The sequence below is a fragment of the Acinetobacter sp. WA-87 genome, assembly GCF_039938935.1.
Lineage (GTDB): Bacteria > Pseudomonadota > Gammaproteobacteria > Pseudomonadales > Moraxellaceae > Acinetobacter > Acinetobacter seifertii.
In genome coordinates, this window is sequence record NZ_JBDUVF010000004.1 from 173,015 (window position 1) to 230,685 (window position 57,671).

The window sequence follows — 57,671 nt, forward strand, 5'->3', positions numbered from 1 at the left end:
AAAAGGTGTCTTAATTTTTCTGGTTGTATTGGGTCATTACCTTGAAAGGTTAATTGGCTGGAACGAACCTCTAAATCAAGCGATTTTAGGGAGCATTTACTTTGTTCATATGCCAGCTTTTATTTTTATATCGGGCATGTTTTTTAAAGAAGAGAAAATCCTAGAAAAGTTAATTTACTTTTTATCGTTATATTTACCATTTCAACTTTTATTTCAATTGCTTGATGCCTTCTATAACGGAAGTTTATGGAATTGGTCGTTTCATTTGGTATGGTTTGCTAAGCCTTATTGGGTGCTATGGTATTTATTTGGCATGGTGGCTTGGACGTTTTTAGCTTTTTTCCTAAAAAAGACGGCATATCCAGTTCTGTTTTCAATCGTTTTAGCTTTACTTATTGGATGCTCACCCATCAATAATTACAGCTATTCGATTGGTCGAATTTTCGTATTTCTACCTTTTTTTATGGCTGGGGCGATCTATGGTAAAACCATTTTCCAGTATATTCCGCAGTTGCCTTATGCAAAGTTATTTGCAGTTATCACATTATTCATCATTACTGCCGTAGCCGCTGTAAGTCATTATAGTTATTACTGGCTATTTGGTAGTTTATCTTATCTACAGTTACATGTGGATATTTGGCAAGGAATGCTGCTTCGCAGTGTAATAATGTTGCTATCGGCTATGGGAGTTTTGAGTTTATTTATACTCACTCAAAGCTTTAAACAACCTTGGATTGGTTTAGGCCAAAAAACGCTGCCAGTTTATATATTGCATGGTTTTGTAATTATTGTTTTGACTCATCAATTAAGTTTTAGATATTCGGTAGAGATCAATATTTTTATTAGTCTTGTTTTGGCTATCCACACTTGTATGGTTTTGCAGTTACAGATATTTGAACGTTTAATTCGTTTCATCTCTTTATTTGTTTATAAACCTTTTATGGCATTACTAGAAATTCTAAATCCAAAAAAAGGGCTTTAATTAAAGCCCTTTTTTATTGATTAACTGCCTTTACTCATTTGCTCAAGTTCATCCCAACGCTCTAATTTTTCAAGCAGTAATTCTTCAATTTCTACGAGGCGTTGGCTTGCTTGAGTCGCAGCATCTGCATCAGACACAAACCACGAACCATCTGCAAGTTTGTCAGAAAGCTCGGCTTGTTCAACTTCCAGTTTCTCGATTTCAGCAGGAAGTTGCTCAAGTTCACGTTGGTCTTTATAACTCAATTTCACTTTTTTAACGTTACTTTGAGCAGCAGCTTTTTCAGCTTCAGCTTTTGCTTGAGCTTTTTTAACGTCAGATTTCTGATCTACTACTTTGTCATCTGGACGTTGTAGTAAGTAGTCTTGGTAGCCACCGATGTATTCTGCAATATTACCTTTGCCATCAAATACCCACGTAGATGTTACTACGTTGTCCATAAATGCGCGGTCATGCGAAATAAGTAATAGCGTACCTTTGTAATCAGACAACATCTCTTCAAGTAGCTCAAGAGTCACCATATCCAAGTCATTGGTTGGTTCGTCCATCACAATCAGGTTCGATGGCTTAAGCAATAATTTAGCAAGCAAAATACGGTTACGCTCACCACCCGAAAGGGCTTTGACTGGTGTACGTGCACGTTCAGGTGAGAACAAGAAATCTTGTAAATAGCTGTAGATATGACGACGGTTGCCATTTACATCTACAAAGTCAGAGCCTTCTGAAACGTTTGCCATGACTGTTTTTTCAAGATCTAAGGCATTACGTAATTGATCAAAATAAGCAACTTCTAATTGAGTACCTGTCTTAACAGAACCGCCATGTTCGATTTCACCTAGAATGGCTTTAATTAACGTTGTTTTACCGACACCGTTATCACCTACTAGGCCAATACGGTCACCACGCATGACAAGCGTAGAGAAGTCTTTGATGAGTGGTTTACCATCATAAGATACGCTCAAGTGCTCAATATCAAATACTAATTTACCAGAGCGATTTGCTTCTTGAGTCGCCATGCTCACTTTGCCTTGTTGCGAACGGCGAGCTTTTGATTCTTCGCGTAATGCTTTTAATGCACGAACACGACCTTCGTTACGTGTACGACGTGCTTTAATGCCTTGACGAATCCAAGCCTCTTCTTCAGCTAATTTTTTATCAAATAAAGCGTTTTGTTTCTCTTCTGCTTCCATTTGCTGAGCTTTAAGCTCTAGATAACGTGAATAGTTACCTTCATAGCCGCGTAAAATGCCGCGGTCAAGTTCAACAATTCGAGTCGCAATGCTATCTACAAAAGAGCGGTCATGCGAAATAAATAGAAGCGTTAAATTATTTTGATCGAGTAGGAATTTTTCTAGCCACTCAATACTTTCAACATCTAAATGGTTGGTCGGTTCGTCTAGAAGCAGTACATCTGGCTGCGTTAAAAGAGCACGAGCAAGTAAAACACGACGTTTACGTCCACCAGATAAGTCTGCCAAATCTGCGTTTGGGTCGAGACCCATTTTACTTAGTAGAGCATTCACCTTGTTTTCAAGCGCCCAGCCGTCTAGTTGGTCTAGCTTGTGCTGAAGGTTACCCATACGGTCGCAAGCTTCCATATCTCCCAGCATACAAGCATCGGTTGCTTCATGGTAAGCTCTAAGTACTTCGGCAGCTTCTCCTGCGCCATCTGCCACAATGTCAGCAACTTTGCCAGAATCCATTGGAACGTCTTGGGCTAACATAGAAACCGTTAGACCATTTTGAATAGAAACTTCACCAGAATCTGGTAATAAGCTTCCCTCGATGAGTTTAAGTAAAGTAGACTTACCTTCACCATTACGCCCAATTAAACAGACTCGTTCGCCACGTTCTAGATTAAAGTTCGCGCCATCGAGCAGGGCAGGTCCGCCAAAAGCAAGTTGGACATCCCTTAGGGTAATATAGGCCATAATGTTTTCCAGAATCTCAAATGAGGATTTAAATGACTAAACCACCATATCATGATGATCAAGCGTCATTTTCCGCACCCATTGAAGATTTGCAAGTGCGAATTACATTTTTGGATGATTTAGTTGAACAATTAAATCAACAACTCGCTATTCAAACTCAGGAAATAGCTGATTTGAAAAAACAAATGCAATTACTTTACCTACGAGTGGAATCTTCAGATTTATCAGAAGGTATTGCGCCTTTTGACCCATTAACAAATAAACCTCCTCACTATTAATAAAAAGGCAAGTTCAATACTTGCCTTTTTAACTAGAGAATATTTTAATTTTAGTTAAAAACCGTGTAAAACAATTTTCCCTTTTGTCTTGCCACTCTCAATTTGTTGATGAATCTGTTTTAAATTTTCAGCATTAATAGGGCTTAAAACTTCAGTCACAGTTGTTTTGATTTTCCCTTCCTCAACTAGCTTGCTGACTTCATTTAATAGTTCACTTTGTTTTTGCATATCTGCAGTTTGAAACATTGAACGTGTGAACATAAATTCCCAATGCACAGACACAGACTTCGATTTAAACGGTTTAATATCTAACTGCTCAGGGTCATCAATGAGTCCAAAGTACCCTTGTGGTGCAATCAACTCTACAATATCTGATAAATGTTGATCTGTTTGAGTGGTTGAGAATACATATAAAGGTGCATTTAAGCCTAATTGTTTGATTTGTGGTGCTAAAGGCTCTCGATGATCTAATACATAGTCAGCACCGAGTTGTTTTACCCATTCTTTCGTTTCAGGGCGCGAAGCTGTCGCAATAATTGTAAGGTTAGTTAACTGTTTAAGAAGTTGAATGGTAATTGAACCTACACCACCAGCCCCGCCAATCACTAATATTGTTGTGTTTTCTGGTGCATTCTTTTGAACTTGTAAACGATCAAATAGCATTTCCCAAGCCGTGATTGCAGTTAAAGGAAGAGCAGCCGCTTCAGTTACTTCTAAATTTTTTGGTTTATGACCAACAATACGTTCATCAACCAATTGTAACTCACTATTACTGCCTTGGCGATTTAACGCGCCTGCATACCAAACAATATCGCTCACTTTAAATTGAGTGACTTTATCTCCAATCGCTTCAACCACACCTACAGCGTCCCAGCCAAGCACTTTCCAACCAGATTCGGCACTTACATTTTTACGTATTTTGGTATCAACTGGATTGACCGAAATTGCCTGTACGCGAACAAGCAGATCATGGCCTTCTGCAACGGGAGTGTCGAGTTCAATATCTACGAGTACCTCTGGCGATGTAATAGGCCCTGCTTTTTGATATGCGACAGCTTTCATAATAATAATTCCTCTTGTTGAGAGTTTGATCATAACGTAAGCTTAAAAATAGTGACTACAGACAAATAACGCTCATAGTGTCAAAAAGGATACTGTAAAATGGCAAAAGCTCGACATTCAAGTTTTGACTGTTCACCGGGTTGTTCAGTTGAAGCTGCAATCAGTTTGATTGATGGTAAATGGAAATGTGTGATTCTTTGGCATTTACTAAATGAAGGAACTTTGCGATTTAATGAAATCCGTAAACGAGTTCCAAGCATTACGCAAAGAATGCTCACCAATCAGCTTCGTGAGTTAGAACAAGATGGCATTATTCATCGCGAGGTTTATCCTCAAGTTCCTCCTAAAGTCGAATATAGCCTGACAGATTTAGGACAAGGTCTTGAGCAGATTCTATTTGCTTTAAAAACATGGGGAGATGCCCATCTGGATCGGTTCGGTAAGTTATCCACTCTTGAAACTGAAAAGTCTGCCTAAATATTGTGTCTAGATTGCTAAGAATATCTACGAGAAAATGTTGTAGTTTTTAACCTCGCAGGTTAATGGGACATTATTTTTATGATGTAACTTGCGTTTTCTGGTCAGCTTATGCAACTCTAATAAAAGAGATTAATAGGTTTTGCTATGGACAATATGGGAATTTGGGTTACCGTTATCATTGTTCTTTTCGTACTAGGCTCCATTTTTGGTTTAAGAGTGAGTCCGCGTGAAAAGGCACTCGGTATTATGCGAGACAAAGCCCGTAAAATGGGACTACATCCACGCATAATTGCCGCACCTGAATGGACACATGTCCCGATGGCAACTGAAAAGCGTGCCAGCATGGTTGCTTATTATAGTGTATTAATCCCTGATGCTCGTTTAACGCTCATGCGTGCTCGTGTTATAGACGGAAAATTAAAAGTAGTGCAGGGCGATGAGAAATTTAATGATTCTCCCATTGCATTAAAAGGGATTTATGCTATTGATATGCAGGCAAACTGTGTAGGCCTTTATTGGGATGAGGAATCGGACCTAAAAGCCACGCAATTAGATGAGATGAAGGCTTATCTGTTGGCCTTGGCTGAAGCCTGATTTTTAAATTTATTGGTATAGGAATAACATTTTATATGGCGAATACCTCGCGCTCTGCATCTCAAAGCACAGCATCTACTGCCTCTGCTGCACATAAACGTGCCTTAGTGATTGTGGAGTCGCCTGCCAAAGCGAAAACCATCAACAAATATTTAGGTTCGCAGTACATTGTTAAGTCTTCTGTGGGTCACGTACGTGACTTGCCAACAGGCGGCAGCAAATCAACAGAGAAAAAGCCGGCTGCCCGGACAAAACTCACTGAAGCTGAAAAAGAACAAAAAGCCCAATCTGCGCTGATTAATCGTATGGGTGTCGATCCGGAACATGACTGGAAAGCACACTACGAGGTTCTACCTGGCAAAGAAAATGTTGTTGCTGAACTCAAGAAACTTGCTAAAGATGCAGATGCAATCTACCTCGCAACGGACTTGGATAGAGAAGGGGAAGCAATCGCTTGGCACCTACGCGAAGTGATTGGTGGTGACGATAGTCGTTATCACCGTGTGGTATTTAACGAAATTACTAAAAATGCCATTCAAGAAGCATTTAAACAACCAACGCGCCTAGACTTAAACCGTGTGAATGCACAGCAAGCACGTCGTTTCTTAGACCGCGTAGTGGGTTTCATGGTTTCGCCATTACTTTGGGAAAAGATTGCCCGTGGTTTATCGGCAGGTCGCGTACAGTCAGTTGCTGTAAAGCTTGTTGTGGAACGTGAACGTGAAATTCGTGCTTTTATTCCAGAAGAATATTGGCAAGTTTTTGCAGATACCCAAGCCAAAAAAGATGACATCCGTCTTGAAGCAGTTAGACAAGCAGGTAAAACGCTTAAACTGAAAAATAAAGCTGAAACTGATGCTTTATTAGAAGTTTTAAAAGGCGCTGAATATAAAGTTGCACAGCGTGAAGATAAGCCGACTAAGGTCAATCCAAGTGCACCATACATCACTTCGACTTTACAACAAGCTGCAAGTACACGCTTAGGTTTCTCTGTGAAGAAAACTATGATGCTTGCGCAGCGTTTGTATGAAGCTGGTTTTATTACCTATATGCGTACGGACTCAACGTTTTTGAGTGATGACGCTGTAAATATGGTACGTGCTCATATTGAAAGCCAGTTTGGTGAAAAATACTTACCAGCAAAGCCAAACCGCTATGGTAACAAAGCGGGTGCTCAAGAAGCCCACGAAGCAATTCGTCCGTCAAATGTTTCACTTACAGGTGATCAACTTGCGGGTGTAGAGCGTGATGCTCAGCGCTTATATGACTTGATCTGGCGTCAGTTTGTTGCTTGTCAAATGACACCAGCAGAATATTTGTCTTCAACTTTAACGGTTGAGGCAGGCAATGTTGAGTTAAAAGCAAAAGGTCGTACGCTTGTATTTGATGGTTTTACGCGAGTTCGTGGTGCCAACAAGTCTGATGACGATATTATTTTGCCAGCTATTAAAGTCGGCGAAATCTTAAAATTAGAGAAGTTAGACCCAAGTCAGCACTTTACTAAGCCGCCTGCACGTTTTACTGAGGCATCTTTAGTAAAAGAACTTGAAAAACGTAGTATTGGTCGTCCATCGACTTATGCAGCGATTATTTCTACCATTCAAGAACGTGGTTATGTCAAATTAGAAAATCGTCGTCTTTTTGCAGAGAAGATGGGCGAGATCGTGACAGATCGTCTTGATGAAAGTTTTAATAACCTGATGAACTATGCGTTTACAGCAGACCTTGAAGGACAGCTCGACAAAGTTGCTACAGGTGAGCGTAACTGGAAAGAGTTACTCGATACTTTCTATGGTGATTTTAAAAAGCGTTTGACCAATGCTCAAGGTGAGCAAGGCATGCGCCGTAACCAGCCAGTTGAAGTACCAGCAGTACATTGTCCTGAATGTTCACGACCAATGCAGATTCGTACAGGTACAACTGGCGTATTTTTAGGCTGTTCTGGTTACAACTTGCCGCCTAAAGAACGCTGTAAAGGCACTTTGAACTTAACACCAGTTGAGTCTTTAGCTGCGTTATCTGATGATGATGGAGCTGAAACGGCTGACTTGATGTCAAAGCATCGCTGTCCAAAATGCGGTACAGCAATGGATAGCTATGTGATTGATGGTGGTCGCAAGCTTCATGTCTGTGGTAACAATCCAGATTGTGATGGTTATGAGCTTGAAGAAGGCGAGTTCAAGATTAAGGGTTATGATGGCCCAACTATTCCATGTGATAAATGTAACGGCGAAATGCAGCTTAAAACTGGTCGCTTTGGTCCATATTTCGCTTGTACCAGTTGTGACAATACTCGTAAAGTCTTGAAGAGTGGTCAACCTGCACCTCCGCGTGTAGAACCAATCAAGATGGAACATTTGCGCTCAACGAAGCATGATGACTATTTCGTGTTACGTGATGGTGCTGCTGGTCTATTCTTGGCTGCAAGTAAGTTCCCGAAAATTCGTGAAACACGTGCACCAAAAGTTGCTGAGCTTCGCAGTGTTGCTGACCAACTTGATCCAAAATACCAGTTTATTTTACAAGCTCCAGATGTAGACCCTGAAGGTAATCCGACTATTGTGAAGTTTAGTCGCAAGAACCAATCACAATATGTAGGATCTGAAACACCAGAAGGTAAACAAACCAAATGGAGCCTGATTTATCAAGACGGTAAATGGATTGAAGGCTAAATAAGACAGTTAAAAAATGCTAGCTCAGCTAGCATTTTTTATATCAACAACAATAAAAGAAAATTTAATTTTTATGGGGAAAAAGAATGTGGAAAAACATTCGGATTTTATGCCTATTGATTATTTTATTAATCGTTGCGGTTCAGGCATGGCGAGATCAAAATCAAGACTGGAATCAGCCTATTGTCGTGGTATTGCACCCAGTAAATGCTGATGGCCTACAAACAACACAAGCTTATATTCATCAGTTACAAAACGCTGATTTCCAAACGCTCAAAAGCTATTTAAGTGAATGGTCACAGCATTATCGTGGACAGTCCAGCAACTTTGAGATTCGTTTAGGGCAACAACTACAGCATCGGCCACCTGTAGTCCCTCAAAATGCCAATATTTTGAATGTAATTTGGTGGAGTTTAAAGTTTCGTTTTTATGCATGGCGACAACAACAGCCTGAAGATAGCGGAGCTTCACTTAAACTTTATTTAAATTATTATGATCCAACTTATCAAAAGGTTTTAGTGCATTCGACTGCTTTAGAAAAAGGTCGTATTGGTAGCGTCAATTTGTTTGCTGCACGTGAGCAGGCATCAGAAAATCAGGTCGTTCTTGTTCATGAGTTATTGCATGGCTTTGGTGCAAAAGATAAATATGATTTAAAAACAGGTCAGCCGATCTATCCATTGGGTTATGCACAACCCGAAAAAGTACCTCTTTACCCACAAAAGCAAGCAGAAATCATGGGGGGTAAAACTCCATTGTCTGAGCAGACCAATAAAATGCCAAGAGATTTACAAGAAACCGTAATAGGTTTACCAACAGCTCAAGAAATTGGTTGGTTGAAATAAGATTGTGGATAAATACTGTTTTATCCACATCAATTGTTAATAAACGATGCAGATCTTATACAGACAATAAATGTGAAGTAAATCACTATAATGACAATATATAAACTTCCTAATACCTGATAATAAGAGTAGCCATGATGAAAACTGTAGGTAATGATTTAGTTCGTAATCAGCTACATGCTGATCGTAAATGGTATCTAATATTAGGCTTTGTGCTCATTATTTTCGGTTTAGTCTTATTTAGTTCACTACCATTTGCAACATTTTCGGTTGTTTTCCTATTTGGTATTTTGATGATGATAGGCGGTGTTCTACATTTGATTGCTGCCTTAAGTGTATTTAAGGGTGGTAGCCGATGGCTATGGGCACTTTTTGGGGTGCTGTATTTAATGGCTGGCTATTACGCATTTTCTACACCTGTGACTACAGCTGTAGTTTTAACTAGTCTGTTATCGATTGCACTGATTATTGCTGGGGTCATCCGCACCATAAACGCATTTTTATTAAGACCAATTGCTGGGTGGGGATGGACATTATTTTCAGGATTATTAACCCTAGCTACAGGTATTTTAATTTTAGTTTCTAAGGACTCACCGTTTTGGGTGTTGGGAATGTTTTTGGCAGTAGATATTTTATTTCAGGGCATTAACTTTTTAGGACTCGCTTCTGCAATTAAGCATTTGCCTGCTAGCTCAAAAACAGTTTCTTAAATTAAATAACGAACAAAAGGGCACTTAAGGTGTCCTTTTTTGTTTTTAGTGAGCTAAGGTCCATCTCGTGGCATGGGTCTGTTAAAATAGGTCTTGGTGTTTTAGCGATGTGTGTTATGAGTCTTGCAAAGTTAATTAATGAATTAAATGCTCAGCAAAAAAAGGCAGCAACGACTACGGCTCAAAACTGTCTGGTTTTGGCTGGAGCAGGCTGTGGCAAGACTAAAACGATTGTTGCTCGCGCAGCTTATTTAATTGATCAGGGATTACCTGCAAATCAAATCCAGATTTTAACGTTCACGCGCCGTGCCGCGAGTGAAATTGTTGCAAGGGTTGAACAGCATGTTGGGGCACAAGCCAAGGGTCTTCGTGCATCAACCTTTCATACCTTTTGCATGTACTTGCTGCGTCGTAATCCACAAGCATTTGGTTTAACCCAATTTAGTATTATTGATCGTGATGATCAGTTACTCATGTTTCGCTTATTGAGAGGTAAAGACAAAGATAACGTTTTACCTAAAGCAGCAGAGCTGTGTGATTTGTATTCTTATGCCCGTAATACGCAATCTAAGCTTTCAGAGGCATTACTCAAGCAATTACCTGAAGTATATGAGTACAAGGCACAAATTGCGGAGCTAATGAAAACCTATGAGCAACGTAAAAGAGAGCGGAACTTTTTAGACTATGACGATATTTTGTCGATTGTCGCTGTTCATTTGCAAAACTCGGAAGCACTCACAGATTGGGTTGCAGGTTTTTGTCAGGCTTTGCTGGTCGATGAAATGCAAGATACCAACCCTTTACAGTGGGCACTTTTGCAGCCACTCATTGGTAAGGTGAAATTGTTTTGTGTGGGTGACGATGCTCAGTCCATTTATGGTTTCCGCGGTGCCGACTTTGAAAACATTCATTCTTTTAAAGAACGGATTCCTGACGCGGTTATTCATACTTTAGATTTAAATTACCGCTCAACTCAAGAAATATTGGATTTATCAAACTGGTTATTAGCACATAGCCCAATCGATTATGAAAAACAGCTACAGGCATATCGTGGCAAAGGACAAAAGCCACAGCTCCACTTATTTGGTAATGAATTTGAAGAAGCTAATTGGATTGCACAAGACTTAATAGAGCGACATCAGCAGGGCGCAAATTGGTACGACCATATGGTGTTAGTTCGTTCTGGCTACAGTGCTCGCTATTTGGAAGGTGCATTTATTGCCGCTGAGATACCTTATCGTTTTATTGGTGGCGTAAAGTTACTGGAATCCGCACATGTAAAGGATGTACTCAGTCTATTGCGTATTGTGAGTAACCCGCAGGATGACTTGGCTTGGATGCGCTTTTTAACCTTATGGGATGGTATTGGTGATGTTGGTGCCAGTAAGTTAGCACAAGAGTTAATGGGCATTAGTGAGGTTGAAGAGCGTTGTGACCGTTTAGAGCGTCATGGAAAAGTCCCTTTACAGGCTATTTTAATTTTGAAACAGCTTGATGTGTTACAGCAGCATGTTGAAGCAAGTATTGGCCTCGCACTTGATGCCCTAAGTGAACAGTTAGAGCAAAACTATAAAACGAAAGACTGGTCACGTCGCGCTAAAGATTTCGACTTGGTAAAACAACTTGCGCGTAAGCATGGATCGCTTGGTGAGTTTCTTGAGGAATATGTGCTTGAACCGATTTCAGTTTCTGAAATTGAAAAAGCGGGCGATGATGATTTGGTGACCTTAATTACAATTCATTCGGCTAAAGGTGCAGAGCAAAAGGTATGTTATGTACCGCATGTTTCGCCAAATCAATTTCCATATGCACGCGCACAGGGTGATTTTGATGATGTCGAAGAAGAACGTCGTGTGTTATACGTTGCATTAACACGTGCGGAAAATGAATTGATTTTGACGAAGCAAAACCTAAATACATGGTCACAAGACACGTATGATGAACAAGGTCGTAAAATCGAAAGTTATTTCCTAAATGATCTACCCGCACATTTAGTTCAGGCAAAAATTCATCGTCAAGTTCCACAGCCATTTGCCAAAAAACAATGGAACACTTCACGAACAGTAAACTTAGGTTTTGGTATCGATCTCGACTAAACTACTGTATAAGACACTGTGAATACTCAAATGTATATTGGCCCTTATTTTGAAGGTCAGTGAAGGTTGGAAAATGAAAATATTAGTTCGTAATTTAGATCGCTTAGTGACTGAAGCCGAAGTTTTAGAGCTGTTTAAGGCTTATGGTAAAGTTGATTCTTGTGTTGTTGTAACCGATAAAGAAACAGGTAAATCAAAAGGTTTTGGATTTGTCGAAATGCCGAATCCACGTGAAGCAATCAAAGCCATTAAAGGCTTAAATACACTTAAAGTAAAAGGTTACGGAATTCGCGTTAAAGCCGCTGAAGAGTAATGCGTTTATGCAACAATTTTTAGCTCTTTCTGTGGTTGCTCCAAATGGAACCCGTATAGCCCAAGGTGTAAAGACTCTAGAAGTTCGTTCATGGGTGCCTACAGAGTTGCCTCTTAAAGATCTATTAATTGTTGAGAACCCGAATTTTTTAATCAATGATGGTGATGAGTAACACCGAAAAATTTATCAAGTCGCTTTGGATTTTCCATAAATAACGTTGATTTTATCAATGGAGTCGTTAAGCTAAGAATAGTCATATTGATGGCAATCTTTAGAACAGGAAAGTTTAGTTATGTCACGTGTTGCTCGTTATCATGCCGATCGTACCAATCAAAAACTCTATTTTGCGCGCTTAGCGTGTCAACAAGCAGAGCAAACTGATCATGTACAGCAGGTACAAGCTTATCGTGAAACAGCTGTCTTTCACTTGCATGGTGCAATGCTGGCTTTTCTGCAAGAACTGGTACGTTACTACCGTTTAAATGACTCGCAGCCGACATTAAAATCGATTGAAGAACTCATGGCGGCAAAAGGTCAGGTTTCTCCTGAGGTTTCTGTTTTGCAGCAATTAGCCAAAGATGGCTTTGTTGCAGAGTTAAAGCGCGCTTACCGTATGTGTCAGTATGCACCAGAACCAACTGAACCAACGCCAGAAGAAGAAACATCTTCTAATTTGATCATTAAAGTGACTCAGGGACCTCAGTCATGGCTACCCGATGTGAAAATCTTGCGTGAATGGCATAGAGAATTAAGTCATTTAATTGATGGTTTTCGTAACGAAATGGTCGAGTTCTAAAATTAAACTGTTTAAGCGCTTGAAATTTAATCCTAGTGCGCCTATATAAATAAGACGAGAGATGCAAAGTGCAAGGGTGCTTTGCCACCATGTTGAAACATGGAGGAAGTATATGTCTATACAGCAATTGAAAGAGTTATTTGGCAATCAAGAAGCAGTGTTGGAGTTAGTCCAACTCGAAGGTGGTGAGCTTGCCTTGCGTAATGCTGGTTCTGAAAAAGAGCCCTTGGTTAAAATTCAGTTTAGTGATGAACTAAAAGAGATTTTAGGCGAGCAAACGCCTGTAGTTGCACAGCATATGATTCAGGCTGCTTTATTTGGACTGCTCGAAAAGCAGGTCAATGAATGGCAGGCTGAGGTTGTAGATGAGCAGCCTAAATTCCTAAGTTAAAAAAAGCGTACTCTTGAGTACGCTTTTTTGTATACGTTAATGATGTGTTGACTGATGCGCCAGTTCGATTTGATTTAAAATATGGTGGCTCATATTCTTTGCCATTTCTTCTTTTGCATAGAATACTTCACCAATATTTTCATCTCGAATAACGGCAGCTTCTTCTTTACTTTCTGCACAAATTAAAACCTGAATTTGAGGGTTTAATTGTTTGGCAATATCCACAATTCGGTGAATATCTAAAATATCCATAGGGGAAATCACTAATAGTCGTGCATGCATGATATGCGCCTGAATTAAAACTCCAGGTTCAGTTGCGACACCACTTACGGCAGCAATATTTGCTTGACGTAGCTTTTCTACAATTTCACGATTTTCTTCTGCAATCACGACTTTAATATTCTGATTAATCAAATTTTCAGTAATACGTCGTCCAACACCACCATACCCTACAATCACCACTTGATCACGCAGATAAGCTTGATCAACTTCATCTGGCAACATTGCGAGTGGGTCACCACTGCGCTCAAGAAGTCGTGCTAAATGAGAGCGTTCACGAATCCAGCGTTGTACAGGTTCAACTGCCGAGAAAACAAAAGAGTTAAGCGTAATAGAGAACAAAGCGCCTGCTAAAATCAGGTTTTGAGCTTCTAGCGTTAATAGACCTAAAGACACACCAAGTGTTGCCAAAATAAATGAAAACTCACCAATTTGTGCAAGGCTGGCCCCGACGGTCAAAGCAGTATTGATTGGATAACGGAAGAATAAAACCAAGGCCATTGCAGCAAGCGTTTTACCCACCATAATAATCGCGATAACTGCCAAAATATGCAGTGGACGCTCGATAAGGATATGTGGGTCAAACAACATTCCTACCGAAACGAAGAATAAAATCGAGAAAATTTCACGTAGAGGAAGGGTTTCTTCTTCTGCACGGTGGCTAAAGTCTGATTCTTTTACGACCATACCCGCAAAGAACGCCCCTAGCGCCATTGAAACCCCAAAGATGGCATAAGAGCCATAGGCAATCGAAACAGCTGCTGCTACGACAGTCAGGGTAAATAGCTCTCTTGAACCTAAGCGCGCAACAAACTGCATAATGATAGGAACAACACGCTTACCCACAATAAGCATAAATGCAATAAAGCCAATCACTTTTAATAAAGTGATTCCCAGTGTTAGCCAGATATTTCCTTCTGCGCCTACTGGTGCTTTTCCACCAAGTAAAACCGCTGTAGCTGGAAGAAGTACTAAAACAAGTACCATTACCAAATCTTCAACTAACAGCCAACCTACCGCAATTTTGCCGTTTACAGAATCTAAAAGACCACGGTCTCCCAAAGCTTTTAATAATACAACGGTACTCGCACACGATAAGCTTAAGCCAAAAACCAGTGCAGAGCCAAAGCTCCAGCCCCATAGCATCGAAACGCCAACACCAAGTAAGGTAGCAACGGCTATCTGTAAAATTGCACCTGGTAAGGCAATACGTCGAACTTGTAAAAGATCATTTAATGAAAAATGCATCCCAACGCCAAACATCAGAAACATTACACCAAGCTCAGCAAGTTGGTTTGCTAGATGAATGTCTGCTTCTATACCGGGAGTGTTAGGACTAATAATAATTCCAGCAATTAAATAGCCGATAAGAGGGGGAAGTCGTAGTCGGGCGGCAATATAGCCAAAAAAGAGGGCAACGCCGAAACCAACAGCAAGTAAAATAATTAAATCTACGTCATGCGGCACTAAAAACTCCTTTTACGTGAGTTAGGCTAAAGACAAGCATAAAAAATGCCAAGGCGGAATATGTAGAAAGTTTAACAAAAAGGTGGGTATAAAAAAAATGCAAAAAAAAACGACTTCTTTAAGAAGTCGTTTTTTTCGACGCTAAAATTATTTGATTTTAGCTTCTTTGAAAATCACGTGTTGACGGATTTTTGGATCAAATTTTTTGATTTCCATTTTTTCCGGCATAGTACGTTTGTTTTTAGTCGTGGTATAGAAATAACCTGTACCAGCTGAAGAAACGAGACGAATCTTATCACGCATTGCTCAGACTCCTTAGATCTTTTGACCTTGAGCACGAAGGTCTGCAACAACCTTTTCGATACCCAATTTGTCAATAATACGCATACCTTTAGTGGTTAAACGAAGACGTACAAAACGTTTTTCGCTTTCTAACCAGAAACGGTGGTGGTGCAGGTTCGGCTCGAACCGGCGCTTGGTTTTGTTGTTGGCGTGTGAGACGTTGTTACCAACGACTGGACGCTTGCCGGTAACTTGGCAAACCTTAGACATGGTGTAACTCCATTGATTTAGCCAACAGCAAATCTGTGGCCAGTCATACTAAATGTAAACGGATGAATTCATTCAAGGGGCGTTTTATACCAAAAATACGATTAAAAGACAAGCGAAATTGGTAAAAACGAGGCATGATCTAGTGTAACAGATCATGCCTTGATCAGTTAACGCAACAAGGTTTTCGAAATGAAGCGATGAATTGGTTTATTGAACGGTGGAAGAATGTATTTCAGGCTATAAAGTTTTGGATTCGACATTACCGAACGTTCATGTGAAAGCCCGAAAAAGCCTTCTGGTCCGTGATATTTGCCCATACCTGATGCCCCAATTCCGCCAAATGGCAAGTCATCTTGAGCAACATGGGTAATGACCATGTTAATTCCGAAATGTCCTGAATGAGTATGCTGAGAGATATAATCGGCGCGTGCCTGATCATAGTCAAAATAATACATTGCTAAAGGACGCGGACGACTATTAATAAACTCAATGACTTCTTCTATTTGGTCATATTCTAAAATTGGTAGAACAGGACCAAAAATTTCATTTTGCATAATATCCATTGCAGTCGTTACACCAGTTACTAGAGTCGGTGGAATTTTGCGGACATCATCTAAAATTTCATTTTGCGGATTAATTTCAATAATACGGGCACCCTGATCACGAGCATTTTCGAGATATCCTTGAATACGGTTATACTGTTTATCATTAATAATAGAAGTATAGTCTTGGTTGTTGCGGAAATGAGGGTACATTCCTGCGACAATCAATTTAAAGTTTTCAATGAACTCGGCAGTTTTCCCGCGTGGTAAGAAAATATGATCTGGTGCAACACAAGTCTGACCAGCGTTCCACAATTTACCTACAGCAATACGTTGTGCGACATCTTTCATCTCTACGGAAGCATGGACAAGAGCAGGGGATTTACCGCCTAACTCAAGAATAACTGGCACAAGGTTTTGAGCTGCGGCTGCCATGACGGTTTTACCAACCGAAGTCGAGCCTGTGAAAATCATTTTATCGAAAGGCAAATGGCTAAATGCATCGGAAATTATACCGCCACCATTTACAACAGCGACCAACTCTTGTGGGAATGCTTCCGCTAATGCACTTTCAAGAACTTGTCCAAAGTTTGGAGAAGCACTCGAAATTTTGATCATGGCATGGTTACCAGCCGCGAGAGCACAGATGAGTGGCCCAACTGATAAGAGTAATGGGTAGTTCCAAGGTGTAATAATGCCAATAATACCCATTGGTTGATATTGTACCCAACCTTTTGCTGGCTGATGTAATACACTGATATGGCGTTTTGATGGTTTCATCCAACCGGTTAAGTGCTTACTGTAATACTTGATTTGTTCAAGACAAGTAAGCAATTCACCAATTTTGGTTTCCATAATGGCACGATTACCATAATCAAGGTTAATTGCTTCGGCAATCTGATCTTGATATTTTACCAAAACTCTTTTAAGACGAGCTAAACGATCAATACGTTCTTTAGCAGTGGGTACCGGATGACGTAAGTAGGCAATCTTTTGCTGCTCAAGCAAATCATGTAAATGCTTAACATCATAAGGAACCTGAGTCTCTGGATTTGTTTTTGTTTGACTGTTCATCGGTACTTACCAAATATACTGATATACTTAGTTTTTAGAGTAAATACTCTAAAGAGTCAAGTTGGTTTCTGTATTCACGTCTTAACCATATGAATTAACGAAGGTTATTGAAATGTCTCTACCTAAAGCTCTGAAGACAAAAGACCGGATTTTACAAATCAGTTTGCAGCTTTTTAATGAGCGTGGCGAACGGTCTGTCACAACCAATCATATTGCTGCAGAGTTGGGGATTAGTCCTGGAAACTTGTATTACCACTTTCGAAATAAGCATGAAATCATTAAGGAATTAATGTATCAGTATCAGGTAGAGACTTTAGAAATGCTCTCTTTACCTGAAGACAGACCTTTAACCACTACTGATAAAATTAACTACTTTCAAGTGTTAAGTGGTCAACTCTGGAATTATCGTTTTATTCATCGTGATGTTTATCACTTAGTTGAAAGCAATGAAGACTTTAAAAAGATCTATCCGAGATTTGCAGGCCAAGTCATGCAACAAGGGCAAAAAATTTATCAAGCCTTTGTCGACGCAGGTCTTATGAAAATGACGGCTTCTGAAATTGAAGCACTCATTATTAACCTTTGGATTGTTTTAACGAACTGGACTAATTTTTTATATATGTCTGGACATATTAGTGACAACAATCATCTTGAAGAAAAATGGGTTTGGCAGGCATTACGTCAGATGGTTTTCTTAGAGGGTCCTTATTTAATGGGTGAAAGCCGTGCCACTTATGAACAACTGCTCGAATCACTTGGGCCTTCTGATCTTTTCGCAAGCTTGTCATCCTTAAAAGATGAATAGTTGTGCTTGTTTATTTAGAGCGCTAGAATACTCGGCTTATCAAAAATTTGTCTCAATTAAGTGATATTAACAAAATGAATATGACCACTGCCAATACAGCCCGTTTACTGATTACTTGTGAAGACAAGCCTGGGATCGTACAGGCTGTATCGAGCTTTTTGTACCATCAAGGTGCAAACATTACCGCGCTTGATCAGTATGCGACGGAAGCTCAAGGCGGGCGTTATTTCATGCGTGTTGAATTTGAACTTGATCATTTACAGTCGCGTAAAGATGCATTAATTCAAACATTTGCTGTCAACGTTGCTGAGCGTTATGGCATGCAATGGCGTCTTGCATTCGTAAACGAAATTAAAAAAGTTGGTATTTTAGTTTCTAAAGTCGACCATGCTTTACTTGAGTTATTGTGGCGTCATGCACGTGGGTCGTTACCTTGTGAAATTACGCATGTGATTTCTAACCATGAAGACTTGCGTGAATCTGTTGAAAACTTCGGTATTCCATTTACTGTAATTAAAGTAACTAAAGACAATAAAGCTGAAGCTTATGCTCAAATTGATGAAATGATGCAAGGTAACGACTTATTAGTTCTTGCACGTTACATGCAGATTTTAAGCGAAGATTTTGTTGCAAAATGGGAAATGAAAATCATCAATATTCACCATTCATTCTTACCTGCTTTTGTTGGTGCAAACCCATATAAGCAAGCCTATGAAAAAGGTGTGAAGTTGATTGGTGCGACAGCTCACTATGTGACTGCTGACCTAGACCAAGGCCCGATTATTGAGCAAGACGTTGAACGTGTAAGCCACGATTATAATGTTGAGCAGTTGCGTGAGCTTGGTGAAGATGTAGAGCGTAATGTATTAGCTCGTGCTGTTAAATGGCACTTAGAAGACCGTATCATTGTAGATGGTAATAAGACGGTTGTTTTCTAATTATTTCATATTTTTAAAAGCATGTTCTTAGGCATGCTTTTTTTATGGCTAAAATAAATTTAAAATGTTATAACGTAACATAAATTTGATGTTCGATTGCTTAGCCTTAATATTTAATTGTTTAATCAACGCTTACGTTGAGCACAGTTTGATAAATAAGAAATGAACTCATAGTTTTAGTGTGCTGTTTATACAAGAGAAAAGTAAGGTGATATCACTTTATGAAGTTAGATTGCACAATGCTAGAGAATGTTTTCGCAAAAAATTAGTTGCAAATGAAAACACTTCTCATTTATTATTGTGGCACTTTATTGTTCTATCCGATGTTTGAAATCGTTTCTCTTAATTAAAGGTCGAGATCATCATCCATTAGGTAATTAGATTCTTATGAGTCAATCTTCCGCAGCCTTAAACTCTCCTAATCCGATGAAAAAGAAAGTCATCACGGCCCTAATTGCGGTTGCAATTGGTCATATCGGGGTCTTATGGGCAGTTAGCCACATTAAGCCTGCTGAACTAAAGCCAATTGACAAGAAGCCTTTACAGGTACGTTTTTTAACAATTAAAGAAGATGTGCCATCACCACCTCCTGCAAAAGTAGAGCCGATCAAGCCCAAGGTAGAGCCTAAACCTGTAGAGAAGAAGGTAGAGCCTAAACCTGTTGAAAAGCCAAAAGTTATTGCTCAGAAAGTACAGAAGGTAGAGCCAAAGGTTATTCAACAAGATGATACCCAAGAGAAATTAAAGAAGCAGCAAGAGTTGGAAAAGCAGAGATTAGAGCAGCTCCAGCGGGAACAAGAGTTAAAAGATCAACAAGCTCGTGAACAGGCTTTAAAAGATCAACAAGCTCGTGAACAAGCGCTAAGAAACCAGAAAGCAGAAGAGGAAGCCCGAAAGAGTCAGCCTGCCGCGCCTGGTGAAGTGTCTTGGTCTAGAAAACCTGCGCCTGTTTATAAAGATTCGGATTTAGAGGGTAGTAAGCGGACACTTATTGTTCATATTGAAGCTGAGCCGTCAGGCAAAATTTTGAGTGTAACGGTAAAAAAATCAACAGGATTACCGAAATTAGATGACATCGTACTCAAAGCAGTACGAAGAGCGAAATTTAAACCAACTAAAGATGGGCGAGCTATTAATGGTGATCTTCCATTAGAGTTAGTGAAGAGTTCCTCTTAGCCTTTTGTAGCAGATTAAATCAGGAGTTCGTATATGAACTTTTCAATCTATTGGCAACATGCAGATGCAGTAAGTAAAACACTGTATTTCATCCTATTAGCAATGTCGATTGCTACCTGGACAGTTTTCATCTTACGTTTGATGGGGACTCGCCAATTAAAACAACAAGCTTATGCTCAACTTTCTCAGGCTATCACTTCGCTAAAAGCAAAGTTACAACCTTTAAATTTTGAGCAGCGTAAAGCGGTTGCGGAGCAGGCATTGCTTCGCCAGATCTCTGCTGAGAAATCTCAAGCAGAAAAAGGTATTTCTGTTTTAGGAACAATTGCTTCAATTGCACCATTCGTTGGTTTGTTTGGTACGGTATGGGGTATTTTCCATGCACTTGTTGCAGTAGGTAAAAGTGGACAAGCAGGTTTGGCTCAAGTGGCTACACCAGTAGGTGAAGCGCTTATTATGACGGGCCTTGGTCTTGCAGTTGCGATTCCTGCGGTATTGGCATATAACATTTGTGTACGTGCTAACCGTGGTCTTGCTCATGACTTACAAGATCAAGCGCACAGCTTATTAATTGATACGATGTTGCAGCAAGACTCAACTGTAAAGTCTGATGTTAAAACTGCACAGCAAAGTTATGTTGGAGGTCAAGCTTAATGGCTTTTCAATTGGGTGAAGACCACGATAGTGGCATAAATGAGATGAACCTCATTCCGCTAATCGACATTATGTTGGTGTTAATGATCATCTTTTTGGTCACAGCAACAGTTGCCAACCCATCGATTCCATTAACACTGCCTAAAACAACTGCTGAAATTATTGATCCACCACCAAAAGCGATTACGATTAGTATTAATGCAAATGGTGAAGTGGCTTGGGATACTCAAGTAATTAGCCTTGATGAGCTTCAAAAACGTTTCCAAGAAGCAGGTAAAGGTGCGGTTAAACCTACGGTTCAACTTCGTGCTGATAAAGAGTCGAAGTACGATACTGTGGCTCAGGTAATGTCTCGCGCCAGTGAAGCCGGACTGAGCGATATTGCTTTTGTAAGTGAAAACTAAAATTTAGTTGACTCAATAAAAAAGCAACCAATTTGGTTGCTTTTTTATTACTCTGATTCATTGATCTTTCATCAGATGCTGGAATTTACTATATAGCTTTAATAGCTTAGGTGGAATCGCAAAGTTGCAATAACCTTGTGAAGGGTTCTTTGCATAGTAATTCTGATGATATTCTTCAGCTGGATAGAATGTCGGCACAGGGGACAGCTCAGTCACAATATCAAGATCGTCATCTTTTAGCGTTTGAATCGCGTGCTCTGCTGCCTGCTTTTGCTCTTCGTTATAATAGTAAATAACAGAGCGGTACTGAGTACCAATATCATTACCTTGACGGTTTAAAGTCGTTGGATCATGCGTTGCAAAGAATACATCGAGTAACTGTGAATATGTTACTTGCTTTTCATCAAAATCAACCAAGATAACCTCAGCATGCTGAGTATCGCCTTGACATACTTGCTCGTAGGTAGGATTGATCGTATGTCCACCTGCGTAACCACTAGTTACTTTTTCTACACCACGGATCTGTAAAAATACGGCTTCGACACACCAAAAGCAGCCGCCGCCAAATAATGCCTGTTGCATTGTGTTTCCCTCTATTTCCTGCCTATTACAATAGGGTCTATCTATTTAGATTACAAAGTAAAGCATGTATAAAAAAGTAAAGAAAAGTGCATTACTTATTTCATTTTGCTTTAGGTAAACCTTGTCGAACGATTTGAGAGAAGTGTTCACTACTCTGATCTGAAAGTTGTTCAAAATGTTCAGTACGTGGATTGATATGTGCGATTTGATACCACTGCTTTAAACTAATATTTTGATTAAGGGCTTTAAGATCATATAAATAATTAGGTAAATAACCTGAGGCTATTAAACGATAATCTTTAGGAAGTTGATATGGATTAATCGCTTGAACCATATCGAAAATCAAGGTTGTACAATTACTTGTGAGCGTATTATACCATTTTGGTTGAGCACGTAGCTCATCTGACTTTTTAAGATATTCTAAAAATAGCGCTTTCTGCTCAGAACGGGGCATATTAATTGGGAAATTATAAACTTGCTCTTTACGAATGTTACTGCGTGTGTAGACAATATCTTTTTCATAGGACGCAATTAAGCTCAGTTCGTATTTTCTAAAAAAACCACCCACTGCCGAAAACTCTTCGTTCTTTTCTTTTCGAATTTCGATTGAAAAAACCAAGGGTTGTTGATTTTTAAACTCAAAACTGACCAGAGTATGGGCAATTTGTGGCCCCATCCAGTAAGAGGTAATAATATTTATGCCATTTAACTGGTTCAGGTCAAAAGTACGGGTTTCCCAGCGGACATCATAAGTGCCATCAGAGTGCCAGTTGAAGTTACGGACATTATGCAAGGTAATTACATCGCCGTGTTTTTCGTAACTTAGCATATTGGCAACTTCAGGATTCCAGTCACGGTCTTGACGTGCTGTAATCGAGAAATACCAAGCCAAAGAACAAGCAAAAGCTAACAGATAGATCAAAATGTCTGTACGGCGGCTAATGATATGGCCATTAAAATATAAGCCAGCCATACTTAAAGCAAAGGCAATCCATATACCAATAATAATACGGCTGCCTAACCAGCCAAAAGGTTGTTGCACCCAAAGTGCTAAACACACCCAAATGCTGGAAAGCACAATAAACAACGTGAATAGACCATGTAAAGCGCCGAAGAGGAGGGCGATAATAAATTCACGTGTTCCGATATTGTGCATAGGCGGCCATAAAATTATTTTTTATAAGTTGCAAATTCGAATGAAGTTCCTGTTTTTTCATCTACTTGCTGCTCACTCGCAACTTTATGAAATTCACTCGGTATAGTTGGATAATGTGCATCACCTTGGACATCTAAGTCAACATGAGTGAGTTCAAGACGGTCTGCAATTGACAAAGTTTGCTTAAATATTTCACCACCACCAATGATGAAAAGAGCTTGCTTTTCAGTATTTTTGGCATCTTCTAAAGCTGCGTTTAAAGCATCTTCAATTGAATACGCAATTTTTACACCATCAAAGTGCCAGTTAATGTCACGGGTAATTACCCAGTTCACACGGTTCGGTAGAGCACGGCCCATAGACTCAAGGGTTTTACGGCCCATGATGACCACACCACCTTGAGTGATTTCTTTAAAGTGTTTTAAATCGGCAGAGATATGCCATGGCAACGCGTTGCCTTTACCAATACAGTGATTTTTGTCCATTGCCACAACGTGGACAACTTCTACATTTTGCCATGCCATAATCTTATTCTCTAAACCGTAATCAAATGAAATTTAAGCCTTTGTTATACTGCAACCGGTGCTTTAATTGCTGGATGTGACTCGTAACCTACAATCTCGATATCTTCAAATTTGAAATCGAAAAGATCTTTAACTTCCGGATTAAGTTTTAATTGGCAAAGTGGTAATGGTTCGCGCGTTAATTGTAGTCGTGCTTGTTCAAAATGGTTGGCATAAAGATGTGTATCGCCACCAGTCCAAACAAAATCACCTACACCTAAACCGCACACTTGAGCAATCATATGAGTGAGTAGAGCATAACTAGCAATGTTAAAAGGTACGCCCAAGAATACGTCAGCACTTCGTTGATAAAGCTGGCATGACAATTTGTTGTCTTGTACGAAAAATTGGAAGAGTGTGTGGCAAGGTGGTAATGCAACTTGTCCAGCTTCATTCGGGTTCCAACCAGAAACGATTAAACGGCGTGAATTTGGGTTAGTTTTGATTTCGTTAATTAACCATTTAATTTGGTCAAAACCATCTTGGTTATAGGTACCATCAGCATTTTTAGTTGCGCCGAAATTACGCCATTGATGACCGTAAACTGGGCCTAGTTCATGTTCTGGACGGCCAAAACGAGCCGTTTGTTCTGCTGTTGCCCATTCGTCCCAAATTGAAACTTTATTGTCTTTTAAATATTGGACGTTGGTGTCGCCTTTTAAAAACCAAAGTAACTCAATCACAATAGAACGGAAGTGAACTTTTTTTGTGGTGAGTAAAGGAAAACCTTTAGAGAGATCAAAACGCATTTGATGACCAAATACAGAACGGGTTCCTGTGCCTGTACGGTCGCCTTTGTCACCGCCATTATCAAGGATATGTTGTAGTAGGTCTAAATATGCACGCATAACACTCTCGAGTTCGGATTAATTCCATCAAATAAAAGGGAGACGGTTCATGGATCAATAAACCGTGGAAGATAATAGCATGCTTTAGGAATAGTAAAAACGAACTAAACTTTATGCTTAAAAACGCTTGGCACGATTTTGATAAATTGAAACAAGAAAAAATCCAACCAGTACAAAGCCTAAAGCTTGTATCGTTATGATCCAATTGTGCTGAAGGGGCAATATCCACACCACAATAGCAACAATAATGAAAGGGTAAATCCTAAGCAGAAACTGGAAGTTAGATTTATATGAACTACGAGCAGGAATTTTTGTTTGTAAATATTGCCCGAAATGAAGCCCGAACCCTAACACGAGGCTAAGAACAGTGTAAGTCGATGATAAAGGCTGAACTTGATTGGCTGCATAAATTGCAGCACAAACGACAATAATGAAGATGAGTTTAATGTGACGCGGTGCGTTGTACCAATAAGCCAACATAAAACGGGAGCCTATTTGTTAAATAACGATTGTGGTGAAAAAATAAAAGCAGCAAGCGCCATAAATGCAATGCCTTGAACGCCCCAAATAAGTAAGTTAGGCATGGCTTTCACAAAAATAAGTGCAAACAAGAGGGCAATAGGGACCCATGTAAATAGACGGTAAAGTAAACCGGTTGGGTTACTTTGAGCAAAATGCAATTTAAAGTAACGGCAGATTAAAAAAATAACCCCAGTTCCCGTAAACATTAAAATAGTATCTAACGGTAATGGTTGATATTGATATAACCCAATACAGATTAAGAGGGTAATAATTAAGATCATTAATTTTTTAAAAGACGGGACTTGCTTGTTAAACCAGAATTCCAGCATGGTGTATCTTCTTTCTTGGGAGATAAAAACTGTAGCATAAAAAAGAGGAGTCGAAACTCCTCTGATTTAGATGTTAACTGTTCTTTTGTGGGCCCCAGTCATAAATTTTCTTTTGATAGGCATACCACATCATCCAAAGGCCAATGAGTAGCATTGGAACGGTAAGGATCTGACCTTTAGTCATCCAGCCAAATAAAATGAAACCTTGGTCGGCATCTGGTTGACGGAAGAATTCCATTACAAAACGTGCAACGCCATAACCCATCAAGAATAGTGATGAAACGGCCATACGTGGGCGAGGTTTTGAACTAAACCACCATAAGATAATGAATAGAATTAGACCTTCACAAAGCGCTTGATAAATTTGAGAAGGGTGGCGAACCAAGTGTAATGGATCGGTTGGGAAGATCATTCCAAATGGATAGTTCGGATCTGTAACCGCACGACCATATAACTCTCCACCAATAAAGTTACCGAAGCGTCCGAACATTAAGCCTGTCGGTACACAAGGAGCAATAAAGTCGAGTGTTTGGAACCATGTTTTTTGATATTTTTTACACCAGAATAGCATTGCAATCATGACGCCTAAGAAGCCGCCGTGGAAGCTCATACCACCAGTCCAGACTTGGAATAGCCAGATTGGGTTTTCAAGGAATTTATCAAATTCATAGAAAAGCACATAGCCGATACGTCCGCCGAGTACAACACCTAAAGCGCCGTAAAACACCAGATCGGAAACCATGTCCGATGTCCAGCCATCACGCTGTTTGGCACGGTAGGAAGCGAGTCCCCAAGCACATAAAAATGCCAATAAATACATGAGTCCATACCAATGGACTTGAAGAGGTCCTAGATGTATTGCGACCGGATCGATATTAGGATAGGTCAGCATTGCTGCTCCTTGATCTTACGTTTTGACAGATTGTAGCGGAATGATGTGAAAAATGTTGTACATTCAATGTGTAAACATAGGGAACAAGAATCAATGTGTATTGTGGCTTTAGCATGGCATGTTCTGGATGATATGCCCTTGTGTCTTATTTCAAACCGTGATGAGTTTTATCATCGACCAACCGCATTATTGCATCAATGGGAACATACACCCATCATTGCAGGGCAAGATTTACAGTCAGGTGGTACTTGGATGGGGGTTACGCCGCAGGGCCGATGGGCTGTGTTAACTAATTTCCGTGATGGACGTGATAAACAGCAATACGAGACTTCTCGTGGTCATTTAGTTCAGGCTTTTCTAGAGTCTGATTTATTGCCGATTCGCTTTGCGCAACAATTAGAACAACAGCAACAGAACTTTGCTGGTTTTAACCTATTTATGGGAACAGCTGATCAAGCGGTTTATATGAGTAACCGCGGAGAAGCACCTCAAGTATTAGCTAATGGCGTGTATGTGGTTTCGAATGGTTTGATGTCCGATCACTGGGAGAAAACCAGACATTTAAGAACTCGTTTTACGCAAGAGTTCTTGCCTATGCATCAGCACAAAACAGAAGAGCTAAGCTTGCAACATGCAGCGTGGGATATTTTAGAAGATGAGCGTAAAGTCACCACAGCACTGTTGCCAAATACGGGTATTCAACCAGAAATGGAAGAATTGCTATCATCGACTTTTATTCAAAGTCCAGTATATGGGACGCGGTGTTCGAATTTTTTAAGAATAACCAATAATGAATGGATTTGGTTGGAAAAGACACAGCAAGGCGAGCATAGCGGCCAAATTGTACAGCAGCAGATACCTCTTAACTTTCAGAAATAAATGAACTTTAAATACAATAAAAGAAACCTGCATAAAGCAGGTTTCTTTGAGTTGTGGTAAGAATTATTTCTTCACAACAGATGGTGCTAGAGGATCAGCCGTAATATAACCTACCGCAGCAGCAAAACGGTCTTTGTAGTTTGCACGAACAAGAGGATCAAGCGTTGCTTGTACTTTATCGTGTAATGGAGATTCCCAGTCACCAGGGTGCTGGAAGTTACTCATAATGTACGTCCAACCATTCACTGCATCTACCGCGTGAAGACCTGTCGATTCAGCACCAGCAGGTGTTGATAGAATACGGCTTAATTGTTTGGTATCTACGTTATATGCCCATAAGAAGTTATTTACGTGCATACCACTGTCTTCACCAATGAAGAGTGTACGTAGGTTTTCAGAGAACTTAATGTTATCTGGGTTGGCAACTTTATCTGCGTTTGCAGTGTTACCTAAAGCGTCAGCAGTAACGAGGTCTTCACCCACTAAAGCTGCTGGTGGTTCCATATGAGTTGATACCCATTCACTGTTAATGAGCTGGCCTTTGTTATCGACTTGGCTGCCTTTTAAAGTGTGTGCATAAATAGCACCAGATCTTGGACCTTGCACTTGAATATCAGTAGTTTTATCAATCATAGAAGACTGTACATAAGACATAGCAGAGTATGCAATTTTGTCTTTAATATTGACAGTGGTACCTTCCATCTTGGTGAAACCCATACTTGCACCAACTAAAGCTGCGTAACGATGCGTTTCTAGGAAAGCTGCTTCACGTTCTTTACCTGGTACAAGTTTGACCCAGTTGTTTTTGCCGCTATAACGGATTTTGGTATAGCTTGCATCTTGAGGATCAGTAGTTTTTACATCCATCAAGTCAGAAATCTTGTATTGATCTGCCCAGCTCTTTACTTCAGCACTTGTCGCGTGACCAAGGTTAATCCAAGAAATATCACCGGCACCAGCACCTACGCCTGAGGTTTGCTTCCATTTAGCCACATAGAGTGTACCTGCAGACAAGTCTTTTTCTTTGTCGGCAACAAACATGAATAAGCCGCCATTGGTTGCATCATCACCCATCAATGCAGTGCGGTTATCTGGCATAACTTGAATAAGCTCATGTGAAATACGGCCTAAACAGTAATGTTTTTTGATTGAACCCGTACCATCTGTATTTACAGTTACTTCTGGTAAATGACCGTAGTGGTAAGGGTTGCCTTTAGTACTATCACCAAATAAGTTTTTGCTAAATACTGGTAAGTAGCTTCCAGCAACGTTGTTTGCGTCTGGTTCGTATTCTTCACTAGAAAGGTGAGTTCCCCATGGAGATAAGCTTGCACCACAAGTGATCCATAGACCGTTTACTTTAGAAGTATCGACATTGTGGTATTTAATAAGCGTTAAATGACCAGTTTTAGGGTCTTGGTCTAAAGTTAAAATCGCAATTGGAGATGGTAGTAAACCATACATAGACTTTAAGCTTTGATCGCGAGTCGTATATTCAAATTGAACAACGTGAAATACCGGGTTACCTGTAACACCTAAAGCTTGTTTGTCTGCATCGGTAAAATCACGACCTGTTGCTTGTTTAAAGCTAATTAAAGAGCTTCCATCTGGACAATCAGAGAAGAACTGACGTTCTTGACCAGGTTTTGATTTATCGATAATCGGCTGGTTATTAATATCAACATAACCACCCGCTAGAATTTTTCCACCTTTACCATCCGCCACAAGATCGCCAGTTGTGAAGAAAGGCTTGTACGCTAATGTATAGTCAGTTTTTGAGCCATCTTCCCAACTGATTGAAAGGGTTGAACCGACAGTTGTGGTTGCCATTGCTGCTGGGTTAGCTAAAGAAGGTGCAGCCATTGAGGTAAAGGTTGCATTTTTAAAATTTACTGTTGGCGGTGGAGTAACAACATTTGAATCATTATTGCTGTCATTACAGCCTGCTAACGTTGCTGCCGTAGCCATCGCACCTAATGGAAGAAAAGGGATCCCCGTAAACCATTTTAAAATATCGCGACGTGTTGGGTGGTTAGAAGCAGTTGTCATAATAAATCCGTAACTTTTGTGTGTATATTTGTTGAGTTGATTCTATGGATTGGAAATGACACTTTTCTTACATTTTTAAGTCACTTTGAAGACAGTTTACAGTTTTATGATTTAAACAAATGTTCAAAAATAAAAAGCCCAAATTTTAATATCTGGGCTTTTAAAGAAAAGTTGTAAATCATTCAGCAGTCTGGCTTTTTCTCTTTTCAAGAATTCTTCCAAAGAGTAAGCCTATTTCGAAAAGTAACCACATTGGAATCGCTAACATCACCATTGAAATCGCATCTGGTGGGGTAATAAACATGGCAACAAAAAAGCATCCCACAATAATAAAACGTCTCTTTTCAGCAAGACTTTGAGTATTTACTACGCCAATTAAAATCAGTAATAAGGTAGCGATAGGAATTTCAAAAGTTACACCAAACACTAAAAATAGCTTTAAACAGAAACTTAAATAACTATTAATGTCGGTCATTGGTGCTACTGTTTCAGGTGAAACGCTAATAAAGAAATGTAGTATTGCAGGCAGGGTAATGTAATAAGCAAAAGCGACGCCTGCATAAAATAGGACAATACTGCCAACTAGTAATGGAAGTGCTAAATGGCGTTCTTTTTGATAAAGTGCTGGGCGAACAAAAGACCATATTTCATAAAGAATAAATGGCATGGCTAACACAAGTGCGACAAATAAATTTAATTTAAAAGGTGCCATAAAGGTTGCTGTCACATCTGTTGCAATCATTGACGATGATGCAGGAAGTTGTAACCTTAAAGGCTCAGATAATAATTGGTAAGTGTTATTTCGAAAGGGTAGTAAACAAAAAAATAAAAATAATGTTACCCCTACAATCCTGAATAAATGGCGTCTTAAAACGACCAAATGATTCATGATTGGCATTTGGTCTAGGTTTTCTTGACTATTTACAGTGGTTGAAGGCAGTTGGTTCATACGGCAATCTTCAATTCAACAGGAGATGTTTCGGCTATATCAGTTTGAGGAACGAAAGGCGTAATTTTTGCAACATACGGTACCTTGTATTGGTCTGATATAGGAATACATTTCCGAATAGGCTTTTGTATTGTTTTCGGTTTTTCAGTAACTTCTAAATGCTCAGAAGTCTGCTGTTTTTGTATTTCTTCAAGCTGTTGTTGTACTTTCCGTTCCAATGCTTCGATGCGATTAAGTTCTTCTTGCATTTCTTTGCGGAACTCAGAAAGACGCAACTCCTGATCAATCTCATTTTGCAAATTGGTAATATATCGTTTTAGTCGAACATACCAGCGACCAGCAAAACGTGCAGCCTCTGGAAGCTTATCTGGACCTAAAACTAAAATTGCAATAATTGCAAAACAGAGTAGCTCTGTCATTCCTACATCAAGCATGGGGGGAAACCTTTAGCTTTTCACTGAAGTACTTTCAGATGTTTTAACTTGTGCATCGATCGTACGAGGAGTATTTAAAGATGTAGCATCATCCTCTTCACGAACTGATTTTTTGAAGTCTTTTACTGCACCGCCTACATCTTTACCGATATTTTTTAATTTAGATGTACCGAACAATAAAATAACGACAATTGCGAAAATAACCACATGCCAAATAGATAAACCAGCCATAATTTTATACCTCTTTTTAGTTCGCTTTATCTCAACAGGTTGCTATGACAAGAATGTGACACTTATATTTCATTTTTAAGACAGTATCTAAAGTAAATTAGACAAGATAAGATTTTTAAAAGTATTTCTTACAAAGTTATTTACTGTTCAGTTCGTTTAATTTTAAGGAAAATTTAGGTGAAATCGGTCATACATTTCAAAATTAAAAGGTGTAGCATAACAAACTGTTTTTGATGTGTAAGTGGGGGAGAGCGTGGCATTACTATTGCCAATATTGGCATTTATCACTGGACTATTACTTGCCCAAACTTCTATCTCCGAAACTATAAAACCTATTCTTTCTGCTTGGCTTGCACGACTCCTGATTCCGATTGTGATTATTTACAACATCGTATTTTATCAATCTGGAAGCTTGAGTTTAATGCTTTTTAGTTTTGGCTCAGCGTTTATTATTTTCTTTGCCTATTTGGCTTTATTTAAAGACCGTTTATTGGCGCTTTGCGTAAGTTATACCAATATTGGATGGCTAGGTTTTCCTTTTGCCATGGCTTTATTTGGCCCTAAAGCAACTGCACCAATAGTCGCCTTATATATTGGAATGTCACTTTTTGGCAATGCTTGGGGCGTGACTGCCGTAACAACGGAACCACAGAGTAAGCTCAATATATTAAAAAAGGTTTTAACCTCTCCACCTTGTATTTCAATATTCTGCGCTGTTGTACTCAGACTTTTAGGTGCTCAACATATTGAACACCCTGCCATACACTGGATTTATGATATTGCTAAATTTGCGATGACTTTTGCGGGTATGTGTGTGCTCGGAATGTGGCTACGTCGTACCAGAGTTTATGCAAAAGATTTAATTTACAGTACCAAAGCTCAAGCATTTAAAGTGGCCTGTGGCTTTGTTTTATGTGGGGTAGCGTATAGATTTTTACCCATTCCCAATATAAATCAGCAAATAGGTGTGATGTTTTTAATGTTCTGCCTGCCGCCAGCAGCCAATATTGTAGCGCTAGAAACACATTATCAAGGAACGGGGAGATCTGCGGCTTATATCGCTTCGGGGACGATTGTGAGTTGTGTGTGTATTGCGATTTATGCAGTGTTTTTACACTTGTTCGTTTAATCTTTATTTAATTCTAAGTTTCCTAAACTTGCTTGTGCGAAGGCGGCATGGATGCAGCCAGTTAGACTGTGGCACAAGGATGTGCCATCAGTCTAACAAAAGATTTTTGCTTACTTTTCATCTTTGAAAAGTAAGATTTGCCTATACAAAGTTTAATATGTTTTAACGCTGCATATTGTGGCCATGTGATCAGCTTACTTCTGCAAACTCTCTCTAAATAACTGCATCGCTTGTCCACGATGACTAATCTTATTCTTGTCTTCTTTAGAAAGTTCAGCGCTAGAAACTTGTAGCTCAGGCAACCAGAACAGTGGGTCATAACCAAAACCATTTTCACCACGTGCAGCTTCTAAAATTTCGCCGTGCCAGATACCTTGGAAAATTTGTGGTAAAGGATCTTCTGCATGTGTGACTAAAGCAAGTACGCACACAAACATACCTTCAATCACTTCACCATTTTTACGGTATGGCAAAAGATCATTTAATAATTTGGCATTGTTCGCTGCATCGTCACCATGTTCTCCAGCATAGCGTGCTGAATAAATACCAGGTGCACCACCTAAAACTGGAACACAAATACCAGAGTCATCAGCCATAGCAGGTTTACCTGAAATTTTAGAGGCATGACGCGCTTTAATAATCGCATTTTCAATAAAGCTTAAGCCGTCTTCAATGGCATCAGGAATATTAAGGCGACCTTGAGGAATAATTTCTACAGGTAACTTAAGTTGTTCAAAAAGTTTCTCAAACTCTGCGACCTTACCTTTGTTATTGCTGGCAAGAACTAAACTGCCCTGATCAAACCAATGTGGGGTAGACATAATAAAACCAAACTTTATAGCTAATATCGAACATGAGTTATGTTACGTGTTTTTTAAGAGGGGATATAGAGGAAAATAAATAGAATATAAAAACTAAAACCACCTTGTACAGCATACAAGGTGGTTTTAGTCGAGTAAGGTTTTTTACGGATGAACCGTTATTATTGTGCTTGAATCCATTTGTCAGCGCGGTCACGTGCGGTACGGATTTGTTCTTGTGTTAAGTTCGCTGCAAGCGCAGTTTTTTTGCCTTCAGATAAACTAATTACTTTATTGTCTAGCATGCCATCACGAGTTGAAAGCTCATACCATTGGTAAGCACCAACGTAGTTTTTCTTTTGCTCTTCCATCATCGCAAGATTATAGCTTGCACGGTTATCACCGTTGCTTGCTGCTTTTTCGAAGTATTTACGAGCCATAGACTCATCTTTCTTAACGCCAATACCATCGGCGTACATACGACCTACATTTAACTGTGCTGGTGATAAACCTTGGTCAGCAGCAGCCTTAAACCATGCGAAAGCTTGCTTCTCATCTTTTTCTACATCTTTACCATATTGGTAGTGTGTACCTAGGTAAAACTGTGCGCCTGCTTGACCAGATTTTGCAGCTTTCTGAAGGTCACTTACCCCCATTGTTGAAAAGCGTGCAGCCTGACTCGCAACCGATTGTGGCTGGGCGATATAATCTGCATGAGCCTGCATACTTAGCAGTCCTGCAAATAGTGTGCTAAATAATGTCTTTTTCATAGTGCACTCACTCGATAAATAGCGACTTCACCAAACAAATTCGGAACATGTTTGCTTAACAGGCTTCCCTGCTGGTTTCCATTGACGGCGAGTCGATTAATAATTTGTATCTGATTTTCTGCACAGAGTGCTTCAAAATCTTTAAATGTACATAAATGAATGTTCGGGGTGTTATACCACATATATGGTAAAGCATCCGACACAGGCATCATTCCTTTTAATGCAAGAAAAGAGCGAGTCTTCCAATACGCGAAGTTTGGAAAAGTAATAATTGCCTGTTTACCCACACGCACCATGTCTCTTAATAAAACATCGGGTGCATCTACGGCCTGCAAAGCTTGTGCCATTACCACATAGTCAAAAGACTGGTCAGCAAAGCGGCTTAAACCGAGATTCAAATCTTGTTGAATAATATTTAACCCGCGACTGACGGCAATTGCAATCTTTTCTTGATCAATTTCTAAACCATAAGCACGAATTTGATGTTTTTGGCTCATATGAGCGAGTAATTCACCGTCACCACACCCTAAATCGAGCACGCTTGAGCCGGGTTTAATCCACTTTTCTGCCAGTTGTTGATCAATACGCATTAGCTTGCCTCCAGTGATGTCGATTTTAAATGTTCTTCACCGCCTAGGAAAGCGCGCATGGTTTTGACATACAGTGGAATCGGAAATAAGAATGAATCATGACCTTGTTCAGCATCAATATCGAGGTAACTGACCGGCTTATGATTGGTAATAAGCGCGTCTACTATTTCTTGAGAGCGGCTTGGTGCAAAACGCCAGTCAGTTGTGAATGAAACGATGAGGAACTGACATTTGGTTTTACCCATTGCTTCTGTAAGTGAATGACCGTATTCGCGTGAAGGATCGAAATAATCCAAAGCTTTGGTCATAATGAGGTAAGTATTGGCATCAAAGTTACGGCTGAATTGTTCACCTTGATAACGCAGATAGCTTTCGACCTGAAACTCGACATCAAAACCGTACATAAATTTGCCTGATTTTAAATCACGGCCAAATTTTTGTTTCATCGCTTCTTCAGAAAGATAGGTGATATGGCCGACCATACGAGCTAGAATTAGTCCACGTTTCGGATAGCTATCATTTTCTAAGTAACGACCATGATGGAAGTCTGGATCAGACAAGATCGACTGACGTGCCACTTCGTTAAATGCAATATTTTGTGCTGAAAGTTTTGGTGCGCTGGCAATAATCACACATTTTTGCAGGCGGTCAGGGTAGTCTACAGACCATTGTAGTGCTTGCATGCCCCCTAATGATCCACCAACAACCGCATACCAGACATCTACACCCAAACGGTCGGAAAGCATGGCTTGAGTCTTAACCCAGTCGCGTACCGTTACTAATGGAAAATCTGGTCCATAAGGGCGATTGTCATTTTCAGGGTTTGGTGAAGTTGGGCCAGTTGAGCCACTACAACCACCAATATTATTGAGCGAAACTACAAAGAACTTATTCGTATCAATTGCTTTACCCGGGCCAATACAGCTATCCCACCATCCAGCTTTTTTATCATCTTCGTGGTGATAACCCGCTGCATGATGATGTCCGGAAAGGGCGTGACAGATTAAAATGGCATTTGATTTATCTGCATTTAAAGTGCCGTAAGTTTCAACCATTAATTCAAAACGTGGCAAAACACGGCCACATTCAAGATGTAATGGTTCTTCAAATTGGAACTTTTGCGGAGTGACTAACCCCACTGAATCAGCTGGAAAAGACACGGGAACATTTCGCCTTTTAAATCTTTCAGGAATAAAAAGAAAGGATACCAAGCTAGGTATCCTTTCAAAAGAGTTTTTTTTAAATTAAACAGCGGCGGCAACAACCTGATCTGTACTTAGAACACCTTGATCAATCAAACGGTTGGTACATGCAATAATAGCTTCAATTGATGAGGTCACTGTGTTGTCGTGAACGCCAGCACCAAATGAGCCTCTACCTGTACCTTTCACTTGAAGTTCAATTAAGGTTAATGCTTTGGCATTTGCGCCAGAACTAATACTACGTTCTTCATAGTTCAATACGTCAATTGGTAATTGAAGTGCGTTTAAGAATGCAGAGATAGGACCATTACCTTCGCCACGAAGTTGTTGTGTTTCACCCTCGACATCAACATCAAGTTCGATAATTTGAGTACCGTTAATGTCTGATAACTTGTAGTGTTTGACTGTGTAATGTTGGTTTTTCACATCAACATATGTGTCTTTAAATAATGTCCAGATTTCTTTGGCATTAATTTCTGTACCATTCTCATCAGCGTATTGTTGAACAACTTGGCTGAATTCGATTTGCAAACGACGAGGCAACACAACGTTGTAGTTTGATTCCAATAAGTAAGCAATACCGCCTTTACCAGACTGACTATTTACACGAATAACTGCGTCATAGTCGCGGCCCAAATCTTTCGGGTCGATTGGCAAGTAAGGCATATCCCAGATTTCTTCGTTTTTCTGGTACTCGAAGCCTTTTTTGATTGCATCCTGATGTGAACCAGAGAATGCAGTAAATACCAAGTCACCTGCATATGGATGACGAGGGTGTACAGGTAAGCCAGTACATTCTTCAACCGTTGCAATGACTTCATTAATGTTAGAGAAATCTAACTCTGGCGCTACACCTTGGGTATACATGTTCAATGCAATGGCTGCAACGTCAACGTTACCAGTACGTTCGCCGTTACCAAAAACACAACCTTCGACACGGTCAGCACCCGCCATAATGGCAAGTTCCGATGCTGCAATACCACAGCCGCGGTCGTTGTGACAGTGAACAGAAATGATCACGCCATCACGACGTGCCAAATTGCGATGCATCCATTCAATTTGGTCTGCATAAACATTTGGAGTTGAAACTTCGACAGTCGCAGGTAAGTTTAAAATTACTTTATGGTCTGGACGAGCATCCCAGATTTCTGTCACAGCATCACAAACATCTTTAGCAACTTCTAATTCAGTTGCAGAGAAACATTCTGGGCTGTATTGGAAAATCCAGTCAGTTTGAGGATATTGCGCTGCATACTCTTTCACTTTTTGAGCTGCATTAATTGCTAATTGTTTTGCACCATTTACATCTACATTCAATACTTTCTGACGGAAAGTTGGAGAGTTCGAGTTATAAATATGTACGATTGCGCGTTTAGCACCTACTAAAGATTCAAAAGTGCGTTCAATTAAATGATCACGTGCTTGCACCAAAACTTCAATATATACGTCATCAGGAATATGATTTTCTTCGATTAACATGCGAGTAAAATCGAAGTCAATTTGAGACGCAGAAGGGAAGCCAATTTCAATATGTTTAAAACCGATTTTTACAAGCATTTTGAACATCTTGAATTTCTGTTCCATATTCATTGGTTCAAAAATTGCTTGGTTACCGTCACGTAAGTCCGTGCTCATCCAAATCGGCGCTTTTGTAATTTCATTATTTGGCCATTGGCGGTCTGGTAAATCGACTCGCTGGTACATACGGCGGTATTTTTTGCTTGGGTCAGCCAACATCATGAGAAAACTCCTTATCTCGTAGCACGGTTGCTCTAGGTATCGTGTGAAAGGCAACGTTCTACAGTTATATATGGTATCTAATACAGAAAAATTAAAGCGAATTTGAAAAGGTCTGCTCTAAAATGCAGACAAAAATTTATACGCGCGCGAGGCGCAGCATCAGGAGTTCGAGATGATGTCTTGCTTGAATAGGCGGGGCAAACAAGTAATTCGTTTTCATCTATAGACCATGAAATAGTAAGTTTAGTGGTTTGCGAATATGCTCTTTGTCTAGATATACCACATCTGAACAATGATTACACGTTGTGCAAAAGTCTTATACTCATTTTAATTTCAGTGTTCAGAAAATAATTTTCTAATTTTGCGTTGTTTGATGTTTTATGGAAAATAATTTTCACTATTTTGCCTTATTGAGATAAAAATAATTGATTAGACTAAATAAGGCAAAAATAAATAGAGTTACAGTTCTGACCACATACGGATGAGATTATGATAAATATTAGTCAGTTTCATCACTTCAGAATAACTATCGCCATGTGATTTACGTAGTTCACGTATGCTTTCATCTAAGTTAAATAAAAGATGGCGTTTACTGTCATCGCGAACCAAACTTTGCACCCAGAAAAAAGAGGCAAAGCGAGTACCTGATGTAATACTACTGACTTCATGCAGGCTAGTAGACGGGTAGAGCACCACATCACCCGCTGGTAATTTAACTTCGTGATAGCCATAAGTATCTTCGATAACGAGGTCGCCGCCTTCATATTCATCAGGTTCGCTTAGAAATAAGGTACAAGATAAATCGGTACGTAGTTGTTCTGAAGTCCCGCGTATAAGACGAATTGAGTTATCTACATGGAAACCAAAACTTTCATACTCGTCATAACGGTTAAACAGTGGTGGAATAATTTTGTGGGGAAGGGCTGCTGCTTGAAACACAGGATTTTGCCAAATTGCTTTAATGACAATATCACTTAAGTGATGTGTAAGCGGGTCTTGTTCAGAGAGTTGTTGATTTCTTTTAACAGAGGCAGACAAAGTGCCGGCAGTTACTTTACCACCTACCCAATTTGCCTCTTTCATGAGCTTGCGAAACTCGGCAACTTGCTCTTTGCTTAAAACATTGGGGATATGATGAATCACAGCAAACACCTTTTAAGTAGATACTTTATTTATAAAGATAGCCTCATTACGAGGCTATCTTTATATCTGCTTTAATTAATGCCATAAATAAATTATGGAATTAAGTTTTAGTATTTAAAGTTAATGGCTAAAACGGCGTTACGACCATTGCCTTCAAATGCATAGTGAGCTGGGTGAGCACTTGTAAAATAGCGTTTATCAGAAATGTTATTGATATTAAGCTGTAAGTTTACGTTCTTGTTGACATCGTATTTAGCCATAGCATTGTAGATGGTATATGTTGGCAAATATTTGTCTTCAAGCATTGTTGTGCCAGTATTTGTATTGGTAAATACTTTATCGCGGTATTCGGCACCAGCACCTAGAGTTAACTTAGGTAGTACTCGATAAGTAGACCACAATGTCGCACTATTTTTAGCGACGAATGGGAGAGGTTTACCTTCTTGTGCAACCGCGTTATAAGCCGCTTTTGTCAGTTCACTATCTAAATAGCTATAACCCGCAGAAACTTCCCATTTGTCAGTTACTTTACCGTTGAACCCGACTTCGAAGCCATCAACTTTACTTTCACCAGCATTGGTTGTGGTATTGGCATCAATAGCGATACGAGTATTTTGTTTCTCGGTATGGAAAATAGCAGCAGTTAAGTTTGCACGATTATTGAATAGATCCCATTTAGTACCAACTTCGAAAGTACGTGCTTTTTCTGGAGATAAATCATTTGCTTGTTGAGAAGAAGTGGATAAGGCATCTGCACCATCACCTTGGTCTACCCCAACCGGATTTGCAGAAGTTGCGAAACTTGCATAGATACTGCCATTTTCAGTTGGTTTGTAGACTAAACCAGCTTGATAAGAGAAATAGTCACTATCATTTTCGAATTTCTGACCAGCTGCAATACTTACGTCATTTGTGTAGTTGCCGCTCGTACTTGTTTTATCGATATCTTTAACAGTTTTATAAATATTTTTATTATATTTACGTTCAGTTTCGAATTTATCCCAACGTACGCCTAAATTTAAAAGCCATTGTGGATTAAATTCGATGCTATCTAAAGCATAAAGAGAAACAGTACGGCTGCGAGTTGTATACTGATTTTTGATGCTGCCTAAAGTATCAGTAAATGCTCCATTCATTGGGTTGTTGACTGAAGTACACCAGCCATTCGAAAGAGCACTGCTTACAGGACAACTGGTGTTATGGACAGTAGATGTTGTGCCAGAGGCATCTGTAAACGTATAAACCCCTTGATTTGATTGTTGGTAGCTCCACTCGGCACCTGTATTAAAAGAGTGTTTAAGAGTACCAGTATTGAATTTACCTTTTAATGCAAGTTGATCGCTATAAGCATCTGTGTCTACAATCCGACTTAAAGCACGACGTGAAATAGTACCGTTTTTCGTTACATTACCTTTTGAGTCATCTGCATTGGTATAGATGTAATCTGATTTAGATTTTGTATAAGACATCGTATTTGATAATGTTAAATCATCAGCGAGATCATGTTCTAATTTAAACGTACCGATATGGTTTTCACGTTTATCAAAATCACGAGCTTTCCAACCGTAATACATGCCTTGTTTTACATCAATTGGTTTCCCACCAACAGGAAGGAATGGAATACCTGCATCTGGTTCATCATTACTACGTAAATAGTAGTAGCTCAGTGTTCCACGAGTTGCTGTATCTAGGCCAAATGCAAGACTTGAAGCAATACCAGCGCGAGCATATTCCGCACCGTTATTTGAACCAGCTTTTTCGTTTTCATGGCCCATAACAACAACACGACCAGCAACGCCATTACCAAAGTCTTTGTTTGCATCAAGTTGGATATGGCGATAGTTGTCGGTACCACCTTGAACACTACCTTGGTAAACATCACCTTCATGGGCGACTTTAGGGATTAGGTTAATACTACCCCCAACACTACCACCGCCGCCAAGCGCAGAAGAAGAACCTTTAATGACTTCAACTTGCTCAATAGCGAACATGTCGCGATTTTGAGAAGTTGAATTACGAACACCATCGACATAAACAGATGATTGAGCGCTATAGCCACGAATATATGGCATATCGGTAAATGGAGTACCGCCTTCACCTGCACCTAATGTAATACCTGGTTCATAGCGTAAAGCTTCGAGTAGGGTGTTAGAGTTTGAATCTTTAATTAATTTTTGAGAAAGAATAGAAACGGATTTTGGAGTATCTAAAAGGGGAGCAACTAATTTTGAATTTGCCGACTCATCTACTTTTAAAGATTCTTCGTGAGTTGCTTGAGTATGAATGGTTGGTAATTGGGAAATAGTTTCTTGCGCCATTGCAGTTGTTGCAATCATAGAAAGGGATGATGCGATTGCAGATGAAACAAATTTTTTACGTGTTCTAATCAATGACATGACTTTCAGGACTTAAATACAAAACGTTATGCGAATAATAATAATTCTTATTTATATGTACAGTTTGTGTTAATTGGATTTGTCGATAGGATTGTGAAGAAAATATGAAAGATTTAATCGGGTTTTGTCGCTAAAAATTGCTAATTAATTAATTATTATTAATTTTTATGAAAAACGATAATTATTGATAAATTAATTGTAATTTTAGATTTATGAAGAATAACTAAAAAATTACTTTGGCTTAAGATTGCGTTAAAAAAAATTAAAAAATCATAAAATTATTGTGAAATTTACTGAAAAAACGGCCTTCAATTTACTGATCTGATCGGTTAATTTTGTATATCTTGAAAGTTGTCATATAATACAGCACTTTTTTAAAAACTGTTCCTACTAACTAATTTTTATCGAGGAAGCCATGCAAGTAACGACTGAAGCGGTTTCGGGCGTTGCCCGTCGTTTAAATGTTTCTGTACCGACGAGCCGTGTTAACGAGCAATTTGAAGCTCGTTTGAAGCGCACTGCCAAAACTGTGAAGATCAACGGCTTCCGTCCAGGCAAAGTACCTGCAAACGTTGTTCGTCGCGAATACGGTGCAAGTATTTATCAAGAAGTTGTGAATGACATCATTCGTGACAGCGTATTTGAAGCGATTCAACAAGAAAAAATCAATGCGGTAGGTATGCCGAACATTGAGAAAGTTGAACATAAAGAAGATGCTTTAGTTTTTGAAGCAACTGTAGAAGTTTATCCTGAAGTTGAAGTAAAAGCATTTGACGGTTTAGAAGTTGAACGTAAAACAGCTGAAATTAAAGACGCTGACGTTGACACTATGATCGAAAACTTGCAAAAACAACGTCAAACTTGGGCTGTGACCAAGGGTATGGCGAAAAAAGACATGCAAGTGACTTTTGACTTCGAAGGTTCTATCGACGGTGAAAAGTTCGAAGGCGGTTCTGCTGAAGACTTTAAACTTGTGTTAGGTTCAGGTCGTATGATTCCTGGCTTCGAAGACGGCATCGTTGGCATGAAAGCTGGTGAAGAGAAAGTAATTGATGTAACTTTCCCTGAAGATTACCAAGCTGAGAACTTAGCTGGTAAAGCAGCTCAATTCAAAATCACTGTGAAGCAAGTTGAAAAACCTAAACTTCCAGAGATTGATGCTGAATTCTTGAAAATCTTCGGTGTTACTGAAGAAGAAGGCGTTGAAAAATTAAAAGCTGACGTTCGTAAAAACATGGAACGTGAAGTTCGTAATGGTTTACGTAACCAAGTTAAACAAGCTACATTTGATGCTCTTGTTGCTGCCAACGAAGTTGAAGTACCAACTGCAATGGTTGCTCAAGAAATTGACCGTCAACGTCAACAAATGGTTCAACAGTTCACTCAACAATTTGGCGGTGCTGGCGCTCAATCTTTCGACAAGAGCATGCTTCCTGACGAATTGTTCAAAGAGCAAGCAGAGCGTTCAGTTAAGCTTGGTATCTTAGTAAGCAAAGTATTAGCTGATGCTAAACTTGAAGTTGACCAATCACGTGTTGATGCTTACATCGACGACATGGCTTCTTCTTATGAAGATCCAACTGAAGTGATCGAATACTTCAAAAATGATGCTCAACAACGTCAACAAATTGAAGCTGTTGTGTTAGAAGATCAAGTTGTTGATCACATCTTAGCTGCAGCTAAAGTGTCTGACAAAGCAGTATCTTACGAAGATTTATTGAAAGAACAACAAGCTCGCCGTATGGGCTAATCTTTTGAGAAATCTGGAAAAGGCGCTTTAGGCGCCTTTTTCATTTTTGGGTATGTGGTTAATTTGAGTACGCCATGCAGTACTTAGGTATAAATAATATAATATTTCAGTGCGAACCTTTTGCAATTTGAGAAATTATCCCGCATATTGTTGCCATAGGTTAAGTCACAAAAAATTTAGGAATAAATAACGTATGTATGTTCCAACAATTGAAAATGCTTTAGTTCCTGTTGTGGTTGAACAATCTTCTCGCGGCGAACGTTCTTTTGATATTTATTCACGACTTTTACGTGAGCGCGTCATTTTTCTAACTGGTGAAGTTGAAGACAACATGGCAAATTTGATTGTTGCTCAAATGTTGTTCTTAGAAGCTGAAAACCCAGATAAAGATATCCATCTTTATATTAACTCGCCAGGTGGTTCGGTAACTGCTGGTATGGCGATTTATGACACGATGCAATTTATCAAACCTGATGTAGTAACATACTGTATGGGTCAGGCTGCATCTATGGGTGCATTCTTATTAAATGCTGGTGCTAAAGGTAAACGTTATTGCCTTGAAAACGCACGTGTAATGATTCACCAACCTTTAGGTGGATTCCGTGGTCAAGCATCAGACATTGAAATTCACGCACGTGAAATTCTATTTATTAAAGAACGTTTAAACCGTTTGATGGCAGAACACAGTGGTCAAGACTATGACACGATTGCTCGTGATACCGATCGTGATAACTTTATGACTGCACAAGCAGCAAAAGAATATGGCTTGGTCGATCAGGTATTAAGTAAGCGTCCATAAGGGGAGTATTAAATGGCTTGAGTTGTTAGAAAACGCCTCCATATAGTCATTTAACCCTATCGCTTGCCCTCATATTTAAGATTCTATTTGTGGAGAGAATATGTCCGAACATCCTCAAGGACAAAAACATTGTTCATTTTGCGGTAAAACGCAGTCTGAAGTCGGGAAACTGATTGCGGGCGAGGACGCATATATTTGTAATGAGTGTGTAGATGTCTGCTTAGACCTTGTACAAACCAGCCAACAGGTTGAAGCAGGTGACTGGGCGAGCAAGGCATTGCCAAAACCACATGAAATACGTGCTGCACTTGATCAATATGTGATTGGTCAAGATCTTGCCAAAAAGACATTGTCCGTTGCCGTTTATAACCATTATAAGCGTTTGAAAGTTGGGCAGTCTGGTCATGTGTCTAAAGATGTGGAAATTGCTAAAAGTAACATTCTACTGATTGGACCTACCGGTTCAGGTAAAACATTACTTGCTCAAACATTGGCTCGTTTACTAGATGTTCCATTTGCGATGGCAGATGCGACCACTTTAACCGAAGCGGGTTATGTCGGCGAAGACGTTGAAAATATTGTACAAAAACTTTTACAAAAAGCAGATTACGACGTAGAAAAAGCTCAAAAGGGCATTATCTATATCGATGAAATCGACAAGATTACACGTAAATCTGAAAATCCGTCGATTACGCGTGACGTTTCTGGTGAAGGTGTACAACAAGCATTGCTTAAGATGATTGAGGGTACTGTAGCTTCAATTCCACCACAAGGTGGACGTAAACATCCGCAGCAAGAGTTCATTCAAATTGATACCTCAAATATCTTATTTATTTGTGGTGGTGCATTTGCTGGGCTGGAAAAAATTGTACAACAGCGCCAAGAAAAAGGCGGAATTGGCTTTACAGCTGACGTGAAGAAAAAAGATGAAAGCAAGAAAATTGCTGAATTGTTCCGTCAAGTTGAGCCAACTGACTTAGTGAAATTTGGTTTAATTCCAGAGTTTATTGGCCGTTTACCAGTTATTGCGACGCTTGAAGAGCTTGATGAAGAAGCATTAATGCAAATTTTGACAGAACCAAAAAATGCATTAACTCGCCAGTATCAATACTTGTTCAACATGGAAAATGTTGACCTTGTATTTGAAGATTCAGCTTTACGTGCAGTTGCTAAGCGAGCGCTTGAGCGTAATACTGGAGCTCGTGGTCTACGTTCGATTTTGGAAAATGTTTTACTTGAAACAATGTATGACTTACCAAGCCGTACAGATGTAGGAACAGTTTTCATTAACGAAGCAGTGATTAATGGTGAAGCTGAACCTGTTTACAAGCCAGAACGTCAGCCTAAAGAAACAGCAACTCATGAGAGTGTTGCTAAGGCAGATTTAAAAGTAATTGATTCGAAGTCTGCTTAGATTTCATTCATCTAAAAAGCATGAATCGCGCGAGTGATTCATGCTTTTTTTGTTTTCAATTCATGTAGGTGGTGTTAATCTAAAAAAACAAAATACGCATAGTTTTGCGATATAGAAAAATCAAAAGAAAACGCTTTGAGGGATGTCATGCGTTATTTAATTATTGCATTAAGTTGTACCGCATTACTTGTGGGTTGCCAGAGTTCATCACACTTAGCAAAGAATCCAGCTGAGCTGACTGCGACTTTACCTAAAGTTGATGTTGATAAAGCACCTAGTGTATTTGATCAATACCATGTGGGTGGTTTTAGCATGGGGGGATGGGTCAACCAAAAACTGGGTCAGACATTTGTACCGATTAAACCGCAAAATGAACATGCAGCAGTAGTCTATCTCTATCGGCCAGATACCAAATGGAACCGTCAGGAAATTGCAGCAATCAATTTATTTGTAAATGGCAAACGAATTCCAAGCTTATTGCATAACCATTATTACTGGATTGAACTGCCAGCAGGAAGTTATCGTATTTCTGCAAGTCGGCCTTTATTAGGTATTCATTTCCAAGAGCCCAAATATATTGATATTACGGTCGATGCAGGAACATCTTATTATTTAAAATACGATGAAGAAAACAAAATGGACCGCAGTGAACACACTGGCCCATTTATGTTAATGCAAGACAATATCGGACGTAGAGAGATTGCTTTTACGGAGCTTAAATCTTCTAGCTACAATTTTGTGGCTGAAGATGCTTCAGGAAAGATTCGACATAAACCGCAAGAGCTAAAACCAGCCAAATATGATGAAAAATCAGATGTCCATCTGATTAAACCATTTAAGTTGTGGAACCCTTTAACGTGGTAATCATACTAATGAGTAAAAAGTGGAAGAACAGAACTTCCACTTTTAATAATAAGATTACTTTTAAAGAGATTAACCCAAATCTAAGGTTAAATAATGATGGTGTATTGCACTATAATTTAGAATTGGAATTAATCGGCTTTTTACAATTTGCATAAATGTATATGAGTCATATTGCTCCCCTAGATTTAGATCAGCAATCTTACTCAGCTCAGTTAAGTCAATATAATTAAGCCTTTGGGCATACATTTCTACAGTTTCTGGACTCATTATATAAACTCCCTCAGCAACTTCATGGCATAAAAATCGTGTTGAAAATAAGTCCTTTTGATGTAAAAGATTTAAATGTTCATGGTGGTAATGCTCAAAAGAAGTTCGATATAGATCTTTATCTTCTAGTAAAAAATTAAAAAAATTAGGACTAGCTTTAGCCTGTTCCAATTTGTTTTCTGATATTGATGATAACCATAGTGAATTCATTTTTAATTTCCCAAAAATTAGAAGTTTTGCTGTATTTCTTTAATATCTATTAAATACTGTTGTTTTAATACTTCAAAATCATATTGCTCCATATCATCAAATTTTAAATGATGAAGTTTTGCTGCTATAAATATACGTTGCTGATTAATTAAAGCTCTATTATTTGACCACAAGAGTGATTTCATATATTCGATAAGTTCTATAATTTTATTTTTGGAAACAAATTTAATGAAAATAAGTAAGCCATTATAGCGAAGTAAAGGACTATTATTTATTTTTAAATTCTGCTCGAATTGCTGAAAAATATAATTAGCAATCTTAATTTTACTATCATCATCAAGTAATTCAATATACTTATATAATAGTTCTCTGCTGATATTTTGAACAGTATCTAAAGATAAAATTAACCATGAATGAATAATTTTAGGATTAATAATATCTTTTGATTTTTTCCATTTTAGTTCAGGAAGCTGATTTAAGTCTAAAAATGCTATTTCATTTTTTTTATATTTAGATATTACTTTGTTGGCTTCTAATAGTAAATATTCAGGGTTTAGATAATCTGAAATATTAGTTCCTATTTTACTCAAAAATGTTACGATAATATAATTTAAACTACCATCTTTTCCTTTTTTTAGAAGTTGAATAAGATACTCTTGATTTGATGAGGTTGGAAAGTCCGATAACCAAATAATTAGATCAATCAGAATATTTTTAGTTTTATATGTTTGAATTAATTGTTGAATATATATATCAATATGTGGAATTTTAGAACAGAATTTTATAAAATTTTTTCTAAAATTAACTTCGCTAATTAAGTGTTTTATATTGTTGGCTAATAAATCAAAGTTATTAATCATAAACTGTTCAAAGTTTTTTGTTCGTATTAAAATCTGTGTAGCAATAGAGCTTTCTGAACTATTCATTAGATGGTTTAAAATAAATGCATCATTGACTTCTGGATAAATTAGGCTTAATTGATCAATCAAAAAATAAATATCAATATCTGCTACATGTAGGCCTTTAATTAATTCAATATAAGGCAGGTGTGTTTCCCATGTAATTTTAAAGAATGATCGATAATAACGAGATGGGAGTGTTCTTTTGATATTTTTATCAGTTAACATCTTGTCAAATAATGGCTTTAAACGAATGTAGTGATAGAGATTAAATTCATCTAATTTGAAAACTTGGCTTTCTTCAAAAAAAGCTTGATGATAGGCAACAAAAGTTCTAGGCTCAATTTGTATGTTTTTACCATTTAATCCATCGATCCAATTTAACCAAAAACTATCTTCCTGATAGCGGTTTTGCCACCATGATTGATGGATAGTTTCCAAAGTTTTAATAGGGTCTAATTTTTGCTGAATATAATTATCAGGTTGTACAATACGAGATTTTTTAAATTTTGATAAGTCGAAAGATATGTGAGAGCTTTTTTTTGTAATTTGAGTTGATTTAGAGATTTTTTTAGGAAGTTTTAGTTTTAGTTCTTCATCTCTAATGTAATTGTATGCTTCTGCATTATTTTGAATTGCAGCATAACATAGATCATAAGTCTGATTCTTTAAATCTTTTAAAGCCAAGCCATTTTGTTGTATCGCAGCTAAGCAAATTTCAAAATCCTGTTGTTGGACATATTTTAAAGCCAAGCCATTTTGTTGTACTGCAGCTAAGCAAATTTCAAAATCCTGTTGTTGGGCATATTTTAAAGCTAAGCCATTTTGTTGTACTGCAGCGAAACAAATATTATAGGTTTGTTCTTTAACATAGCTTAAAGCTAAGCCATTTTGTTGTACTGCAGCGAAACAAATATTATAGGTCTGTTCTTTAACATAGCTTAAAGATAAGCCTTGTGTTTGTACTGCTGCTAAACAGATTTCGGGTGTTTGTTGTTTTACCCATCTTAAAGCTTCACCACTTTGCTTTACTGCGGCTAGGCATAACAGTGTGTTTTGTTCAGGAATGTACGCTAAAGCACTACCATTGGTTTGTACAGCAATTAAAAATAAATTTTCATCTGGTTCCGTAATATATTCTAAGGCATAGCCACTTTGCTGAACTGCCAGTAAACATAGTTCAGAAGTCTGTCGATGTGCATACTTAATGAGTTTGCCATTTTTTTGAATTAAAGCACGATAAATTACATCATCGGGTTCTTTGATGTAAGAATAAAGCTCATCAAGACTCCAATATGATGTTGCTTCAATTGCAGCTAAACAAATTTCGGTTGTTTGTTGTGGAACATTCTCTAAAATGTGGTAGTTTTTTTGAATAGCTTTAATCCAAAAATCATCTGTTTGATAGAGTTGTGGAATTAATAAAATTACTTTTTCCCTATTATTAATTGAACTATGTGTTAAAGCTAAAAGGCAGAGTTCTTCATTAAATTCATTGATATAAGCTAGATTTAATGGATTTTTTTTGATTTGACCGACCGTTAAGTCTTTCCCATTTTTTTGCCCAACAACTGTAGATGCTTTAAGTGCTTTTGACATTTATTACTTTTCCCCTTAAATAATATGTTCATCATACTAACGTTGGTTAAGTAGAATAAAAAGATATTAATAAAATTAATGCGTTAGGTTATGTCGCGTAGAAAATTCAAGTGTTAAAAAAGGGGGTATTCCCCCCCTAACTTGATTATTCGTTCTTCATTAGTTTTTTATTTATAGATTGTGTGACATTATATGAATAATTATGTGATTTAAATCAAACATAAAAAAAGGAAAAGTTAAGACTTTTCTTTATCTTTCATCAATGGGGCAATAATTTTAAGCATCTCTTCTTGCATGTGATCACGTGCTTTAGGGTCATTAAAGGTTTGTTGACCCAGCTCCATCATATATTCTGAAATTTGTCCCATAATCTGTACGTTTTTACGTGTAATCGATTGACCTTCTGGGGTTTTTAAAAATTTCAGATTTGCCTGAATTTCTTCTTCAGTATATGTCTTTAAATAAATATCTTGTAAGGCTTGCGTAGTTTTTGGGCTACTAATGAGCTGGTTACTCGAATCTTTTAAAAGTAAGCCTAACTTTTTTGCGGCCTCTTTTTCTTTCGGACCTAAAGTTTTGATGCCCGTAATATTAGTGATGATCTGTTCAGCTTGTTGATCATAATAAGGCGTTAATTCATTAATTGATTCTTTAAGCAAATAATCAATTTGGCTCATTTGCATGAGTTCTTTTACTGAGCTTAATTTCGCAGGAGAGGCAAACAAGCTTGTCGTAATACAGCTTAGGCAGAGGCTGATTGAGAGATTTTTGAGAATAGGGCGGATAGTCATGAAATGACCTATATGCAATTTATGGCGGGTGGGTGTATTTATTAATAACACAGATTGGCGAACTAATTGTTACAATTCTTTTCAATTTCCAAAAAAAATTATAAGGCATAAAAAAAGCACCGAATTCGGTGCTTTTCTTGATTAGCCTGCTGCGGCATCGATTACTGGAATTTTTCCAATTTTTGCTTGCCAGATTTTTGGAGCTACTGCGTGAATTGAAGTACCGTTTACATCAACTAAATTATGGAATTCTTTAACTTTGTTAAAAATGAGCTGGTATTAGCCTGCTTTTTTATTCGGGAGTCAATGTTTTTAGTATTTTAAGTACTTGTTGCTCTTGTTGATAGTATTTTACTATTTGCTCAGGTTTATAATTTTCATCTTGTTGGTTTTTTATGGCCTTTTGATTTTGTTTGAAAAACTCTTGGGCTAAAGGATGTTCATATATGTGTAGTAGATAAACTAACTCTTCCTCCTCAAAAAATTTTAAATAAGGTTGAATTAGCTGTTGGATATAATAATTTTTAAAATCATCACTTTGCATTCGCTCTAATAATTGTCTTTCTATTTTAGGCGCATAATACGCTTTATCTTCAACTAAATCTTTTGAAGGAATACCTTGTAAAAGGTTTTTGCTATAGCTCTGTGCCAAACGTTCAGTTTGATAGTGTTGTATAGTCTGATCAAATAAACTTGTTTTTAATACTTCTATTGCTGTCTCTTGAGTTGGAGGCATTGCAAAGCTTGTAGTGGTTATAATACCTAATAAGATGCTAGACATTGATAATGATAGATTAATATTAAAAGACATTTTTTTTATTGTTCCTCTGTATACGGCTTTTTATACGTCAAAATATCTCGAAAAATATAAAGCATGAACTTACTTTTATCTAAATAATTAGTTAAAAGTTTAGGGAGATGATCTGCTAAATATAATTCTTTTAAAAGATTTTTTTTAACAAGTATTTGTCCAGACTCAGTTTGATAGTGTTCAATAAAATAGAGAAGACTCTCTTCTGAAACATATTGTTGAAGTTGTTTAAATACAAGTTGATATTGTTTTTCTGATGAGCTGAAAATAGGGTCTTCTTTGAGATATAAGGCTGCAATTCTTTCAGCGACTTGATATTGCTGTGGTGTAAGTAAACGTGCATCAAGAGTGGGTGCTTGAATGTGGTAAAGAACGCGTTGAGTAGCAAGTTCTAAATAATAAGCTTTTCTTATTTCATGTAATAGTTCAAAAGTTTCTCTTGAATGAGTCACTTCAAGATATTTATTAATAGTTTCTGGTTTTGCGGGTTTTGCGCAAGCACTTGTTAAGCTAAAGAAGAATAATCCAAAAAATAAAGATAACGTATATTTATAATCCATGCGAGCTCAATAAATTTTTTTATTTAAGAGTATAATCATTGAAATAAAAAGGAACATCACCTTGATGTTCCTTTTTCATTATTTATGCGGTTGCATCAGTCACTGGAATTTTTCCAATTTTTGCTTGCCAGATTTTTGGAGCTACGGCGTGAATGGAAGTACCGTTTACATCAACTGCTACAGATACAGGCATATCTTCAACTACGAATTTGTAGATTGCTTCCATACCTAAGTCAGCGAAGGCAACAACTTCAGCTTCACGAACAGCTTTAGATACGAGGTAAGCCGCACCACCAACTGCCATAAGGTAAGTTGCTTTGTTGTCTTTGATCGCTTCAATTGCTGTTGGACCACGGTCAGCTTTACCAATCATACCGAATAGACCAGTATGCTCGAGTACTTTACGTGTGAATTTGTCCATACGTGTTGCAGTTGTAGGACCAGCAGGGCCAACGACTTCATCACCCACTGGATCAACAGGGCCAACGTAGTAAATAAATTTACCTTTAAGATCAACTGGTAATTCTTCACCATTGTCGATCATTTCAACCATACGTTTGTGCGCAGCATCACGACCTGTGTACATTGTACCGCTAAGAAGTAATGTGTCGCCCGGTTTCCAAGAATCCATTTCTTCTTGAGTAATGGTATCAAGGTTTACACGTTTAGACTGTGAAGAGTCCCAAGTTACTGAAGGATAGTCTTCAAGTTTTGGTGCTTGAATATGAGCTACACCTGTACCATCAAGCTGGAAGTGAGCATGACGAGTCGCAGCACAGTTCGGAATCATGCCTACTGGTTTACCAGCAGCGTGACATGGGTAATCTTTGATTTTAATATCAAGAACAGTGGTTAAACCGCCAAGACCTTGAGCACCAATACCAAGAGCGTTTACTTTCTCAAAGATTTCGATACGAAGTTCTTCGATTTTGTTCTCTGGTCCACGGCGAAGTAATTCGTCCATGTTGATTTCTTCCATGAGTGCTTCTTTAGCAAGCATCATGGCTTTTTCAGCAGTACCACCAATACCGATACCGAGCATACCAGGAGGACACCAACCTGCACCCATAGTTGGAACAGTTTTAAGAACCCAGTCAACAATCGAGTCAGATGGGTTAAGCATCGCAAGTTTAGATTTGTTTTCTGAACCGCCACCTTTAGCAGCAACAGTAATATCTACTTTGTTACCTGGTACGAGTTTGTAGTGAATAACAGCAGGGGTGTTGTCTTTTGTATTTTTACGACCAAATGCAGGGTCAGCAAGTACAGATGCACGAAGAACGTTGCTGTTTTCAAGGTAACCTTGGCGAACACCTTCATTTACTGCATCGTCTAAGCTCATTGTTAAATCGAATTTAACATCTAAGCCCACTTCAAGGAAAACGTTAACAATACCAGTATCTTGGCAAATTGGACGATGACCTTCCGCACACATGCGAGAGTTAATTAAAATCTGTGCAATTGCATCCTTTGCAGCTTTGTTTTCTTCGCGATCATAAGCACGGCTCATCGCTTGGATAAAGTCTTGCGGGTGATAGTACGAAATAAACTGTAGGGCGTCCTTGATTGATGTAATCAAGTCATCTTGTTTGATAATCGTTGTCATACCAGAAAATCTCTTGAGCGGGCTGTTAGCTAGCGGGCTAAATTATATGACAAAAACACAAACTTGTGGGGGATTGGTTGATCTTTTGACCGAAAGTCGAATAAGACCAATGCTAAGTGATTTAAAACTAAGAATAACCAACTGCGAAGGCAGTTATTTGAGAGTAAAAAAAGCCATTTGAGCGGACATCAAATGGCGAGAGGTAGAAAAGATTAAATGATATTAATTATTTGGCAGCAGCTTGTTGTTCAGCCTGAATTGCTGTTAATGCAATAGTAAAGACAATGTCATCTACTAAAGCACCGCGAGACAAGTCATTGACTGGCTTGTTTAAGCCTTGCAGCATTGGTCCAACGCTGACCACATTTGCTGCACGTTGTACTGCTTTATAGGTCGTGTTACCTGTATTTAAGTCTGGGAAAATAAATACATTGGCACGGCCAGCTACGCGTGAGTCTGGTGCCTTTTGGCGTCCTACACTTTCAACAGAAGCTGCATCGTATTGGAGTGGGCCATCAATCAGTAAATCAGGGCGGCGTTGCTGTGCAATTTGAGTCGCTTGTTGTACTTTTTCAACATCAGCACCAGTGCCAGATGTACCAGTTGAATAGCTGATCATGGCAATACGCGGGTCAATTCCAAACGCTTTTGCAGAGTCAGCAGACTGAATCGCAATTTCAGCAAGCTGGTCGGCTGTAGGGTCGGGGTTAATTGCACAATCACCGTAAACATAAACTTCATCTGGTAAAAGCATAAAGAATATGGACGAAACTAAAGAGTAAGACGGTGCGGTTTTAATGAGCTGAAAAGCAGGGCGCACGGTGTTCGCGGTTGTGTGAACTGCACCAGAAACCAAACCATCTACATGATCTAGAGCCAGCATCATGGTGCCAAGAACAACAGTGTCTTGTAATTGATCTTTGGCTTGTAACTCGTTGAGTTTACCTTTGCGGAGCTCAACCATAGGTGCAACATATTGGTTGCGAATGCTATCCGGATCAATAATTTCTAGGTCAGCTGGTAGTTCAATACCGCGTGCTTTTGCAACGTCTTGAACTGCATCTGGTTTTGCTAGCAAAATACAATGTGCAATACCACGAGCCTGACATATAGCAGCTGCTTCAATAGTACGTGGCTCATCGCCTTCTGGAAGCACAATTCGTTTTTTAGCTGCAATTGATTTTTGCACTAACTCATGACGGAATGCAGAAGGAGAAAGGCGTGGAGTTGCACCGTTATTACTGTGCTGTTTAAGCCATTCGACATCGATATGACTTGAAACAAAACGAGTCACTTGCTCGGCACGTTCAGTATCATCAGTTGGAATTTCATTACCAAAATCGGATAAGCGCTGTGCTGTTTCCAGTGTGTTTAAACGGGTATGTAAAATTGGTAAGCCTTGTTTGATGGCGCTTTGGCAAAACTCTAAAAGCTCAGGGGCAGGGGCTTCACGTTCGGTCAGTACTAAGCCTGCTAGAGGAATGCCATTACTGGTTGCCAAACTACCTGCAAGTAACACATCGGTGCGTTCAGATGCGCTAATAATCAACTCGCCAGCAATGAATTTATTCAATTCATATTCAATGCTTGAGGCAATTAAACTTGAGTGCAAAATACGACGCGTTTTTGCTTCGCCTTGATGGACCCATTGACCATCAATCACGTTTGCGATGTCTAAAGTTCTAGGTACGCTTAGTGTATTACTAAATGGAACTAAACCAATAATTGGTAAATCGTTCGATCCAAAGTAGCGATTGTATTTTTGCAGTTCTGACGTAAATTTTGCAATGTCTTCAGTTGGACGTAGCGATGGGTCGAATGCGACAGGAATCTGAGCTGTTTCCTCAGATAACCCGCGTGTACGCATAAAGAGTACACCTGCTGTTCGGTTTGAAGTTGCACCACCAAATTGACGTAAGTGAGCTTCAACTTTCTCGGCTGTTTTACGTGGGTTTTGAATGTCAGCAGTACTCACTAAAACCACTTCTGCATCAAGAGCTTGAGCAAGGCTGGCATTAAGCTCACTGGCAAAATGGTCTTGCCCATTTGGCAATAAGCCTTCAACAATAATCACATTATTGTCGGCTGCAATACTACGATGAAGACTTACTGCTTCTTCAAGTAGCTCATCAACTTCACCTGACGCAATGCGTTGGGTTAACTTTTCATGAGAAATGGATTGAACAGTTTTACCTTGAAATAAATGACCAAATAAAGATGTAGTTCGGTCTAAAGTTTCTTGATCTACCTGAGAAAACGGTTTTAAAAAGCCTGCTTTAATCCCATTACAATCAAGTGCATAAATCATACCTAAGCAGGCAGAGGTTAAACCAACCCCTTCACCTGTAGGAATTAATAAAATTGTATTCATATTAACCTATAAATAAATGAATAACGTTCTTTGACTTCTGTAATTAAGCAAGGCTAACTTCAGGAGATGTATTTTGTGAAACGTCTACAACCTGACGAGTTTCTTTGGCAATACGGCCTTCTTCATCGGTTGGAATCACCCAGATTTGTGGTCCTGTACCGCTATCAATACGGCCTTCTGTACCACGTTTTAAATTGTTGTTCTGGTCTTTATCGAGCTGTAAACCAAAGTGAGGTAAATAAGCTAAAGTCTTTTCACGAATGTAAGCTGAGTTTTCACCAATACCACCTGTGAAGATCAGGCCATCAATACTTGGCAAACCACAGCTTAATGCTGCAAGTGATTTTGCAAGGCGGTAGCTAAATACTTCAATTGCAAGACGCGCATCTTCGTTGCCATTTTCAGAGGCTTCAATCACTGTACGCATATCGTTAGAGAGTTGTGATAAGCCAAGTAAGCCACTTTCGTTATTTAAAACTTTATCGATTTTTGCTAAGTCCCAACCAAGATTTTTTGCAAGGAAACTGTGTAAGCTTGGGTCGACATCACCACTACGGGTACCCATTACAACACCTTCAAGCGGAGTAAGACCCATAGAGGTATCAACACTTTGTCCGTTCCATACTGCACAAGTTGAGCTACCATTGCCTAAGTGTGCTGTTAACCAGCCACCTTTTTGGAAATTCCCAGCCAGTTCACTGCCTCGGTCTGACACATACGCATGGCTTGTCCCGTGGAAGCCATAGCGGCGAACGTTATGGTCTGTATATAAGAATTTAGGAATTGCATAACGGTATGCATGCGCAGGCATGGTTTGGTGGAATGCAGTGTCGAATACGGCAACTTGAGGTAATTCAGGAAATAGGCGCATCGTTGCTTCAATCCCGATTAAGTGGGCTGGGTTATGAAGCGGTGCAAGAGGGGTGGCTGCACGAATACGTTCTATAATTTCAGGAGTAAGTAATTCAGCTTTGGTGAGGCTTCCACCATGTACGACACGGTGACCGATTGCTTGAGGTTTATAGTTTGCAAGACGTGCAAGTAAAGTTTCTAAAGCTTTGGCGTGATCAGCATAAGGAATTGAAAGCTCTAGTGGTTCTCCACCGACTGTAATTCCTTTAATACGAGCATCAGCCGCCCCTAAGTTTTCTGCTAAACCATAAATACGATCTTCACGACGGTCTGAAACCAGCGCGTATTTAATAGATGAAGAACCGCAATTAATAACTAATACTGATGTAGCCACGTTGAAATACCCAAGTCCTGATTTAAAAATAGTTTTCCTAACTTCCTGATCAAAAGGCATTAATTGCAACATGCATTTAGAGCAGGTTGTGATGTTTTAACATGTGTTGTTTTTCTGTCCAAGATAGACTTTAGCCCATTAGACTTAAGCACTATCGACCATCAAATTTTTTATAACTAATATTCGTTGAGTATAAAGCTTAACCACTGTATTTATTGTTTTTTTGTAGAAGAATTAAACAGTTTTTTGTATATATTTATGAAAAGTCAATTTTGAATCAATGTAATTTTCAACTATTTGGTATAAATTTTTTAAGAAAAAATAAATGTTGTTATTTTAATCAAACTAGAGGGGAGTATTACAAATAATATACGTAATTGAAATTAAGTTTTAATAGTTTATACATAGGATAAAAAGGATAAATTATAAACATTTTTAATATCTAACTAAGTATAAAAAAGTCAGTGCTCAGCCATTTATAATAGATATTTTATTGCTTTGATATTATGAGAAATTTCTCATAGTTATTAATGTTTAATTTACCCGTAAATATAGTCAAAAATAAAATCATTTTCTTGTTTAAAACTTAAACATTATTTGTCTTTAATGCTAAGGCCTAGAGTATTGCTCGGAGTTATAAGGACTTGCATGTCGCTTTTTGCCTTAATAATATTGTTCCTCCCCCTTATCAAATGATGATGAAATATATCATTTGGTCTATTTTGTTTTTCCGGCTTATCCGGTTGTACAGGAGCGTCCAGCATGGACTTGCCGAACCCAATATTGGCAAAAGTTACCGAGCGTGTAATCGCGCGTAGCCAAAAAACTCGTTCTGCATATTTACAACGCATTGAACATGCCCAAGGTAAATTTCCTGCTCGTGGAGCACTCTCATGTGCCAATCTTGCGCATGGTTTTGCCAGCATGGAAGATAATGAAAAATTAATTATTAAAGTTGGCCGTGAACCAAATATTGGCATTGTGTCTTCATATAATGAAATGCTTTCAGCACATGCCCCTTATAAAACCTTCCCAGACATTATAAAAACAGCTGCCCGTGAAAATGGTGGTGTTGCTCAGTTTGCAGGTGGTGTCCCAGCAATGTGTGATGGCATTACTCAAGGTAATGCCGGTATGGAATTGTCATTGTTTTCACGTGAAACAATTGCGATGAGTACAGCAATTGCACTTTCTCATAATATGTTCGATGCCGCATTGTGTCTCGGCGTATGCGATAAAATTGTGCCGGGCTTACTGATTGGTGCCTTACAGTTTGGTTATTTACCGACTATTTTTGTACCTGCGGGTCCAATGAGTAGCGGTTTATCGAATGATGATAAAGCCAAAATTCGTCAACAATTTGCGACTGGTCAAGTGGGCCGTGATGCCTTACTTGAAGCTGAATCGGCTGCCTATCATGGTCAGGGCACATGTACCTTCTATGGTACTGCCAACAGTAATCAAATGTTGATGGAAGTCATGGGATTACATTTGCCAAGCGCTGCATTTGTACACCCTCACACGCCATTACGTGATGCTCTCACTGCCGAAGCGGCTAAACGTGTGCTTGACTTAACTGCTGAGCGAGGCAACTACACACCAATTGGTCATGTGATTGATGAAAAAGCCATTATCAATGGCATTGTGGCTTTACTCGCGACGGGTGGTTCAACCAATCACACATTGCATCTGATTGCGATTGCACGTGCGGCTGGCATCTTAATTGACTGGGATGACTTTGATGAGTTGTCTGCTGTTGTTCCATTGCTCGCAAAAATCTATCCAAATGGTAAGGCCGATGTAAACCATTTCCAAGCTGCGGGTGGGGTGGCATTCCTTATTCGTAACTTACTTGAGGCTGGTTTACTCCATAACGATGTAACGACTGTTGCTGGTAAAGGTTTACAGCACTACACCAAAGAGCCGAAGTTGATTGACGGTAAGCTCACTTGGGTGGATGGTGTGGTTCAAAGTCTTGATGACAAAGTGCTCCGTAGTATTGATGCTCCGTTTCAACCAGATGGTGGTTTGCGTTTAATGCAAGGTCGCCTTGGCCGTGGGGTTATCAAGATTTCTGCTGTTGCGCCAGAGCATCGTAAAGTTAAAGCGCCAGCAATCGTGTTTGACTCTCAAGAAGCAGTACAAGCAGCGTTTGATCGTGGTGAGTTACACCGTGACTTTATTGCGGTGGTTCGTTTCCAAGGTGCTCGCGCGAATGGTATGCCTGAGTTACATCGTT

The 57,671-nt window shown here is 38.9% G+C and carries 55 protein-coding genes and 1 pseudogene (2 of these 56 running past the window's edge); 24 read left to right on the top strand and 32 right to left on the bottom strand.

The window, feature by feature from the left end; all coding sequences use genetic code 11:
* Positions 1 to 982, top strand: the 3' portion of a protein-coding gene (locus ABFY81_RS13285) for an acyltransferase family protein (protein ID WP_347913948.1). 26 nt of this gene lie to the left of the window's left edge; only the last 982 of its 1,008 coding nucleotides appear in the window; its start codon lies off the left edge, out of view; its stop codon occupies positions 980 to 982.
* A gap of 20 nt (positions 983 to 1,002) precedes the next feature.
* Here ABFY81_RS13285 and ABFY81_RS13290 read toward each other — a convergent pair whose 3' ends face one another.
* Positions 1,003 to 2,913 carry an ATP-binding cassette domain-containing protein gene (locus ABFY81_RS13290; RefSeq protein ID WP_347913949.1) on the bottom strand — a complete coding sequence of 637 codons (1,911 nt, stop codon included), beginning with the start codon at positions 2,911 to 2,913 and terminating at the stop codon, positions 1,003 to 1,005.
* Positions 2,914 to 2,945: 32 nt separating this feature from the next.
* On the opposite strand from ABFY81_RS13290, the gene ABFY81_RS13295 reads away from it, so the two are divergent.
* Positions 2,946 to 3,191: a SlyX family protein gene (locus tag ABFY81_RS13295; RefSeq protein WP_004698888.1), complete on the top strand. Its 246-nt coding sequence runs from the start codon at positions 2,946 to 2,948 to the stop codon at positions 3,189 to 3,191.
* Positions 3,192 to 3,245: 54 nt separating this feature from the next.
* Here the strand turns inward: ABFY81_RS13295 and ABFY81_RS13300 are convergent, their stop codons facing one another.
* Positions 3,246 to 4,253 (bottom strand): zinc-binding alcohol dehydrogenase family protein, encoded by a 1,008-nt coding sequence (locus ABFY81_RS13300; RefSeq protein WP_347913950.1) that lies wholly within the window; start codon positions 4,251 to 4,253, stop codon positions 3,246 to 3,248.
* A gap of 99 nt (positions 4,254 to 4,352) precedes the next feature.
* Here ABFY81_RS13300 and ABFY81_RS13305 point away from each other — a divergent pair, with 99 nt between their 5' ends.
* The 10 genes and pseudogenes from ABFY81_RS13305 to ABFY81_RS13350 all read left to right on the top strand — a co-directional run bounded on the left by ABFY81_RS13305 (position 4,353) and on the right by ABFY81_RS13350 (position 13,150).
* Positions 4,353 to 4,730: a helix-turn-helix domain-containing protein gene (locus ABFY81_RS13305; protein WP_347913951.1), complete on the top strand. Its 378-nt coding sequence runs from the start codon at positions 4,353 to 4,355 to the stop codon at positions 4,728 to 4,730.
* 147 nt (positions 4,731 to 4,877) lie between these two features.
* Positions 4,878 to 5,327, top strand: coding sequence for a hypothetical protein (locus tag ABFY81_RS13310; RefSeq protein WP_004698883.1), 450 nt, complete (start codon positions 4,878 to 4,880; stop codon positions 5,325 to 5,327).
* 35 nt (positions 5,328 to 5,362) lie between these two features.
* Complete coding sequence (gene topA, locus ABFY81_RS13315) at positions 5,363 to 7,999, top strand: type I DNA topoisomerase (protein WP_347913952.1); 2,637 nt, start codon at positions 5,363 to 5,365, stop codon at positions 7,997 to 7,999.
* 86 nt (positions 8,000 to 8,085) lie between these two features.
* On the top strand, positions 8,086 to 8,844 hold the full coding sequence (locus tag ABFY81_RS13320; protein WP_288422232.1) for a hypothetical protein: 759 nt from the start codon (positions 8,086 to 8,088) through the stop codon (positions 8,842 to 8,844).
* Positions 8,845 to 8,981: 137 nt separating this feature from the next.
* The gene (locus tag ABFY81_RS13325; RefSeq protein WP_019458042.1) at positions 8,982 to 9,554 is read left to right on the top strand and encodes an HdeD family acid-resistance protein; all 573 of its coding nucleotides are present in this window, start codon (positions 8,982 to 8,984) and stop codon (positions 9,552 to 9,554) included.
* A 116-nt stretch (positions 9,555 to 9,670) separates the two neighbouring features.
* Entirely contained in the window at positions 9,671 to 11,650 is a 1,980-nt protein-coding gene (locus ABFY81_RS13330; RefSeq protein WP_347913953.1) for an ATP-dependent helicase, read from the top strand.
* 73 nt (positions 11,651 to 11,723) lie between these two features.
* Positions 11,724 to 11,963: an RNA-binding protein gene (locus ABFY81_RS13335; RefSeq protein WP_019458044.1), complete on the top strand. Its 240-nt coding sequence runs from the start codon at positions 11,724 to 11,726 to the stop codon at positions 11,961 to 11,963.
* Positions 11,964 to 11,970: 7 nt separating this feature from the next.
* Positions 11,971 to 12,132 (top strand): annotated as a pseudogene (locus tag ABFY81_RS13340) (ASCH domain-containing protein); the annotation flags it as partial.
* 123 nt (positions 12,133 to 12,255) lie between these two features.
* A complete protein-coding gene (locus tag ABFY81_RS13345; protein ID WP_004698871.1) occupies positions 12,256 to 12,759 on the top strand; it encodes a DUF6586 family protein in 504 nt (167 codons plus the stop codon).
* 112 nt (positions 12,760 to 12,871) lie between these two features.
* A complete protein-coding gene (locus ABFY81_RS13350; protein WP_004698869.1) occupies positions 12,872 to 13,150 on the top strand; it encodes a hypothetical protein in 279 nt (92 codons plus the stop codon).
* A gap of 36 nt (positions 13,151 to 13,186) precedes the next feature.
* Here ABFY81_RS13350 and ABFY81_RS13355 read toward each other — a convergent pair whose 3' ends face one another.
* The 4 genes from ABFY81_RS13355 to ABFY81_RS13370 form a co-directional block, all read right to left on the bottom strand.
* Positions 13,187 to 14,896, bottom strand: a complete 1,710-nt coding sequence (locus ABFY81_RS13355; protein ID WP_212511951.1) for a cation:proton antiporter — start codon at positions 14,894 to 14,896, stop codon at positions 13,187 to 13,189.
* 147 nt (positions 14,897 to 15,043) lie between these two features.
* Complete coding sequence (gene rpmG, locus ABFY81_RS13360; RefSeq protein ID WP_001205031.1) at positions 15,044 to 15,199, bottom strand: 50S ribosomal protein L33; 156 nt, start codon at positions 15,197 to 15,199, stop codon at positions 15,044 to 15,046.
* A gap of 12 nt (positions 15,200 to 15,211) precedes the next feature.
* Positions 15,212 to 15,448 carry a 50S ribosomal protein L28 gene (gene rpmB / locus ABFY81_RS13365; protein WP_000048256.1) on the bottom strand — a complete coding sequence of 79 codons (237 nt, stop codon included), beginning with the start codon at positions 15,446 to 15,448 and terminating at the stop codon, positions 15,212 to 15,214.
* A gap of 167 nt (positions 15,449 to 15,615) precedes the next feature.
* Positions 15,616 to 17,064 (bottom strand): coniferyl aldehyde dehydrogenase, encoded by a 1,449-nt coding sequence (locus ABFY81_RS13370; RefSeq protein ID WP_347913954.1) that lies wholly within the window; start codon positions 17,062 to 17,064, stop codon positions 15,616 to 15,618.
* 112 nt (positions 17,065 to 17,176) lie between these two features.
* Here ABFY81_RS13370 and ABFY81_RS13375 point away from each other — a divergent pair, with 112 nt between their 5' ends.
* The 5 genes from ABFY81_RS13375 (at position 17,177) to ABFY81_RS13395 (ending at position 21,041) form a co-directional block, all read left to right on the top strand.
* Complete coding sequence (locus ABFY81_RS13375) at positions 17,177 to 17,869, top strand: TetR/AcrR family transcriptional regulator (RefSeq protein WP_019458048.1); 693 nt, start codon at positions 17,177 to 17,179, stop codon at positions 17,867 to 17,869.
* Between the two features lie 74 nt (positions 17,870 to 17,943).
* Positions 17,944 to 18,807 (top strand): formyltetrahydrofolate deformylase, encoded by an 864-nt coding sequence (gene purU, locus ABFY81_RS13380; RefSeq protein WP_004698860.1) that lies wholly within the window; start codon positions 17,944 to 17,946, stop codon positions 18,805 to 18,807.
* A 387-nt stretch (positions 18,808 to 19,194) separates the two neighbouring features.
* Positions 19,195 to 19,983 carry a TonB family protein gene (locus ABFY81_RS13385; RefSeq protein WP_347913955.1) on the top strand — a complete coding sequence of 263 codons (789 nt, stop codon included), beginning with the start codon at positions 19,195 to 19,197 and terminating at the stop codon, positions 19,981 to 19,983.
* Positions 19,984 to 20,016: 33 nt separating this feature from the next.
* Positions 20,017 to 20,637: a MotA/TolQ/ExbB proton channel family protein gene (locus tag ABFY81_RS13390; protein WP_347913956.1), complete on the top strand. Its 621-nt coding sequence runs from the start codon at positions 20,017 to 20,019 to the stop codon at positions 20,635 to 20,637.
* On the top strand, positions 20,637 to 21,041 hold the full coding sequence (locus ABFY81_RS13395) for a biopolymer transporter ExbD (RefSeq protein ID WP_347913957.1): 405 nt from the start codon (positions 20,637 to 20,639) through the stop codon (positions 21,039 to 21,041). Before ABFY81_RS13390 ends, ABFY81_RS13395 begins: the two co-directional genes overlap by 1 nt.
* 57 nt (positions 21,042 to 21,098) lie before the next feature.
* On the opposite strand, the gene msrA is transcribed toward ABFY81_RS13395, so the two are convergent.
* From msrA to lgt, 7 genes are all read right to left on the bottom strand, one after another.
* The gene (gene msrA, locus ABFY81_RS13400; RefSeq protein ID WP_100192024.1) at positions 21,099 to 21,623 is read right to left on the bottom strand and encodes a peptide-methionine (S)-S-oxide reductase MsrA; all 525 of its coding nucleotides are present in this window, start codon (positions 21,621 to 21,623) and stop codon (positions 21,099 to 21,101) included.
* A 100-nt stretch (positions 21,624 to 21,723) separates the two neighbouring features.
* Entirely contained in the window at positions 21,724 to 22,779 is a 1,056-nt protein-coding gene (locus tag ABFY81_RS13405) for a DUF4105 domain-containing protein (protein ID WP_347913958.1), read from the bottom strand.
* A 14-nt stretch (positions 22,780 to 22,793) separates the two neighbouring features.
* Positions 22,794 to 23,303, bottom strand: a complete 510-nt coding sequence (locus tag ABFY81_RS13410) for a dihydrofolate reductase (RefSeq protein ID WP_019458053.1) — start codon at positions 23,301 to 23,303, stop codon at positions 22,794 to 22,796.
* Positions 23,304 to 23,347: 44 nt separating this feature from the next.
* Positions 23,348 to 24,190 carry a thymidylate synthase gene (gene thyA / locus ABFY81_RS13415; RefSeq protein WP_002115009.1) on the bottom strand — a complete coding sequence of 281 codons (843 nt, stop codon included), beginning with the start codon at positions 24,188 to 24,190 and terminating at the stop codon, positions 23,348 to 23,350.
* Between the two features lie 117 nt (positions 24,191 to 24,307).
* Positions 24,308 to 24,670 carry a hypothetical protein gene (locus tag ABFY81_RS13420; RefSeq protein ID WP_346791066.1) on the bottom strand — a complete coding sequence of 121 codons (363 nt, stop codon included), beginning with the start codon at positions 24,668 to 24,670 and terminating at the stop codon, positions 24,308 to 24,310.
* Positions 24,671 to 24,681: 11 nt separating this feature from the next.
* Positions 24,682 to 25,041: a hypothetical protein gene (locus ABFY81_RS13425; protein ID WP_032048365.1), complete on the bottom strand. Its 360-nt coding sequence runs from the start codon at positions 25,039 to 25,041 to the stop codon at positions 24,682 to 24,684.
* A 73-nt stretch (positions 25,042 to 25,114) separates the two neighbouring features.
* A complete protein-coding gene (gene lgt, locus ABFY81_RS13430; protein ID WP_004698831.1) occupies positions 25,115 to 25,933 on the bottom strand; it encodes a prolipoprotein diacylglyceryl transferase in 819 nt (272 codons plus the stop codon).
* A 93-nt stretch (positions 25,934 to 26,026) separates the two neighbouring features.
* On the opposite strand from lgt, the gene ABFY81_RS13435 reads away from it, so the two are divergent.
* Entirely contained in the window at positions 26,027 to 26,812 is a 786-nt protein-coding gene (locus ABFY81_RS13435) for an NRDE family protein (RefSeq protein WP_347914012.1), read from the top strand.
* A 63-nt stretch (positions 26,813 to 26,875) separates the two neighbouring features.
* Here the strand turns inward: ABFY81_RS13435 and ABFY81_RS13440 are convergent, their stop codons facing one another.
* The 4 genes from ABFY81_RS13440 to ABFY81_RS13455 all read right to left on the bottom strand — a co-directional run bounded on the left by ABFY81_RS13440 (position 26,876) and on the right by ABFY81_RS13455 (position 30,475).
* Complete coding sequence (locus ABFY81_RS13440) at positions 26,876 to 28,861, bottom strand: alkaline phosphatase PhoX (RefSeq protein WP_347913959.1); 1,986 nt, start codon at positions 28,859 to 28,861, stop codon at positions 26,876 to 26,878.
* A 178-nt stretch (positions 28,862 to 29,039) separates the two neighbouring features.
* Complete coding sequence (gene tatC / locus ABFY81_RS13445) at positions 29,040 to 29,810, bottom strand: twin-arginine translocase subunit TatC (protein WP_004698824.1); 771 nt, start codon at positions 29,808 to 29,810, stop codon at positions 29,040 to 29,042.
* Complete coding sequence (gene tatB / locus ABFY81_RS13450; RefSeq protein WP_049066767.1) at positions 29,807 to 30,244, bottom strand: Sec-independent protein translocase protein TatB; 438 nt, start codon at positions 30,242 to 30,244, stop codon at positions 29,807 to 29,809. The genes tatC and tatB overlap by 4 nt, the downstream gene beginning before the upstream one ends.
* Before the next feature lie 12 nt (positions 30,245 to 30,256).
* Positions 30,257 to 30,475: a Sec-independent protein translocase subunit TatA gene (locus tag ABFY81_RS13455; protein WP_004698818.1), complete on the bottom strand. Its 219-nt coding sequence runs from the start codon at positions 30,473 to 30,475 to the stop codon at positions 30,257 to 30,259.
* Between the two features lie 253 nt (positions 30,476 to 30,728).
* Here ABFY81_RS13455 and ABFY81_RS13460 point away from each other — a divergent pair, with 253 nt between their 5' ends.
* Complete coding sequence (locus ABFY81_RS13460) at positions 30,729 to 31,604, top strand: permease (protein WP_347913960.1); 876 nt, start codon at positions 30,729 to 30,731, stop codon at positions 31,602 to 31,604.
* 194 nt (positions 31,605 to 31,798) lie between these two features.
* Here the strand turns inward: ABFY81_RS13460 and rdgB are convergent, their stop codons facing one another.
* The 7 genes from rdgB to ABFY81_RS13495 form a co-directional block, all read right to left on the bottom strand.
* The gene (rdgB, locus tag ABFY81_RS13465) at positions 31,799 to 32,425 is read right to left on the bottom strand and encodes an RdgB/HAM1 family non-canonical purine NTP pyrophosphatase (protein ID WP_004698813.1); all 627 of its coding nucleotides are present in this window, start codon (positions 32,423 to 32,425) and stop codon (positions 31,799 to 31,801) included.
* Positions 32,426 to 32,586: 161 nt separating this feature from the next.
* On the bottom strand, positions 32,587 to 33,174 hold the full coding sequence (locus ABFY81_RS13470; RefSeq protein ID WP_019458061.1) for a tetratricopeptide repeat protein: 588 nt from the start codon (positions 33,172 to 33,174) through the stop codon (positions 32,587 to 32,589).
* Complete coding sequence (gene metW / locus ABFY81_RS13475) at positions 33,171 to 33,764, bottom strand: methionine biosynthesis protein MetW (RefSeq protein WP_347913961.1); 594 nt, start codon at positions 33,762 to 33,764, stop codon at positions 33,171 to 33,173. The genes ABFY81_RS13470 and metW overlap by 4 nt, the downstream gene beginning before the upstream one ends.
* Positions 33,764 to 34,924 (bottom strand): homoserine O-acetyltransferase, encoded by a 1,161-nt coding sequence (locus ABFY81_RS13480; protein ID WP_025469059.1) that lies wholly within the window; start codon positions 34,922 to 34,924, stop codon positions 33,764 to 33,766. Before ABFY81_RS13480 ends, metW begins: the two co-directional genes overlap by 1 nt.
* Positions 34,925 to 35,008: 84 nt before the next feature.
* A complete protein-coding gene (leuA, locus tag ABFY81_RS13485; RefSeq protein ID WP_039250377.1) occupies positions 35,009 to 36,706 on the bottom strand; it encodes a 2-isopropylmalate synthase in 1,698 nt (565 codons plus the stop codon).
* 459 nt (positions 36,707 to 37,165) lie between these two features.
* Positions 37,166 to 37,849 (bottom strand): Fe2+-dependent dioxygenase, encoded by a 684-nt coding sequence (locus ABFY81_RS13490; protein WP_004698804.1) that lies wholly within the window; start codon positions 37,847 to 37,849, stop codon positions 37,166 to 37,168.
* A gap of 107 nt (positions 37,850 to 37,956) precedes the next feature.
* Positions 37,957 to 40,245: a TonB-dependent siderophore receptor gene (locus ABFY81_RS13495; RefSeq protein WP_347913962.1), complete on the bottom strand. Its 2,289-nt coding sequence runs from the start codon at positions 40,243 to 40,245 to the stop codon at positions 37,957 to 37,959.
* A 415-nt stretch (positions 40,246 to 40,660) separates the two neighbouring features.
* On the opposite strand from ABFY81_RS13495, the gene tig reads away from it, so the two are divergent.
* From tig to ABFY81_RS13515, 4 genes are all read left to right on the top strand, one after another.
* Complete coding sequence (gene tig, locus ABFY81_RS13500) at positions 40,661 to 41,995, top strand: trigger factor (protein WP_347913963.1); 1,335 nt, start codon at positions 40,661 to 40,663, stop codon at positions 41,993 to 41,995.
* A gap of 193 nt (positions 41,996 to 42,188) precedes the next feature.
* Positions 42,189 to 42,794, top strand: a complete 606-nt coding sequence (gene clpP / locus ABFY81_RS13505) for an ATP-dependent Clp endopeptidase proteolytic subunit ClpP (RefSeq protein WP_000289452.1) — start codon at positions 42,189 to 42,191, stop codon at positions 42,792 to 42,794.
* 100 nt (positions 42,795 to 42,894) lie between these two features.
* Positions 42,895 to 44,208: an ATP-dependent Clp protease ATP-binding subunit ClpX gene (gene clpX, locus ABFY81_RS13510; protein ID WP_002053318.1), complete on the top strand. Its 1,314-nt coding sequence runs from the start codon at positions 42,895 to 42,897 to the stop codon at positions 44,206 to 44,208.
* Between the two features lie 147 nt (positions 44,209 to 44,355).
* Complete coding sequence (locus ABFY81_RS13515) at positions 44,356 to 45,072, top strand: DUF2846 domain-containing protein (RefSeq protein WP_347913964.1); 717 nt, start codon at positions 44,356 to 44,358, stop codon at positions 45,070 to 45,072.
* Between the two features lie 69 nt (positions 45,073 to 45,141).
* Here the strand turns inward: ABFY81_RS13515 and ABFY81_RS13520 are convergent, their stop codons facing one another.
* The 8 genes from ABFY81_RS13520 to ABFY81_RS13555 all read right to left on the bottom strand — a co-directional run bounded on the left by ABFY81_RS13520 (position 45,142) and on the right by ABFY81_RS13555 (position 55,432).
* The gene (locus ABFY81_RS13520; protein WP_347913965.1) at positions 45,142 to 45,549 is read right to left on the bottom strand and encodes a hypothetical protein; all 408 of its coding nucleotides are present in this window, start codon (positions 45,547 to 45,549) and stop codon (positions 45,142 to 45,144) included.
* 17 nt (positions 45,550 to 45,566) lie between these two features.
* Positions 45,567 to 48,047, bottom strand: a complete 2,481-nt coding sequence (locus ABFY81_RS13525; protein WP_347913966.1) for a DUF4116 domain-containing protein — start codon at positions 48,045 to 48,047, stop codon at positions 45,567 to 45,569.
* A 236-nt stretch (positions 48,048 to 48,283) separates the two neighbouring features.
* Positions 48,284 to 48,838 carry a DUF2059 domain-containing protein gene (locus ABFY81_RS13530; protein ID WP_004698794.1) on the bottom strand — a complete coding sequence of 185 codons (555 nt, stop codon included), beginning with the start codon at positions 48,836 to 48,838 and terminating at the stop codon, positions 48,284 to 48,286.
* A 292-nt stretch (positions 48,839 to 49,130) separates the two neighbouring features.
* Positions 49,131 to 49,649, bottom strand: coding sequence for a hypothetical protein (locus ABFY81_RS13535; protein WP_077162770.1), 519 nt, complete (start codon positions 49,647 to 49,649; stop codon positions 49,131 to 49,133).
* 5 nt (positions 49,650 to 49,654) lie between these two features.
* Positions 49,655 to 50,209, bottom strand: coding sequence for a hypothetical protein (locus ABFY81_RS13540; protein ID WP_347913967.1), 555 nt, complete (start codon positions 50,207 to 50,209; stop codon positions 49,655 to 49,657).
* Between the two features lie 82 nt (positions 50,210 to 50,291).
* Entirely contained in the window at positions 50,292 to 51,815 is a 1,524-nt protein-coding gene (locus ABFY81_RS13545; RefSeq protein WP_004698789.1) for a fumarate hydratase, read from the bottom strand.
* A gap of 226 nt (positions 51,816 to 52,041) precedes the next feature.
* Positions 52,042 to 54,186, bottom strand: coding sequence for a phosphate acetyltransferase (gene pta / locus ABFY81_RS13550; RefSeq protein ID WP_347913968.1), 2,145 nt, complete (start codon positions 54,184 to 54,186; stop codon positions 52,042 to 52,044).
* A gap of 43 nt (positions 54,187 to 54,229) precedes the next feature.
* A complete protein-coding gene (locus ABFY81_RS13555) occupies positions 54,230 to 55,432 on the bottom strand; it encodes an acetate kinase (RefSeq protein ID WP_019458067.1) in 1,203 nt (400 codons plus the stop codon).
* A 762-nt stretch (positions 55,433 to 56,194) separates the two neighbouring features.
* Here ABFY81_RS13555 and edd point away from each other — a divergent pair.
* A protein-coding gene (gene edd, locus ABFY81_RS13560) for a phosphogluconate dehydratase (protein ID WP_019458069.1) crosses the window boundary here: on the top strand, positions 56,195 to 57,671 show its 5' portion. 377 nt of this gene lie beyond the right edge of the window; 1,477 of the gene's 1,854 nt are visible here — the first part of the coding sequence; it begins with the start codon at positions 56,195 to 56,197; its stop codon lies beyond the right edge, outside the window.

What these genes read in the sequence shown, in the direction of transcription:
- ABFY81_RS13525 (WP_347913966.1), bottom strand. Translation starts at nt 48,047, where the DNA reads ATGTCAAAAGCACTTAAAGCATCTACAGTTGTTGGGCAAAAAAATGGG.
- topA (WP_347913952.1), top strand. Translation starts at nt 5,363, where the DNA reads ATGGCGAATACCTCGCGCTCTGCATCTCAAAGCACAGCATCTACTGCC.
- ABFY81_RS13300 (WP_347913950.1), bottom strand. Translation starts at nt 4,253, where the DNA reads ATGAAAGCTGTCGCATATCAAAAAGCAGGGCCTATTACATCGCCAGAG.
- rpmG (WP_001205031.1), bottom strand. Translation starts at nt 15,199, where the DNA reads ATGCGTGATAAGATTCGTCTCGTTTCTTCAGCTGGTACAGGTTATTTC.
- ABFY81_RS13440 (WP_347913959.1), bottom strand. Translation starts at nt 28,861, where the DNA reads ATGACAACTGCTTCTAACCACCCAACACGTCGCGATATTTTAAAATGG.
- lgt (WP_004698831.1), bottom strand. Translation starts at nt 25,933, where the DNA reads ATGCTGACCTATCCTAATATCGATCCGGTCGCAATACATCTAGGACCT.
- rdgB (WP_004698813.1), bottom strand. Translation starts at nt 32,425, where the DNA reads ATGTCTACCCCACATTGGTTTGATCAGGGCAGTTTAGTTCTTGCCAGC.
- ABFY81_RS13305 (WP_347913951.1), top strand. Translation starts at nt 4,353, where the DNA reads ATGGCAAAAGCTCGACATTCAAGTTTTGACTGTTCACCGGGTTGTTCA.
- metW (WP_347913961.1), bottom strand. Translation starts at nt 33,764, where the DNA reads ATGCGTATTGATCAACAACTGGCAGAAAAGTGGATTAAACCCGGCTCA.
- ABFY81_RS13325 (WP_019458042.1), top strand. Translation starts at nt 8,982, where the DNA reads ATGAAAACTGTAGGTAATGATTTAGTTCGTAATCAGCTACATGCTGAT.
- ABFY81_RS13310 (WP_004698883.1), top strand. Translation starts at nt 4,878, where the DNA reads ATGGACAATATGGGAATTTGGGTTACCGTTATCATTGTTCTTTTCGTA.
- ABFY81_RS13515 (WP_347913964.1), top strand. Translation starts at nt 44,356, where the DNA reads ATGCGTTATTTAATTATTGCATTAAGTTGTACCGCATTACTTGTGGGT.
- thyA (WP_002115009.1), bottom strand. Translation starts at nt 24,190, where the DNA reads ATGCGTGCATATTTAGACCTACTACAACATATCCTTGATAATGGCGGT.
- ABFY81_RS13425 (WP_032048365.1), bottom strand. Translation starts at nt 25,041, where the DNA reads ATGCTGGAATTCTGGTTTAACAAGCAAGTCCCGTCTTTTAAAAAATTA.
- ABFY81_RS13420 (WP_346791066.1), bottom strand. Translation starts at nt 24,670, where the DNA reads ATGTTGGCTTATTGGTACAACGCACCGCGTCACATTAAACTCATCTTC.
- pta (WP_347913968.1), bottom strand. Translation starts at nt 54,186, where the DNA reads ATGAATACAATTTTATTAATTCCTACAGGTGAAGGGGTTGGTTTAACC.
- ABFY81_RS13435 (WP_347914012.1), top strand. Translation starts at nt 26,027, where the DNA reads ATGTGTATTGTGGCTTTAGCATGGCATGTTCTGGATGATATGCCCTTG.
- ABFY81_RS13390 (WP_347913956.1), top strand. Translation starts at nt 20,017, where the DNA reads ATGAACTTTTCAATCTATTGGCAACATGCAGATGCAGTAAGTAAAACA.
- ABFY81_RS13410 (WP_019458053.1), bottom strand. Translation starts at nt 23,303, where the DNA reads ATGGCATGGCAAAATGTAGAAGTTGTCCACGTTGTGGCAATGGACAAA.
- ABFY81_RS13540 (WP_347913967.1), bottom strand. Translation starts at nt 50,209, where the DNA reads ATGGATTATAAATATACGTTATCTTTATTTTTTGGATTATTCTTCTTT.
- ABFY81_RS13470 (WP_019458061.1), bottom strand. Translation starts at nt 33,174, where the DNA reads ATGAAAAAGACATTATTTAGCACACTATTTGCAGGACTGCTAAGTATG.
- ABFY81_RS13495 (WP_347913962.1), bottom strand. Translation starts at nt 40,245, where the DNA reads ATGTCATTGATTAGAACACGTAAAAAATTTGTTTCATCTGCAATCGCA.
- ABFY81_RS13335 (WP_019458044.1), top strand. Translation starts at nt 11,724, where the DNA reads ATGAAAATATTAGTTCGTAATTTAGATCGCTTAGTGACTGAAGCCGAA.
- ABFY81_RS13290 (WP_347913949.1), bottom strand. Translation starts at nt 2,913, where the DNA reads ATGGCCTATATTACCCTAAGGGATGTCCAACTTGCTTTTGGCGGACCT.
- ABFY81_RS13295 (WP_004698888.1), top strand. Translation starts at nt 2,946, where the DNA reads ATGACTAAACCACCATATCATGATGATCAAGCGTCATTTTCCGCACCC.
- ABFY81_RS13345 (WP_004698871.1), top strand. Translation starts at nt 12,256, where the DNA reads ATGTCACGTGTTGCTCGTTATCATGCCGATCGTACCAATCAAAAACTC.
- purU (WP_004698860.1), top strand. Translation starts at nt 17,944, where the DNA reads ATGAATATGACCACTGCCAATACAGCCCGTTTACTGATTACTTGTGAA.
- ABFY81_RS13395 (WP_347913957.1), top strand. Translation starts at nt 20,637, where the DNA reads ATGGCTTTTCAATTGGGTGAAGACCACGATAGTGGCATAAATGAGATG.
- ABFY81_RS13520 (WP_347913965.1), bottom strand. Translation starts at nt 45,549, where the DNA reads ATGAATTCACTATGGTTATCATCAATATCAGAAAACAAATTGGAACAG.
- msrA (WP_100192024.1), bottom strand. Translation starts at nt 21,623, where the DNA reads ATGCAACAGGCATTATTTGGCGGCGGCTGCTTTTGGTGTGTCGAAGCC.
- clpP (WP_000289452.1), top strand. Translation starts at nt 42,189, where the DNA reads ATGTATGTTCCAACAATTGAAAATGCTTTAGTTCCTGTTGTGGTTGAA.
- leuA (WP_039250377.1), bottom strand. Translation starts at nt 36,706, where the DNA reads ATGATGTTGGCTGACCCAAGCAAAAAATACCGCCGTATGTACCAGCGA.
- ABFY81_RS13350 (WP_004698869.1), top strand. Translation starts at nt 12,872, where the DNA reads ATGTCTATACAGCAATTGAAAGAGTTATTTGGCAATCAAGAAGCAGTG.
- ABFY81_RS13455 (WP_004698818.1), bottom strand. Translation starts at nt 30,475, where the DNA reads ATGGCTGGTTTATCTATTTGGCATGTGGTTATTTTCGCAATTGTCGTT.
- tatC (WP_004698824.1), bottom strand. Translation starts at nt 29,810, where the DNA reads ATGAACCAACTGCCTTCAACCACTGTAAATAGTCAAGAAAACCTAGAC.
- rpmB (WP_000048256.1), bottom strand. Translation starts at nt 15,448, where the DNA reads ATGTCTAAGGTTTGCCAAGTTACCGGCAAGCGTCCAGTCGTTGGTAAC.
- ABFY81_RS13385 (WP_347913955.1), top strand. Translation starts at nt 19,195, where the DNA reads ATGAGTCAATCTTCCGCAGCCTTAAACTCTCCTAATCCGATGAAAAAG.
- ABFY81_RS13545 (WP_004698789.1), bottom strand. Translation starts at nt 51,815, where the DNA reads ATGACAACGATTATCAAACAAGATGACTTGATTACATCAATCAAGGAC.
- tig (WP_347913963.1), top strand. Translation starts at nt 40,661, where the DNA reads ATGCAAGTAACGACTGAAGCGGTTTCGGGCGTTGCCCGTCGTTTAAAT.
- ABFY81_RS13375 (WP_019458048.1), top strand. Translation starts at nt 17,177, where the DNA reads ATGTCTCTACCTAAAGCTCTGAAGACAAAAGACCGGATTTTACAAATC.
- ABFY81_RS13330 (WP_347913953.1), top strand. Translation starts at nt 9,671, where the DNA reads ATGAGTCTTGCAAAGTTAATTAATGAATTAAATGCTCAGCAAAAAAAG.
- ABFY81_RS13535 (WP_077162770.1), bottom strand. Translation starts at nt 49,649, where the DNA reads ATGTCTTTTAATATTAATCTATCATTATCAATGTCTAGCATCTTATTA.
- tatB (WP_049066767.1), bottom strand. Translation starts at nt 30,244, where the DNA reads ATGCTTGATGTAGGAATGACAGAGCTACTCTGTTTTGCAATTATTGCA.
- ABFY81_RS13530 (WP_004698794.1), bottom strand. Translation starts at nt 48,838, where the DNA reads ATGACTATCCGCCCTATTCTCAAAAATCTCTCAATCAGCCTCTGCCTA.
- ABFY81_RS13320 (WP_288422232.1), top strand. Translation starts at nt 8,086, where the DNA reads ATGTGGAAAAACATTCGGATTTTATGCCTATTGATTATTTTATTAATC.
- ABFY81_RS13405 (WP_347913958.1), bottom strand. Translation starts at nt 22,779, where the DNA reads ATGCACAATATCGGAACACGTGAATTTATTATCGCCCTCCTCTTCGGC.
- ABFY81_RS13370 (WP_347913954.1), bottom strand. Translation starts at nt 17,064, where the DNA reads ATGAACAGTCAAACAAAAACAAATCCAGAGACTCAGGTTCCTTATGAT.
- clpX (WP_002053318.1), top strand. Translation starts at nt 42,895, where the DNA reads ATGTCCGAACATCCTCAAGGACAAAAACATTGTTCATTTTGCGGTAAA.